This window comes from Bifidobacterium saguinibicoloris, assembly GCF_019331725.1.
Classification (GTDB): Bacteria; Actinomycetota; Actinomycetes; order Actinomycetales; family Bifidobacteriaceae; genus Bifidobacterium; species Bifidobacterium saguinibicoloris.
Map to the genome: position 1 here is coordinate 1 of NZ_JAHBBF010000019.1, position 46,264 is coordinate 46,264.

The 46,264-nt window shown below is 65.4% G+C and carries 19 protein-coding genes and 2 tRNA genes; 11 read left to right on the forward strand and 10 right to left on the reverse strand.

The features are described 5' to 3' along the window. A partial coding sequence (locus tag KIH78_RS09560; RefSeq protein WP_219132166.1) for an aminotransferase class I/II-fold pyridoxal phosphate-dependent enzyme occupies nucleotides 1-938 on the forward strand: 938 nt, incomplete at its 5' end. Between the two features lie 48 nt (nucleotides 939-986). Here the strand turns inward: KIH78_RS09560 and KIH78_RS09565 are convergent. Then, nucleotides 987-1,667, reverse strand: a complete 681-nt coding sequence (locus KIH78_RS09565) for a M48 family metallopeptidase (RefSeq protein WP_214314600.1) — start codon at nucleotides 1,665-1,667, stop codon at nucleotides 987-989. Between the two features lie 137 nt (nucleotides 1,668-1,804). Between KIH78_RS09565 and KIH78_RS09570 the strand changes: the two genes are divergently transcribed. From KIH78_RS09570 to KIH78_RS09580, 3 genes are all read left to right on the forward strand, one after another. Next, nucleotides 1,805-1,878, forward strand: a tRNA-Ile gene (locus KIH78_RS09570). 76 nt (nucleotides 1,879-1,954) lie between these two features. Further along, nucleotides 1,955-2,027, forward strand: a tRNA-Ala gene (locus KIH78_RS09575). 920 nt (nucleotides 2,028-2,947) lie between these two features. Further along, on the forward strand, nucleotides 2,948-3,922 hold the full coding sequence (locus KIH78_RS09580; RefSeq protein ID WP_219132167.1) for a DUF5692 family protein: 975 nt from the start codon (nucleotides 2,948-2,950) through the stop codon (nucleotides 3,920-3,922). A gap of 232 nt (nucleotides 3,923-4,154) precedes the next feature. Here the strand turns inward: KIH78_RS09580 and KIH78_RS09585 are convergent, their stop codons facing one another. Then, nucleotides 4,155-6,035, reverse strand: coding sequence for a zinc ribbon domain-containing protein (locus KIH78_RS09585; RefSeq protein ID WP_219132168.1), 1,881 nt, complete (start codon nucleotides 6,033-6,035; stop codon nucleotides 4,155-4,157). A 254-nt stretch (nucleotides 6,036-6,289) separates the two neighbouring features. Here KIH78_RS09585 and gdhA point away from each other — a divergent pair, with 254 nt between their 5' ends. Next, nucleotides 6,290-7,636 (forward strand): NADP-specific glutamate dehydrogenase, encoded by a 1,347-nt coding sequence (gene gdhA, locus KIH78_RS09590; protein ID WP_219132169.1) that lies wholly within the window; start codon nucleotides 6,290-6,292, stop codon nucleotides 7,634-7,636. A gap of 556 nt (nucleotides 7,637-8,192) precedes the next feature. Next, nucleotides 8,193-9,113 carry a DMT family transporter gene (locus KIH78_RS09595; protein WP_219132170.1) on the forward strand — a complete coding sequence of 307 codons (921 nt, stop codon included), beginning with the start codon at nucleotides 8,193-8,195 and terminating at the stop codon, nucleotides 9,111-9,113. Between the two features lie 171 nt (nucleotides 9,114-9,284). Here KIH78_RS09595 and KIH78_RS09600 read toward each other — a convergent pair whose 3' ends face one another. Beyond that, complete coding sequence (locus KIH78_RS09600; protein ID WP_219132171.1) at nucleotides 9,285-15,662, reverse strand: family 43 glycosylhydrolase; 6,378 nt, start codon at nucleotides 15,660-15,662, stop codon at nucleotides 9,285-9,287. Between the two features lie 304 nt (nucleotides 15,663-15,966). Between KIH78_RS09600 and KIH78_RS09605 the strand changes: the two genes are divergently transcribed. Then, nucleotides 15,967-17,190 (forward strand): LacI family DNA-binding transcriptional regulator, encoded by a 1,224-nt coding sequence (locus KIH78_RS09605; protein ID WP_219132172.1) that lies wholly within the window; start codon nucleotides 15,967-15,969, stop codon nucleotides 17,188-17,190. A 208-nt stretch (nucleotides 17,191-17,398) separates the two neighbouring features. On the opposite strand, the gene KIH78_RS09610 is transcribed toward KIH78_RS09605, so the two are convergent. The 3 genes from KIH78_RS09610 to KIH78_RS09620 form a co-directional block, all read right to left on the reverse strand. Beyond that, entirely contained in the window at nucleotides 17,399-25,699 is an 8,301-nt protein-coding gene (locus KIH78_RS09610) for a glycosyl hydrolase family 95 catalytic domain-containing protein (RefSeq protein ID WP_219132173.1), read from the reverse strand. Between the two features lie 182 nt (nucleotides 25,700-25,881). Then, entirely contained in the window at nucleotides 25,882-31,245 is a 5,364-nt protein-coding gene (locus KIH78_RS09615; protein ID WP_219132174.1) for an immunoglobulin-like domain-containing protein, read from the reverse strand. Between the two features lie 432 nt (nucleotides 31,246-31,677). Next, a complete protein-coding gene (locus KIH78_RS09620; RefSeq protein WP_219132175.1) occupies nucleotides 31,678-35,436 on the reverse strand; it encodes a CBM96 family carbohydrate-binding protein in 3,759 nt (1,252 codons plus the stop codon). A 213-nt stretch (nucleotides 35,437-35,649) separates the two neighbouring features. Here KIH78_RS09620 and KIH78_RS09625 point away from each other — a divergent pair, with 213 nt between their 5' ends. After that, nucleotides 35,650-36,684 carry a LacI family DNA-binding transcriptional regulator gene (locus KIH78_RS09625; protein WP_219132176.1) on the forward strand — a complete coding sequence of 345 codons (1,035 nt, stop codon included), beginning with the start codon at nucleotides 35,650-35,652 and terminating at the stop codon, nucleotides 36,682-36,684. A gap of 57 nt (nucleotides 36,685-36,741) precedes the next feature. Here KIH78_RS09625 and KIH78_RS09630 read toward each other — a convergent pair whose 3' ends face one another. After that, nucleotides 36,742-37,281: a DUF234 domain-containing protein gene (locus KIH78_RS09630; protein WP_219132177.1), complete on the reverse strand. Its 540-nt coding sequence runs from the start codon at nucleotides 37,279-37,281 to the stop codon at nucleotides 36,742-36,744. A 285-nt stretch (nucleotides 37,282-37,566) separates the two neighbouring features. Next, entirely contained in the window at nucleotides 37,567-38,895 is a 1,329-nt protein-coding gene (locus KIH78_RS09635; protein WP_420830154.1) for an ABC transporter substrate-binding protein, read from the reverse strand. Between the two features lie 187 nt (nucleotides 38,896-39,082). On the opposite strand from KIH78_RS09635, the gene KIH78_RS09640 reads away from it, so the two are divergent. Beyond that, nucleotides 39,083-40,807, forward strand: a complete 1,725-nt coding sequence (locus KIH78_RS09640; RefSeq protein ID WP_219132178.1) for an alpha-N-arabinofuranosidase — start codon at nucleotides 39,083-39,085, stop codon at nucleotides 40,805-40,807. A gap of 280 nt (nucleotides 40,808-41,087) precedes the next feature. Here KIH78_RS09640 and KIH78_RS09645 read toward each other — a convergent pair whose 3' ends face one another. After that, entirely contained in the window at nucleotides 41,088-42,416 is a 1,329-nt protein-coding gene (locus tag KIH78_RS09645; protein WP_219132179.1) for an ABC transporter substrate-binding protein, read from the reverse strand. Nucleotides 42,417-42,674: 258 nt separating this feature from the next. Between KIH78_RS09645 and KIH78_RS09650 the strand changes: the two genes are divergently transcribed. Both KIH78_RS09650 and KIH78_RS09655 read left to right on the forward strand, forming a co-directional pair. Then, nucleotides 42,675-43,694: a LacI family DNA-binding transcriptional regulator gene (locus KIH78_RS09650; RefSeq protein ID WP_219132180.1), complete on the forward strand. Its 1,020-nt coding sequence runs from the start codon at nucleotides 42,675-42,677 to the stop codon at nucleotides 43,692-43,694. Nucleotides 43,695-44,385: 691 nt separating this feature from the next. After that, nucleotides 44,386-45,351 (forward strand): family 43 glycosylhydrolase, encoded by a 966-nt coding sequence (locus tag KIH78_RS09655; protein WP_219132181.1) that lies wholly within the window; start codon nucleotides 44,386-44,388, stop codon nucleotides 45,349-45,351. A 518-nt stretch (nucleotides 45,352-45,869) separates the two neighbouring features. Here the strand turns inward: KIH78_RS09655 and KIH78_RS09660 are convergent. Continuing rightward, nucleotides 45,870-46,264: carbohydrate ABC transporter permease (locus KIH78_RS09660; protein ID WP_219130735.1), on the reverse strand; the 395-nt coding region annotated here is incomplete at its 5' end.

The following is a 46,264-nucleotide window of genomic DNA, read 5'->3' on the forward strand; positions in this document are numbered from 1 at the left end:
CGCGCGCGCAGAACCCCACCGGAGCCAGCCTGAGCCGGAAGCGCGTGGACGAACTCGCCGACGAACTCATCGCGTGGAGGCGGGACGCGGCGAACGGCGATGGGGCGACGGATGGCGGCGGTGAAACGGGCAGCGGGACGACGGATGGCGGCGGGGCGGCGTCGGACGGCATGCCGGTCATCGTGGAGGACGACCACAGCGGTGACGTGGCCAACGCGTACGCGGTGTCGCTGGCCCTCCGGCTGCCGGAGCACGTCATCCACATCCGCAGCTTCTCGAAATCGCACGGACCGGACCTGCGGCTCGCGGCCGTCTCAGGCACACGGCGGGCCATCGACGCGATCATCGCGCAACGACGGCTCGGCCCCGGATGGGTGAGCCGCTTCCTGCAGGAGATCCTCGTGGAGATGCTCGCCGACAAGCAGACGTTCCGCACCGTCATGAACGCGCGACACATCTACGCCACCCGCCAGAAGACCATGCACGCGCTGCTCCTGCGCTTCGGACAGGACGTGCCCGTGGGCGACGGGCTCAACCTCTGGCTGCCTGTGCGCAGCGAGGCCGCCGCCATGCGACTGCTCGCGCGGCATCATATCCGCGTGGCCGCCGGAGGGCCGTTTCGCCCGGGGCTATGGGTGGACGAGAACGGGACCATGCAGGACATGCGGGACATGCGGACGGGTGCCACGGGCGCCACGGGCGGCTTCGCGACGAGAACCGGGCCGGACGGAACGGCGGAATCGGACGGAACGGCGGAATCGGACGGAACGGCGGAATCGGACGGAACGGCGGAATCGGACGGAACGGCGGGACGTGACGCCGCGCGACGGCCGCAACCCGGCGTGCGCGTCACCATCGCATCGCCCGCGGCCGTCAACGAGCGCGTGGCGCGGCTGCTCGCGCAGGCCGCGGAAGCGGAGAAGCCGGGCGAAGCCTGACGGGACATCCGAAACCGGACAATCGGATGAAACCTGACAGGGCGACGGCTACAGCACCATGCGACGGTTAAGGTCGCGGCGCAACACGCGCCAACCGGGCAGATAGGCGTCCATGCGGCGCTGGAACCCCGGGCCATGGCCATGCTCCCACAGGTGCGTCATCTCATGGACGAGCACATACTCCAGGAACCGCGGCTCCATGAGCCCCAGCTGGAGGTTCAGACGGATGCGGCCCGTCTTGGGCGTGCAGGACCCCCATCGGCTGGTCATGCGGCGCAAGGTGACGTGCGTGGGACGTCGGCCGATGATCGGCCCCCACTTGGCGAGCAGGGCGGGCAGCGCCGCCTCGATGGCCGCGGCCGCCTCGCGACGACGGGCGTCGGTCCAAAACGGCTGGGTAGGGGAGTCGGCGGCGGGCTCGACGTCCGGCGCGACGGCCCGTCCGTCAAGCCGGTCCAGCATGACGTGGCGCGCATCCTCCATGCGTCGGCGCTGCATCACGATCCATTCACGGCGGTCACGCACGAAGGCGGTGATGGTACGCAACGGCATCCGCAACGGCGCGGACACCTCGACGCGCCCCTCCGGAGGCTTGACGCGCAGATACATGTTCCTGATGCGCTTGCGCTCGACATGCACTTCAAGCCCGTCGACGTCGAGCACGCGTTCCTCAACGGTCGCATGCGCGGCAACGCGGATGGGACCGCTGGCGACAACGCTCCTCGACATCGCATCTCCTTCCGCCGGACGTTCTCCGGTAACCGTAGGGCATGCCGCAGAACGCGACACGCCGAAGACGGTTTTCTGTTGACAGCACGAGGAATGCATGTAGTATATCCACTTGTGCGCTTTTGAAGTGCACGGACGGGCCCGTAGCTCAGGTGGTTAGAGCGCATCCCTGATAAGGATGAGGTCGGAGGTTCAAGTCCTCCCGGGCCCACAGGAAAAACCAGCGGCCATGTTTGAGCCGCTCTTTTTTTCTATCCAGAGCCGAACGATGTCACCCCTGAATGTTCGGGGCATTGGCGCAGCTGGTAGCGCATCTGCTTTGCAAGCAGAGGGTCACCGGTTCGAACCCGGTATGCTCCACGAATGACACGGTTCGGATGACTGGATGAAACCCTTGGAATCAAGCCGATTCCGAGGGTTTTTCGTTATCACGCCCAGTGCCCTTCGAGGGGTCGGGTCGGCCCTGGACGCATCGTGCATGCGCCGCCGAAGGCGGGTCCGGTGCGCGCCAAACGCGCGCATATCGCACGCATATCGCACGACGGGACGAATCCGGGGCCACAGAACCATCAGGCGCGACCCAGCAAACCGGCATCAGCACGCCCAACACAACTCACCGGCACGAACCATCGCACCCGGAACGGCAATCCGAGGCATCTACGCGTTCCGGACCACAGCACAGTGGGCCGGAACGCGAAAACAGGCCTTTCACACGCTCCGGGGCCACGAATCGTGCCACCGGAAGACCAATCACACGGATTCCCCCACTCCGGACCACAACCCCACGGGCCGGAACGCACAATCGCACTGTTCCTGCGCTCCGGGGCCACAGAACCATCAGGCGCGACCCAACAAACCGGCATCAGCACACCCCACACAACCCACCGGCACGAACCAACGACCACACCCCAACGACCCACCTGTGTTGACATCGTGTCAACAGCGGGTCTAGAATAAGCCGCGAGAGAAATTGACACCACGTCAACAACGCGGCGTCACCCCACGCGATCGGCGGCCCGACGACGGGCGGCCGACACCACGCGACGGACCACCGCGGGCCGCCGCAACCTGCACCGCACGGCAGCCCACACCACGCGATGACCCGCACCACGCAACGGACCATCGCGGAGCCGCCACGCCGAAGCCGACGCACATACGTGCGCCCGCACGCAACCGCACGAGCCGCGGTCGCATGCAGCGGACACGGCGACAACGCAACGGCGGCGGGCTGACGGACACGGCCGGACCGATCGCACGGAACCAGAAAGGAACCGGAAACCATGCTGTTTCAGGTCTACGGCGACAACGCCGTCTACCAGTGGATCGGATGGATCCTCGTCTTCTGCTGCCTCATCGGCGCCAACGAACTGGCCCGCCGCACCAAGACCGGAGGCATCATCGCCTTCCTCGTCGTGCCGGCGGTGCTGACCGTCTACTTCGTGACCATCTACACGGCCGCAGCCATGGGCGCGCAGTGGGCGCTGAGCAACCCCACGTACGTCCACATGACCAGCTGGTTCCACTACGCGAAGCTCTACGCGGCCACCGCCGGCTGCATCGGCTTCATGGCGCTCAAATACAAGTGGGGCTCGATCGGCAAATCCGAATGGTTCAAGTGCTTCCCGTTTGTGATCGTCGCCATCAATATCCTCATCGCCGTGGTCTCCGACTTCGAATCCGCGTTCCGCGCCTGGGGCACCACCTGGGTCTCCACCGAAGGCGTGACCCTCATGGGCGGCTGGCACAACGTGTTCAACGGCGTGGCCGGCCTCATCAACATCGCCTGCATGACCGGCTGGTTCGGCATCTACGTGTCCAAGAAGAAGGACGACATGCTCTGGCCGGACATGACCTGGGTGTTCATCGTCGCCTACGACCTGTGGAACTTCTGCTACACGTACAACTGCCTGCCCACCCACTCCTGGTACTGCGGCCTGGCGCTGCTGCTCGCCCCCACCGTGGCCAACGCCCTGTGGAACAAGGGCGGCTGGATCCAGAACCGCGCCAACACGCTGGCCATCTGGTGCATGTTCGCGCAGGTGTTCCCGATGTTCCAGGACTACTCGGTGTTCTCCACGCAGTCGGTGAACAACCCGAACGTGAACCTGGCGGTCTCGCTGGTGGCGCTCGTCGCGAACGTGCTCGCGCTCAGCTACATCCTCGTACGCGCGAAGCGCCAAGGCGTCAACCCGTGGACCCGCGAGGTGTTCAAGGGCACCAGGGATTATGAGCAGGCTATCGCCCGCGCAGCATGACCCACGTGCGGCGCGACCCCGCACGACCCGCCATAACCAGGGAATCCCCCGTCCGGACGCATGCCCGAACGGGGGATTCCCGTATCCATGAGGCGGCCCATAAGGCGGCCAACCGGACCAACCAACTCAACCGGACCGGCCGGACCGGCCGACTCAACCAGACCACTCAGACCGACCGTCTCCTCAGCCCGAACAGCCTCAAGCCAACCAGCCGCCTCAACCATCCTGGAACTCAGAACAGCGAGGACGAGGACGACGCATCGTTCTCGCGCTTGGCGTCCTTCATGAAGTCGGTCACATCCTCGTCGTCCACGGACACCTTGCCCTTGTCGGTGAGCTTGAGGTCCGCGGTGATGTGCGCCCGATCCTGGGTGAGGTCCAGGCTCAGCTCGTTGAGGGTCCGTCCTTCGCCGTAGTCGAGCGTGACCTCGATCTGCGGCGCCTCGCTGCGCTTGACGTCCAGCATCTGGTCGATGGCGTCGTCCAGCGACTTGCTCGCCTCTCCGGTGGTGGAGTGGTTGCTTTCCTTGATCACGCGGATCATGTAGTCGCGCATGCCGGGGTAGTCGTCCTCGTGGTCCTGCCAGTAGGCGGCGAGCCGGTGCACGAACTCGGCGATGTCGAACTCATAGGTGAGCTTCGTGGATCCGGTGGAGGTGCGCTCGGATTTCTTCGTGGGGAAGATCGCCTCGTCCACGTCCTTCTTCTCCAGTTCCTCGCCGAAGAACTTCATCGAGAACTTGGCGATGTCCTTCGCCTCGTCGTCGGTGGGTTGGGTGCGTTTCATCTGGTCGAGGTAGTCGTCGAGCGATTCGTCGCCGTTCGCCTTGGCCGACTGCTCGAGGAACGTCTTCTGCGCGCCGGCGATGTCCCATTTGCCGTTCTTGACGAGCGCGTCCTTGGTGTCGAGGACCACCTGCGACCATTCGCGTCCGAGGCTGCTGCGCAGTCCGCTGCGGAGCTTCTCGCCGCTCATGTAGTAGTAGAAGTCCTGGTCCATGTCCCCATACCAGTCGAGGCCGGACATGTATTCGTTCTTCTCGTAGAGGCCGACGTTTCCGTGCTGCCATGCGCCGCGCACGGTCATGTAGTCCGGCATCTTGGCTTCCACGTACAGCATCGATTCGTCGGTGGTCTTGCCGAGCGAGTACGCGCCGGAGAACGTGGCCTTGCTGCCGGATTCGCCCGAGTCGATGGCGAGTTCGTAGCGTGTGCTCTGCAGGTCTTCGATCGACGCGAGCGCGTCGTAGGTGACGACGAGCGGGTTGTTGGGGCGGAATCCGAGCATCATCTTCACGGCGGTGAGGTTCGGGATGATGAACGCAAGCGCCACGACGAGGATGACGGCCACGACGCCGCCGATGATGCCGGCGATGGCGCCGCCGCCCAGTCCGCGTTTGCGCGGCGCGGGCGCCGGGATGGGGGCCGCACCGGGTGCGCCGGGGACCGGAACGCCCGGCACGCCCGCGCCCGGTACGCCCGGCGCGCCGGGCATGGGTACGCCGCCCGGTCCGGGAACACCCGGCCCCGGCACACCCGGTACACCCGGTACACCGTTTCCGGGCACGCCCTGCACGGGAGCCCCCGGCATGGCGGGCGATTCCGGCAGCGGCACGCCGCCGCCCGGCACGCTTTCGACGGCGGGAACGCCGTATGCGCCGGCTGCGATGTTGCCGTCCGATGCCGGTACGCCCGGCTGGCCCGTCCACCCCTGCTGGACCGGTTGGGCCTGCTGGACCGGCTGCCCCGGCAGCGGCGGCATGGTCTGGGTGGCCGCGGCTCCCGATACGGCGCCCGGCAGAGGCGGCATGGTCTGCGTCGCCGCGTTCGACATGGCCGCGCCGGGCAGCGGAGGCAACGCCTGCGTCTCGGCCGCGGCCGGCTGCGGCATGACGGGGATGGCCTGCGTGGGCTGCCGGTCGGCCGGCGTGGCGGCTTGCGTGGGGATCGATGCCGTCTGGCCGTAGGATCCGTAGGGCTGCGCCGACGGTGCGGACGCGTCCTGTCCCCGGTATCCCGCGGATGGTTCCGCGCCGGCCGCGGGAGCTCCGCAGGAGCCGCAGAACGTTGCACCGTCGGCGATTGGCTGTCCGCAATGTGCGCAGTATTTCATGTCGCACCCACCCTTCTTCATCGTGGTTTGGAGAACCCGCCCAAGCCTGCGCCGGTTCGACGATGACCCTTGCGAAAGCCCCGAAAACCTCTTCCTCGATACGGCCATTGTACCGCCGGAGCACCTGCCCGCTCCGGACCGGCACGCACGTCCCCTCCCGCAATCGCCCGTGGACAGACCTCTTGCCGTGACGCGGGACGCACGCCTACAATCGGAATCGTCTATCAATGATCCAACCCAAAGGGGAGTAATCCATGCTCACGGACGAGTACGTCAAGCGCGTCTACGCGCAGGTCGAGAAGCGCGACGGCGACCAGCCGGAATTCCTGCAGGCCGTGCAGGAGGTCTTCGAAAGCCTTCAGCCGGTGGTCGAGAAGCACCCGGAATACGAGAAGGCGGGCGTGCTGGAGCGCCTTGTGGAGCCGGAGCGCGTGGTCAAGTTCCGCGTCGCCTGGACCGACGACGAAGGCAAGGTGCAGGTGAACCGCGGCTACCGCGTGCAGTTCAACTCCGCCATCGGACCGTACAAGGGCGGTCTGCGTTTCCACCCCACCGTCAATGAGGGCGTCATCAAGTTCCTCGGCTTCGAGCAGATCCTCAAGAACAGCCTGACCACGCTGCCGATGGGCGGCGGCAAGGGCGGCTCCGACTTCGACCCGAAGGGCAAGTCCGACGCCGAGGTCATGCGCTTCTGCCAGGCGTTCATGACCGAACTGTGCCGTCACATCGGCCAGTTCACCGACGTTCCCGCCGGCGACATCAACGTGGGCGCGCGTGAGATCGGCTACCTGTTCGGCCAGTACAAGCGCATCCGCGACGAATACTCCGGCGTGCTCACCGGCAAGGGCCTGGAGTTCGGCGGCTCGCTCGCCCGCACCGAGGCCACCGGCTACGGCGTCTGCTACTACACGCAGGAGGCGCTGCGCGTGCTGCGCGGTGATTCGTTCGAAGGCAAGACCGTCGTGATCTCCGGCTCCGGCAACGTGGCCATCTACGCCACCGAGAAGGCCGAGCAGCTGGGCGCGAAGGTCGTCACCGTGTCCGATTCCAACGGCTACGTCTACGATCCGGAAGGCATCAAGGTCGACGTGGTCAAGCAGATCAAGGAGGTCGAGCGCGGCCGCATCAAGGAGTACGCGGAACGCGTGCCGGGCGCCGAATACCACGAAGGCTGCTCCGGCGTGTGGACCGTGCCGTGCGACATCGCGCTGCCGTGCGCCACGCAGAACGAGATCGACGGCGCTTCGGCCGAGGCGCTCGTCGCCGGCGGCTGCAAGGTCGTGTGCGAAGGCGCGAACATGCCGTCCACACCGGAAGCCATCGCCGTGTACCAGAAGAACGGCCTGCTGTACGGCCCGGCCAAGGCCGCGAACGCGGGCGGCGTGGCCGTCTCCGGCCTCGAGATGAGCCAGAACAGCTACCGTCTCTCCTGGACGTTCGAGGAGGTCGACGCGAAGCTCAAGTCCATCATGGAGTCCATCGTGGCGGAGTCGCTGAAGGCGGCGAAGGAGTACGGCCACGAAGGCGATCTGATGCTCGGCGCGAACGCCGCCGGCTTCGTCAAGGTCGCCAACGCGATGGTCGCCCAGGGCGTGCTGTGACCCGCATGGGGCGTGCGTAGGCCGCACGGTCGCGTACGCACCCGGCAATGACGAACCGGAGGGCCGGTGTCGGAAGCAGGTACCCGCTGCCGACACCGGCCCTCCCGTATCCATGCCGACACGACACGCGCGTCGACGGAACGGTCATCATCCACGTCTCTCGGCAATGACATGTCGGTGTCCCATCGGACACCACCGGTCTCCCCACCTGCCGAACACCACACCTCTCGGGCTTCATCGGATGCCACCGTGCGACGCCCTGCCGACGGCACCGCCGCACGACAATCAGGACGGCGCCTGCCGCAACGACCGCACGGCACCACGCATCGCACACTCCGGCGCCGCCACACACAGCGCACACCATAGCGCCGTCGCGCCACACGCACGTCGCACACCGCACGCACGTCGCACACCGCACGCACGTCGCACGCACCCCATCGCACGTTTTCCGCGCACCCCGGCCAGCCCGACGCGCGACGCGCGTACACTGCGTGACGTGTCGCAGTTCGATCCCGCATTGAGCAGCCGTCCGACGCCAGCATGGCTCGGACGGCTGTTGCTGCTTGCCACCGCGGCCGGATGGGGTGGCGGCTACACGTTCTCGTCGATCGTGACAGGTCACGTCACCGTGCAGTGGATGATGGCGATCCGCCTATTGTTCGGCACGGCGGTCATCGGTCTGCTGGCGTTCCGGCGCATCTGCCGCATGCCGTTCGCGCGCATCGCGATTCCCGGCCTGCTGCTCGCCGTCTCCTATTGGGCGGCGTTCCTCGTGCAGATGACCGGCCTGACGATGACCGCTCCGGGGCGCAACGCGTTCCTCACGGCCACATACTGCGTGCTGGTGCCGTTCCTGGTGTGGATGCTGACGAAACGCCGGCCGGCGAAGCGGAATCTGGTGGCCGCGGCCGTCTGCCTGGTGGGTGTCGGGTTCGTCTCGATGGCGGAGGCGGGTGCCGGCGGTGGGGTCGGCGGCGGGGTCGGCGGCGCCGGTGGCATCGGCGCACTCGGAGGGCTGATCGACCCGGGCGACCTGGTCTCGTTGGCGGGAGGCGCGCTGTTCGGCCTGAACATCACGCTGACCGGCATGCTGGCGAAGCAGTACGATGCGATGACGCTCACGTTCTATGAGTTCGGTTTCGCGTGCGTGCTGTTCGCCGCGGGCGGCCTGCTGTTCGACCCGCTGCCTACACGCGGCTGGTTCACGCCGGAGGTCATCGGCTCGTTCGTGTATCTGGTGCTGGTATCCACGCTGATGGCGCAGATCTTCCAGAACATCGCGTTCGCCTGCGTGCCTTCGAGCCAGGGTTCGCTGATTCTGTGTCTGGAGAGCGTGTTCGGCGTGCTGTTCTCGGTGCTGCTGACCGGCGAGCGCGTCACCGTGCCGACCGCCGTCGGGTTCGTGCTGATCTTCTGTGCGATTCTATTGTCCGAAGTGCGATTGTCCACGTTGCGTTCGCTGATGCATCGGCGATAGCTGCCGATAGTGACCGATAACGAAACAGGCTGGACACGGGCTGACGAACCGCGTCGCCGCCTTCCGGGCAGATACGCGAACAGGGCCGCCACCCCTCCCGAAGGAAGGGCGACGGCCCTGTCAGTCGGCCATCAGTCGGCTACCGCCGAGCGGCCAGCCGGCCCAACCGGATCAGGCGTCACGGCGACGACGCAGCACCGTCAGCGCGGCACCCGCACCGAGCAGCGCCACCGCGGCCAACACGGCCACCGTCACCGAGGCACCGGTCTTCGACAGACCCGCACCCGGCTCCTTCGCACCGTTCGAACCGTTCGCGCCATTACCAGAGCCGTTACCGGAACCGCCCTGACCGGAGTTGCCACCCTGGCCCTGGCCGCCCTGACCGCTGTTACCGCCTTCACCGGCGGCCTTTGCCTTGACCTTCACGGTGAAGGCGACGGGCTTGAGGCCCTCGGCCGCATCCTTGCCGGTGTAGGTCACGGTGACCTTGACCGCGTCGGACGCCTTCGAGGAGTCGAAGCCGGTGAGCACGTAGTCCTCGCCGAGCTTGAGCTCGCGGGTCTTGCCGTCGGACAGCGTGGCGGTCACCTTGAGGCCGTCCGCGGAGAACGCGTCTCCCACGGTGTACTCGGTCTTGGTGGGGCCGGAAGTCACGGCGATGGACTTGACCGTCACCGTGGCGGGCGGCGTGACCGGCTTGGCGTTGACGGTCACCTCGTAGGAGGCGGTCTTGGTGGCGTCGTCCTTGAGGGCGACGGTCACGGTGACCTTCTTGCCGCCGAGGGCTTCGGCGAACGGCTTGGTCAGATCGACCGCCTTGCCGTCGGGGTCCACCGCGGACACGGTGTAGCCGTCGGAACCGACTCCGACCGGGTCGCCGGAGGACATGACCTTGGCGACCTTGAGGCCGTCCGCGGAGAAGGTGTCGCCGACGGTGTACTCGGTGTCCGCGCCGGTGGCGTCCACGGTGATGCCGGTCACCGTGGGCTCGGGCTCGGGCTCGCCCTTCGCCGTCACCGCGGTGCCGTCGAAGATGACGGTGTAGTCGCCCTTGGCGTTGTTGGAGGTGGCGAACACGCCGACGTCAAGACGTTCGGCGGCGTCATCTCCCAGGGTCACCTTGCCGAGGCTCTTCCACTCGTCGGATCCGGCGAGGCGGGTGAAGCCTTCGAGTTCGGTGGCGCTGTTACGCACGAGCTTGAGGGAGACCGGCGTGTCGACGGAGCTGGCGGCTTCGGCGACGGTGTCGGACTGCTTGTCGATGAACCCGTTGTTGTTGGAGTCCGTCTGGAAGTAGGCTCCGTTCGGGCTGGCGGCGAGCAGCGCGTAGCCGTGGGCCTTGCCCTGGCCGGCGGCGCTCAGGTCGTTGCGCACGATGATGCCGGCGCGCGGATCGGTGTTGTTGCCGGCCTGCGAGGAGGTGATGGTCGTCTCGATGGAGTCGCCCACGCCGAGCTTCGCGGACTGGTAGATGGCGGAGAGGTTGTCCTTGTTCGTCCAGGCGCCGTTGTTGGAGGCGTCGGTGACGAGGAACGAGCCTTCGGTCTCACCCTGGCAGAAGGTGCCGGCGTTGCCCCAGCTCGTGGTCTTCCACGGGTCGGAGACGGCCTTGCAGCCTTCCGTGGTGGTGGTGAAGCGCACCGTGTAGACGCGCGTCTTCGTCGGGTCCGTCTTGGAGGTGACGGTGATGATGGCGCGTGCGGTGTTCACGTCGGTCGTCACGGTCACGTCGTCCGGGTTGGCTGCGACGGCGTCGACGGTCGGGACCTTGCCCCAGGCGCCGATGTTCACGCCGTACGTGGTGGTGCCGCCGTCGAAGTTGGCCACGGCCTTGCCGTCGATGGTGATGGACGCGAGGTTGAGCGGGTTGTCGGCCGTCTCGTCCCAGTAGTTCAGACCCCAGCCGTCGCCGTACGCGGACGCGTCCTGCGTGGCGGGGTTCTGCATGGTGAGCGCGCCGGTGGTGGAGTTCACCGAGATCGGCAGCCACACGTAGGTGGAGCTGGCCTTGCCGGAGTTCCAGCGGTCGCCGATGTAGATGAACTTGTTCTCGGCCACCTTGAACACGGAGGCGGTCTGCGAGCCGAACGTGGAGCCGCGGGTGTCGCCCACGCTCAGCAGGCCGTCGGCGCCTTCGGGCAGGGCGCCGAACGCGGTGTTCTCGTACTGGTCGTCGGCCTGAACGCCGCGGATCCACGTGCCGAACACGGTGTCCGACGTGTAGTAGGTCTGCTTGTTCGGGGCCCAGCCGGTGGCGCCGGAGGCGACGATGTAGTACTTGCCGTTGTTCTTGAACATGGCGGGCGCTTCGAGCATGCCGCGGTCCTTGACGATGACGAAGTCCTGTCCGGAGACCGGTGCGCCGTCGCCGCCGTCGGCCAGCGTGTACGGGTACTCGCCGCTTTCGGAGTACTGCAGATCGACGTCGGCCACCTTGGACGTGTCCTTCGTGGTCTTGACCACGTTGGTGTAGTCGTCGCTGAGCTTGGCGATGTACAGCGTGCGGTTCTCCTCGGAGGAGTAGATCACGTACGCGGTGCCGTCGTCGTCCTGGAAGACCGTCATGTCACGGGAGCCGCCGGGCACGGCGTTCTTGTGGCCGGTCTTGTAGTCCTGGCGGTTGGGCAGGCGGTAGGCGCCGACCATCTTGAACGGTCCGGTGGGGGAGTCGGAGACGGCCACGCCGGCCAGGGAGCGCTCGTAGTTGGCGGTCGATTCGACGGTCTTGGTGCCGTCCGCGTGCCACCACATCACGTACTTCTTGGTCTTGGCGTTGTACAGCACCTTCGGCCGTTCGAAGATCGCGTTCTCGTTGTCCTTGACGCCGTCGCCGTTCTCGTCGGTGTTGGTGTTGAGGTAGAACGCGAGCTTCTTGGCCTTGGCTTCGTCGAACTTGCCGGACGCGTCCTTCAGGCCGTACAGGTCGGTGAAATAGCTGTCGTCCTTGAGTTCGTCATCGTAGTAGATGGAGCGCAGGGCCACGCCCTGGTCCGTCCAGTTCATGAGGTCCTCGGACCGGTAGACGTGCACGCCGTGCGAGTTGTAGTAGCCGGAGGAGCGGTCCTCGCCGTACCAGTAGTACACGGTCTTGCCGTTCTCCTGGACGGGCACGATCTGGCCGCCGTGGGCCTGGATGTGCTCGCCGCTGGTGGAGTCGGCGGAGTCCTTGGCGTACCAGAGCGGCTGGAAGTAGTTCTTGTCCTTGGTGCCGGGGTCGGCGATGGCTTCGAACTTGGTGTAGGTGGGGACCTTGTCCGTGGTGGGCACGTCGGTGGCCGGCGGGTTCGGCTTGGTGGCGCCGGACTCGACGGGCAGGGTGACGTCGAGCGTGGGGGCCTGTGCGGCCTTGGCGCCGTAGGTGCCTTCGGCGGCGCCCTTCGTGTTCACGAAGTACAGCTCGTCGTTGGCGTACTTGCCGCCGACGGCCAGCGTGAGCGTGGTCTTGCCGGCCTTGAGCGCGTCCTGCACGGCCTTGGTGACGTCGACGGTCACGGTGGCGCCATCGACGGATCCGGGCACGTCGCTGCGGACTTCGTTGCTGCCGTTGTCGAACGCGGCGGAGGTGGTGGTCGCGTCGGCGGCGGCGTCGAAGTTCGGGCGGGTGTTCCAGGTCATGCCGGCGAGCGTACCGTCGAAGGCGGTGCCGTCGAGTCGCTTGTCGGCGTTCACCGGTGCGACGACGATCTGTTCGTCGGCGCGGTTGGCGGTGTCGTAGCGGCGTCCGATGAGCGTGAGCTTGAGCTGTGCGAGCGAGGGTTCCTTGTCCTTGAACTGGGAGAGGTCGAACTGGACGAAGCCGAGTTTGACGTCGGTGCCGTCGCCGGTGCTGGTGCTCTTGTTCTGCTCGCCGAGCAGACCCTTGCCGTCCGCGTTGCGCACGGCGAAGTAGCCGGCGGTGTTCTTGTTGCCGGGGTTCGTGCTGTAGTCGTTGTTCTTGTTCGTCTTCCAGGAGGCGACGTAGGCGTCGGCGCTGGAGGTGACGGTCTTGACTTCGGACTTGGCGGAGATCACCTTGATGGTGACGGTCTTGACGGTGGCGTCGTAGTCGCCCGCCTGGGCGCCGGCGTCGGCCGCGGTGAACGTGACCGGGTATTCGCCGATCTGGTCCTCACCCGGGGTCCAGGTGAGCTTGTTGGCGGCGGGGTCGAACGAAGCGCCCTTGAGGCCGGACAGGTCGGAGGTGGTGATCGTGACGTTGTCGCCGTTCGCCACGTCCGGGTCGTTCACGGTCACGTCGAGCGAGAGCTGTTCGCCGGCCTTGACGGTGATGGAGTCGGAGTCCGGGGAGGTGAACGTGGGCACGGTGTTCTGCTTGACGTTCTGCGTCTTGCCGTCCGCGTCCGTGTACGTGTAGGCGAGCTTGCCCACGGCGTTCTGCGCGAAGGTGACCTGGTTGCTGTACTGCACCTGCTTGCCGCCCACGTACAGGTCGTTGACGGTGGCGTTGGTGGTGTTGGTGAGGTCGAAGCGCGCGTTCGCGTTGGAGAACCAGACCTTGTCGATGGTCACGTTGCCGATGGGCGTGCGGTCGACGTTGTAGTCCTTGCCGGAGCCGTCCGGGTTGGGACGGTAGCCGTTGGCCGCCTGGTCGGCCGCCTTGACGGTGACCTTGCTGGAGCCGTCGGCGCCGTTGATGTCGAAGTTCCTGCCCACGCGGGAGGTGTCGAACGAAGAGTTCGTGATGACGATGTTCTCGTAGCGCGGGTAGATGTCGGTGTGGTTCTGGATGGTGATGGCGCGGCCGCCGCCCTGGAAGCCCAGGGAGTTGAAGTTGTTGAACGTGTAGTTCTTCAGCTGGTAGCCGTGGGCCTCGTGGCCGAGGCGGATGCCGTTGCCGGCCGCCACGGACCATCCGAGCGTGTTGTTGAGGGTGATGTCGTGGCTGTCGGCGTCGTCCCAGTCGTCGTTGTCGACGCCGTGGGAGGCGACGAACGCGTCGTAGGCACCGACGGAGTCGTCGTAGCCCTGGATGTTGGGGTTGGAACCGTTGAAGCCGAACATCTTGTTGTAGAGGTCGGGCTTGTCGTACTGGTACCAGCGGCCGGGGTTGTAGTGGCCGGAGGCGAAGGTGTCGTCGTTGCCGAGCGTGAGCGCGCCGTTGACGGTGAGGTTCTGGCCGGAGGCGAAGTCCATGCCGTCGCCCCAGGGCATGCCGTACGGGGTGAGGCCCTTGATGTTGTTGAACGTCACGTTCTTGGCGGTGTGCGTCTCCCAGTTCCACTGCTTGGCGCCGCGCATGTACGTGTCGTTGAAGGTGATGTCGCTGGAGTGGACGACCATGACGCCGGCCTGGTGCTGGCTCATGTAGGCGTCGTTCCTGTCGCCGGAGGCGCCCTTGTTGCGGCCGGAGTAGTTCTTCACGCCGTTGCCGTCGTAGATGCCGCGGCCGGAGATCTCGATGTTCTTGGAGTTCCAGATGCCGATGGCGGGCTCCTGGGCCTCACGGTAGGCCTGCACGCGGTTGAGCATGAGCGCGCCGTCTTCGGTGTAGATCTTGAGCGTGCCGCCCTTGACCTTGCTGCCGTCGACGCCGTTGACATCGAGGCCGCCCCACGTGTAGGTGCCGTCGGGGAGGTACAGGGTGTTGAGGGTGGCGCCCTTGTTCTCGATGAAGTCGAAGGCAGCCTGCAGCGCGTAGGTGGAGTCGTCGGCGCTCATCTTGCGCTGGTTCGGGTAGGCGACGTCGACGGTGGAGGCGTCGACGATCTTGCCTTCGGAGGTGACGCCCTTGGCGGTCTGTCCTCCGATTTCGGTGCCTTTGCCGTCGTTCCACAGCGAGGTGTGGTGGGAGGCGATGGCCTCCTGCTTCTTCACGGTGGTCTTGCCGTCGGGCAGTTTCGTCCCGGCGTCCGATTCGAGGTACTTCTTGGCGAAGGTCTGGAAGTTGACGACGCCGGTGGTCTCGTTGTAGCCCCACGCCTTCTCGTCGGCGGAGGAGCCAGCGGCGGCGTCCGGCTTGGCGGCGTCCTCTTCGAGCGGGTCGTTGATGACGGCGAGGTACGGCTTGCCGTCCTTGTTGGTGGCGTCGCCGTTGATCATGACGATGACGTAGTTGAGGGACTGCTCCATCTGGAAGGTCAGCGTGTGCTTGTCCGGGCTGACGGTGTACTTGCCCTCGTAGTAGTGCTCGGGGTAGATGTGGACGGTGTTGATCTCCACGTTCGGCAGAGTGACTTCGAGCTTCGGCGTGCGCGAGTTGGAGGCGAAACGCGCGATGTCGAAGTGGTAGCCGGCGTCCGAGCCGGGGTAGTTCGCTGCGGCGTTGTATTGCACCGTCTCCACGTCCGTGCCGTTCGCCTTGACCTGGTACTTGGTCGAGGCCACGTCCGGCGTGGCGGTCTTGTCGCCGAGCACGTCGGTGCCGGCGCCGGTGGCCGCGTAGGTGTGGATCGTGCCGTTGTCCGTGTAGTCCGCTTCATCGGCCACTGCGGTCGATGCGGCGAACGGCACGATGGTCAGCATCATCGCCGCGCCGGCGATGGCGGCCATCACCTTGCGCAGGGCTCCTCCGCCCGCGCTCGGTGTGGGTTCAGCATGAAGTCGCTTCATTGCTGTCCTTCCTTCCTTGGAATCTCCTGGTCCGGGGTTCCCGTTGCGGAATCCTCGCGGATTCCGTTTGCTCCCGATTCCCGATCACTACGGTTCGTGACCGATCATCAGCAATCATCATACATGTTTTTGTAAGCGCTTATAGCTTTGATTCTCCAGCGTGTCTAAGCGCTTACGGTGTGGCGTGTTCCACCGGGCCGCCTATCATGTGATGTGATATGTAACATCCCTTCACCGGCCATCGCGCGAGGTCGCCCCTTGCCGTGAGGACCGCGGCACGACCATCGCACAGGACTGGACCACCATGACCACGACATCGCACGCCACCACCACGGACGCCGAAACGACCGCCGCCACTTCCACGGCCGGAAAGCAGGCAGGCGCCGGCGATGCACGTGCGCCACGGCAGGAGCCTCCGGCGCACGACGCATCGGACGTCACGGACACGACACCCACGGCCGCACCGCAGGCGTCGGCCGCCGCGATGCCGCAGGACAAGCCCAAAGCCACCATCTACGACGTGGCCGAACGCGCCGGCGTCTCCTACGCCACCGTCTCCCGCTACCTCAACGGGCATCCCAACGTCGCCGCCAAAACCGCGGCCCGCATCGACAAGGCCATCGCGGAGACCGACTACACGCCCAGCGCCAACGCGCGCTCGCTCGCGCAGCAGCGCACCCACCTCATCGCGCTCATCATCCACGGACAATCGCAGGACATCCTCACCGACCCCAACATCCTCCAGATCATGGCCAGCGCCAACGCACGCGTCACCGAGGAGGGCTGGCAGCTCGTCACCCTCATGAGCGAGAACGACACGTCCACGCAGAACATCGCGCGCATGGTGGCCGGCGGATTCGCCGACGGCTACCTGCTGTTCACGCTCGAACGCCACGACCCCATCCTCGACGTGTTCGCCAAGCGCCCCATCCCCGCCGCCATCTCCGGCACCGGATTCAAGGAGGTCATGCCCTGCCCGTCCGTGGACGTGGACAACCTCGGCGCGATGAGCGGGCTCGTGCGCCACGTGCTCATGCCGGACGGGCACACGCTCGAACGCCGCCACCCCGCCTACATCTGCGGCCCCATGAACATGCCCGGCGCACCGGAGCGCATGGCCGCGTTCGTCAATGTCACCAACGAGCTGCTGCCCACCGGCGAGGACCATCCGGCGAGCTACGTGGACGACTGGAAGACCGCCTCCGGCGCCGCCGTGGTGCACGGCTGGCACGAGGACGGCACGCTCGAAGGGCTCGACGCCATCGTGTGCGCCAACGACACACTCGCCGTGGGCGTCATCGAGGAGCTGCACCGGCTGGGACGCGCCGTGCCGCGCGACGTGGCCGTCTCCGGCTTCGACAACAGCGCCGCCGCCACGTCCATCACGCCGGCGCTCACCACCGTGGACCAGCACATGGAGCTCCGCGGCCGCGTGATGGCGCAGATCGTCATCGACGCCATCAACGGCATCCGCTCCCCGCACACCGTGTACGTGGACACCGACCTGGTGGTGCGCCAGTCGGCGTGAGGGCGTGTGGGGCGGCCTAAGGCGCGCGTGGAATGGCACGCGTGGAATGGCGCGCGCCGGACGGCGTACGCATCGCGCACATCGCACGCATCGCGCAACGACAGTGAGGCCCGGAATCCCATCGGATTCCGGGCCTCACTGCGTCATCGGACGTCATGCGTCGTCATCGGCCATCGCCGGTCACGCGCGCCGCGTCACAGGTGGCGTGTCACACGTGCCGCCGCGCGACATGGCGTCCCTCCCTCCTGCGGGAGGCCGTCAGCACCGCGCCCACGCCGGCGAGCATGACCGCCGCGAGGATGAGCGGCGTCACCGCGGCGCCCGTCCTGGAGAGCGGCGTGACGATCCGCACGCGGTAGGTCACGTCGACGGTGGTGCCGTCCTTCAGCGTGTAGCGCACGGTGAAGGAGTCGTCACCCGCCTTGGCGCCGGCCTTGTAGGCGATGGCGCCGTGACGGAACGTGACCGTACCGAGCGTGGGCGCCTTGGTCACCTCGCGGGCCGTGTAGCCGGCGACGCTCTTCGGTTCGGCGAGGGTGGCCGTCTTGCCGGGTTTGACGTCCGTCGGGTCGAGGGTGACCGTCTGTCCGGGCTTGGACGGGTTGTCCGGGTTGTCCGTACCCGGCTTGTCCGGATCGGTCGTGCCGGGCTTGTCGGGGTCGGTGGTACCGGGCTTGTCCGGGTCAACCGTGCCTTCGGCGGCGGTGGTCGCCTTGACCTCGGCCGGGTCGGAGGAGACGCCGAGCGTGTCGACGGCGGTCACCTGGAACGTGTACTCGGTGCCGGCGGTCAGGCCGGTGGCCGTGTATGCGGTGGTGGTGCCGTCCACTTCGGCGATCTGCCTGCCGTCGACGCTCACCACGTACTTGGAGATGCCCGCCTCGGAGACGGAGGCGTTCCAGGTGAGCTTGACCGAGGTCTTGCCCACTTCGGTGGCAGCCAGGTCGGCCGGCGCGGTCGGCGCGGCGATCGTGCCTTCGCCGATGGTGTAGGTCATACCGGCCTTGGTGGCGAACACGACCAGCTTGGCGCCGGCCTCGTTCTCGACGACCTTGGACTTGACCGGCTTGCCGTCGCCGTCGCGCACCACCACGGCGGAGGCGTCGCCCTTGGTGAGCTTGACCGCGGCCTGGTTGCCCTTGTTGGAGACGAGCGTGACCGTGGTGGTCTTCCCGTCCTTCCAGGAGGCGTTCACGGTGAAGTTGCCGCGGGCCACCAGTCCGTCCACCGAACCGGTCGCCCAGCTGGACGGCAGGGCCGGCAGGATGTTGGTGTAGTTCGCGTACTTCGTGCCGTCCTTCGCGGTGAACGTGGAGTTGGACTGCAGGAGCATCTCGTCCACGCCGGCCGTGTAGCCGAAGTTGCCGTCGATCTGGAACGGCGGGTGCGCGTCGAACAGGTTCGCGTACATGCCTTCGGAGATGAGCTCGCCGAGGATCTTGTACGCGCGGTCGCCGTCGCCGGTGCGCGCCCACGCGTTGATGCGCTGCGCACGGCCCCAGCCGGTGGCCACGTCGCCGCGGTCGTTCATCGAGACCTTGGCGGCCTCCATGTACTCCGGGTCGTCGATGGTGATGAGGTCGCCGGGGTAGAGGCCCAGCAGGTGGGACATGTGGCGGTGGTTCTGCTGGTAGCCTTGGATGGCGTTGCCGTCCTTGTCCTTGCCCAGCGCACCTTCGTTGTACCATTCCTTGATCTGGCCGCTGTCGCCGATCTCGATGGGCTTCAGGAGGCTCTTGGCGCAGCTCCAGGAGCGGTTGGCGTTCTTGTCGGTGAAGTTGCCGTCGTCATCCTTGGCCCAGTTGGAGGTGGCGCATCCCTTGAGGTCGCCGACGAGCTTCTCGTCCTTGCCGAGCGTCTCGGCGGATTCGATGGCGTCGTTGAGCATCTGCCACACCAGCGAGCTCTCGTAGGTGTTGCCGTCGGTGCCCTGCGGACCCTGTTCCGGCGAGTAGGCCACGCCGGTGGTGAGGCGGGTCTTGCCGTCCTTGTCCTTCAGGTACGCCTCGTGCAGCATGGAGTTCACGTAGAAGTTCGATTCCTCCTTGAGCAGCGGGTAGATGTCCTTTTCAAGGGAGGCCTTGTCGCCCGTGTACTCGTATTCCTCGTACACGTTCTGCAGCAGCCACGGCATGACGGCCGGCGACCAGCCCCACGAGAAGGCGGCGCCCGGCGTGGTCCAGCCGAAGGGAGTGTTCTCCGTGTGCACCATGAATCCGTTGCCTTCGCCGATGGCGGTTCCGGCCTTGGTTTCGGCGCCCGCGTAGATCTTCGCGGTCACGCGCCCCGGTTCGACGAGTCCCTTGGCGTAGGCGATGAGCGGCGTGGCCGATTCGGCGAGGTTGCTCGAATAGGTGGGCCAGTAGTTCATCTGCAGGTTCACGTTGAGGTGGAAGTCGGAGTTCCACGGGTTGTTGCCGCTCTGGTAGGCCTTGTCGGCGCCGCGGGCGACCCAGAGGCCCTGCAGGTTGCTGGGCAGCTGGCTGTTCTCGCGGGAGGAGCCGATGGTCAGGTAGCGGCCGTACTGGTACAGCAGCGTCTCGAGTTCGCGCTTCTGCGCATCGGTGGCGGAGCCGTCGGTGTACTTGGCGAGCAGCTGGTCGGTGGGCTCGTCCTGGACGGCCTGGCCGAGGTTCAGCTTCACGCGGTCGTACAGGGCGGCGTGGTCCTTGACTGATGCGTCCTTGACCTTGCCGTAGCCCTTGTTCGCTGCCTTCGTGACGGTTTCGGCCACTCGCTTGGCGAGCGCTTCGGCCGTCTCTCCGGTGCGGTACGTCGGGTAGACCTGCTTGTAGTCGGTGGCCGCCGCGATGTACAGGGTCACGGTGGAGGCGCCGGAGATCTTCAGGGAGGCGTTGTCGTCGCCGGCGGCGACGGAGCCGTCCTCGAGCACGGCCTTGATCTGCGAGTCGTAGCGAAGGCCGTTGTTCTTCAGCGCACCGGACGTGGTGAGCGTATCGCCCTTGACGACGGTCTTCTCGCCGTCCTTGGTGACGTTCTTGTACGTCGGCATCGAGACGTTGAGGTTGAGCTTGCCCGCCTCGCTGGCCTTGAGGCGCACGACCATCACGTTGTCCGGGTTGGAGGCGAGGTATTCGCGCGTGTAGGTGACGCCGTCGTGCTTGAACGTCACGTCCGCCTTGCCCTTGGAGAGGTTGAGGTCGCGCTTGTAGTCCGAGTACTGTGCGTCGTCGCCGAAGCCGTAGTCGATGGTCAGGTCGCCCCAGGTCTGATAGCCGCCGTGGGCCGCGTCGTCGGTGCCGCCGACGAGGCCGTTGACCTCGCCTTGGCTGAGCGTGCCGCCCTGCTGCAGCTTCTTGTTGAGGTCGCGCAGCGTCTGGCCGTTCTTGCCCTTGGACTCGATGTTGCCGCCGTTGTAGTTCGCGGAGGAACCGGGACCGCCGGTCCACAGCGTCTCCTCGTTGAAGACGACGTGCTCCTTGCCGACTTCGCCGTAGATGGTGCCGCCGATGCGGCCGTTGCCGATGGGCAGCGTGGTCTGCTGCCACACCTGGTCGGTGTCGCAGTTCGCCAAGAAGCACCAGCTGAAGCCGTGGCCGCCGGTGAGCTGGCGGAGACCGGTCTTGGAGGCGGGCTGGTTATACCAGAGCAGGTCGTCCTTGGAGGCGTCGCCGTCATCGCCGCCGGTGGCGTCGGAGACCACGTACACGGTGAACGCGGCGGTGTAGTCGCCGTAGCGGACGGTGATGACGTGCGCGCCCACGCCGTTGGTGTCGAAGTCGGCGCCTTCCAGCGTGTAGTCGCCGCTGTTCAGCGGCACCTTGGTGCCGTCGGACATTGTCTTGACGACGACGAGGCCGTCGGCGGAGAACTGTTCGTTCTTGCCGAACTCGTACTTCGTCTTGGTGGGCTGCTTGTCCACCGCGATGCCGGTGACGTAGACGTAGTCGTCGCCTTCGTCAGGCACGGTGAAGGTCAGCGTGGCGGTCTTCGGATCGGCGGCGCTGAGCTTCTCGGTGACGGTCAGCGTGTAGACGCCGGCCTTGGCGAAGTGGCCGCCGTCGACGAGCGCCGGCGTGATCTCGTAGCCGTACTGATCGGCGGCGAGCGTCTTCTCGGTGCCGTCGGAGTAGACGGCCTTGACGGTCATGCCGGCGGCGTCGAAGACGTCGCCCTTCTTGTAGTCGGTCTTGGCGGGCGCGGTGACGGCGAGGCCGGCGAGCGCGACGCCGGGCTCGGTCTTGCGGTCCACGGTGACGGTCATCACCGGGGCCATGTCGGCCTTGGCGTTGGTCATGCCGCCTGCGGCGCCTTCGGAGCTGACGAAGCGCACGTCGGCGTGCTTCGTCTCGCCCATGGCGAGGGTGACGGAGGTCTTGCCGGCGGCGATCGCCTGCGCCACGATGTCGGTGATGTCGACGCTCACCTTGGTACCGGTGACCTGCATGTCCTTGTCGTTGCCGGCGAGCTTGTAGCCGCCGAGTGCGAACGGTTCGGATTCGGCGACGACCGCGCCTTCCGCGGTGGCGTCGAAGTCGGGCCGGTTGGCCCAGGTCGCGTTCTCGACGGCGCACGAGTCGCCGTTGGTGCACTTGGCCTCGTCCACTGCGGTGAGCTTGATGGTGTCGGTGTCCGTGGCGGCGAAGTCGCCCTTGTAGCCGATGTAGGTCAGCTCAAGCTTGGCGGACTTGGGCGCGTTGCCCTGGTACTTCGTGAGGTCGAAGCGCAGGAGGCCCATCTTCGCGTCGGTGCCGTCGTTCGCGTCCGTGGACTTGAAGCCTTCGCCGAGCGATTCGTAACCGGCCGGCAGCATCGCGCCGACGTAGGTCTTGCCGGAGAAGTTCTGCGTCTTCTCGGTCTTCCATGCCTGCAGCGTCGAGTCGGCGGCGACCTTCACGGTCTCCTCGGCCTGGGCGGAGTCGTCGGCGGAACCGATGACCGCGGTCTTGGAGAGGGCGTCGCCGGAAGCGGCGTCGACCACCTGGAGGGTGGCATAGAGGCCTTCGGCGCTGTCGACGGGCACGGTCACGTCGGCCGTCTGCGTGGCGCCGGACGCGACGAACGCGGTGGCGGCGCCGGTGGAGACGACGGAATCGTCGGCGGACTTGCGCACGGTGAGCACGACCTTCGCATTGACGGCCTTGTCGCCGGCGTTGGCGAGGCGGACGGACGCACGGTACGGGGTACCGCCGTGCAGCAGCGCCTGAAGGCCGGCGAACCGCACGCCGAGCGTGGAACCGGAGGCGGTGATGGAGCGCAGGGCGCCAAGGAGACGTACGTCGCCCCAATCCGCGGTGGAGGTGGAGGGCGCGTTCGAGGTGGAGAACTCGATCTTCTTCGCGGTGCTCACGGACACGTCGAACGCGGCCTTCTGACCGGCGGAGAGCTGCTGCTCCCAGACGGTCACGCCGTCGGCCTTGATGGTGAACGTGGCGGAGCCGGAGGTGACGGAGGAGTCGAGTCCGGCGACGCCGAGCACGCGGCTGTACTTGCCGTCGGCCTTGACCTCGGTGACGGCGTTGGCCTGCTGCGCGACGCCCTTGGCATAGTTCGCGCCGCCGATCGTCACCTGCTTGCCGCCGGAGACGAGGTCGGTGAGGTAGGCGCCATCCTCGGCGTACTGCGGGGCCTGGGCTTGGTCGTTGCCGTAGACCTCGAGCTCGTTGAGGAACGCGTGCTCGCCGGCCGGCACGTCGGTGAACTCCACCTTGACGGCGCCGGCGTACAAACCACCGACGTTCTCTTCGGCGGGACGGGACGCGACGGTGTCGGCGGTGTACGAGGAGACCTTCACCCATTCGCCCTTGTCGTTCTGCACGGACAGGGTGTACGGGTACGGGGTCTTGTCACCGAAGCCGAGGCGGATCTTGTACACGTACTGGGCGAATTCGGTGGACAGGACGAACGCCTGGCCGGAGCCGGCATCGCCCGCAATCCACTGGGTGTTCTCGTCGCCGTCGGCGCCGAGCGCGCCCTCATGGCCGCTCTGGGAGCTGGTCGGGCTGGTGGGGCGGTCGAGCGCCTTGTTGGTGTCGCCGTAGGCCATCGGCTCGGGGATCTTCAGGCCCGCGGTGGCCCATTGGCCGGCCTCGTAGAAGTTCTTCGGCTCGCTGCCTTCGTTGCCGCCGGTCACGTCCTTGGTGACGATCTGGAACGTGGCGTCCGGCAGGCCTTCCGCGGAGGCGGTCAGCGTGGTGGTGCCGGAGTAGTAGGAGCGGAATTCGATGGCGGCCTTGCCGTCCTTCATCGAGACGTTCTTGGTGAACTTGTAGGTCTTGCCGCCGGCAAGCACGCCGGGGCCGTCGGTGACCTTGAGGGTCACCTCGCGGTTGTCGGAGACCCAGTCGCCGTTCGCGTCCTTCATGGTGACGATGATCTGCGCGTCGGTCTTGCCGTCGTTGGTCAGCGTCTTGGGGGAGTCGGTGGATGCGGTGACGTCCATGTGCGTGGCGGTGCCGGACTTGGAGACTTCCGGCTTGCTGCCGTCGCCTTGGTGTTCGCGGTACCAGTACCAGAGGTTCTTCGGCAGACGGAAGTAGTCGATCATGCCCATCTTGGCGAGGTCCTTGCCGCCGACGGTACCGTGGTCGAAGCCGGCCCACAGGGCAAGGCCCGCACTGTTTTGGGTGAGCGTGTAGTTGCCGTCGTTGTCCTTGTCGAGTTCGCCGTACACGGACGTGCCGGCCTTGTACTGGGCCTTGTCGTTGACGACGGCGCCGGGACGGTCGATGACGGGAGAGCCGTATTCGGCGACCATGTTCGGCATCCACGTGTTCGGGCATTGGCCGCCGCCGCAGATGCGGCCGCCGTCGCCGTTGTAGCCGGCGATGTCGGCCACGGAGAGCTGGTCGTAGCCCTGGCGCTGCGCGCCGCCCATGCCGGTCTTGCGGGTCGGGTCGAGCTGGTGGGCAAGGTTGCGTTCCTTGTTCACGAGCGCTTTAGCGCGGTTCTGCGTGGCGTCGGAGGTGAAGAACACCTCGTTGCCGGCGGACCAACTGATCACGGACGGGGAGTTGCGGTTCTCGAGGATCATCTCCTGCATCGCGTCGAGCACGCTCTGGTCGAAGGAGTCCTGGTCGGCGGCGTTCTGCGGGTAGGCGTCGCGCAGCCAGTCGCTGGCCTGGCCGGACGGGTCGTCGTTCTTGCCGGCCTGTCCGCCCATGCCCCAGAACACGTTCTCGGACCAGTACAGGATGCCGAGCTCGTCGCATGCCTGGGCGAAGGCGACGTCGTGCGGGTAGTGGGAACCGCGGATGAAGTTCATGCCGGCTTCCTTGATCATCTTCACGTCGCGGTAGAGGCCCGCGTCAGTGACGGCGTTGGCCCAGCCGCCGTGGTCCTGATGCACGTTGGCGCCATTGAGCAATGTCTTCTTGCCGTTGAGGTAGAAGCCGTCGTTCTTCCATTGCGCGGTGCGGAAGCCGAAGCTGGTCTCGTAGGCGTCGACGGTGGCGGCGTCGCCGAGCTTCTCGTCATCGTCTGCGACCACGGTGGTCTTCACGGTGTACAGGTTCGGGTTCTTGGTGTCCCATAGGGCGAGGCCGGTGTACATCTTCCCGGTGTCGCCGAGTCCGCCGCTGACCGCGTCGATGGTGGCGGTCTTGCCGGCCTCGACCTTGGTCACCTTGGAGTAGAAGGCGTCCTGGCCGTCCTTGGTCGCGATGGTCTTGCCCTTGGCGTCCACGAGCTCCTGCTTGACCTGCACGTACTGGTCCTTGGCGGTGGAGTTGGTCACGTCGGTGGCGACGTCCAGGTTGGAGCGCTTCGCCTCGAGGTTGGCGGCGAGCGCGTCGTCGCTCGGGTATTGGGCGAAGTCGATGTTCTCGGAGCCGGAGTCGAACTCGGGGTTGGTGAGGGCCGGCGCGGTGACGAACGTACCATAGCGGGCCACGTGCACGGGGGAGGTGAGACGCAGGTACACGTCGCGGTAGATGCCGCCGCTGAACTGGTGGTCGCCGGCGCGTGGGGTGAGGTCCTGCTGCCAGATGTTGTTGACGCGCACGGCGATCTCGTTCGTACCCGCCTTGAGGTGCTTGGTGAGGTCGTAGGCGAAGCCGGAGTAGCCGCCTTCGTGCGTGCCGATCTTCTCGCCGTTGACGTACACGTCGGCGACCTGGAACACGCCTTCGAACTCGATTTCGACCCGGCGGCCGTCCGCCAGCCAGTCATTGGTCACTTGGAACGCCTTGCGGTACCACCCGTAGCCCACGTACCAGTTCTGACCGCCGTTGTCGCCGCCCACCTCGTAGGGCATGTCGAAGTCGTGCGGCAGGGCCACGTCGGTCCATTCGGAGTCGTCGTATCCGGCGGCCTGCGCGCCGGTGACGTCCTGACGGATGAACTTCCATCCACGGTTGAAGTTGACCTGGCTGCGCAGGCCCTTCTGCGAGGTGTATTTCTCGACGGATGCGGCCGGCTGCGTGGAGGCGTCCGTCTGCGCCGCGGTGGCGGAGCTTGCCGCGAACGGCATGAGCGTAAGCGCCATGCCCGCGGCGATGACGGCCGCGACGGCGCGGCTCGCCAGTTTCCCGATGGGTATCTTCTTCATTGGAGTGCTTTCTGCTGGATGCGGGGAGGCGGCTCATCGGATGCGTCGCCTTTGGGTGGTGATGGCTGTTCGGTTATGGGGTTACGGGGAGCGGCGGTGCCGGCCAGGAGAGGACCGGCGCCGCCGTAGGGAGCGCCGCACGCCCCGTGAAGGAAGGAGGAGAGGCATGCGGCGGAAGGATGTCACCGATCGCGCTTGGCGCCAAGGAGGAGGACGGCGCCTACGGTCAGCAACACGATTGCGATGGCCGCCGGAATCAGCGCCGCACTGCCCGTCTTGGACAATGCCGTGGCGTTGGAACCATTGGCGGGCTTGAGGTCGCCGCCGTGCTCACCCTTGCCGTCACCGGCGTCGGGATTGTCCGGGGTCGACGGGTTGGTTCCGGGGTCGGCCTTCTTGAGACCGTCCTTCGCCTTGGCAAGCGACTCATATGCGGCGTCAACCTGCGCCTGGGTTGCGTTCTTGTCCTCGGACACCGCCTTGGCGGCGTCGTATGCGGCCTTGAACGTGCCCCATGTATCGGAGGTGTAGTCGTTCTGGTCGAGGTCGGCGGCGTCCGCAAGGGCCTTGTCCAAGTCGGTCTTGTCGACTTCGACCGGAGTGACGGGCTTGGGCCTCACCGTGACCGTACGGGTCACCGTGACGGTGTTGCCGGCCTTGTCAGCGACGGTGTAGGTCAGTTCGTAGGTTCCGGCCTTGGAAGTATCGACCGTTCCCGTGACCGTGATGTCCTTGGTCAGGTTGCCGTCGACGTCGTCCTTGGCGCTGACGCCGGCCTTCGGATCGAATGCCGCGCCGTAGTCGAGGGTCACGTCGTCCGCGCCGGAGATGACCGGGGCCGTGGTGTCCTTGGGTGCCGCCTCGTCGCTGGACAGGTCGACGCCGGTGTAAGTCACCTTGGCACCGTCCTGGCCGTTGTTGGCGGAGGTGAGCACGCCCACGTCGAGGCCGTCGGAGTCGGCGCCCTTGACGTCCACGGTGCCGATACTGACGAATGTGCCGTCGGCGTTCCGGTAGAAGCCTTCGAACGTATCAGCGTCCACTCGGGTCACACGGATGGTCACCGGGGTGCCGTCGGCAACGGTCGAGGCGGTCACCGACTTGTTCTTGTCCGCATCGGCGGTCTCCCAGTCGATGTAGCCGTTGCCGTCGGTGTCGTTCTGCCAGAACAGGCCGTTCTGGCTCAGGATGAGCATGGCGTAGCCCTTGGCGGAGTTCTGACCGCTGGCGGACAGGTCGTTGCGCACCACGATGCCGGCGCGGGCGTCGGAGTTGCCACCGGCCTCGAAGCCGGAGACGGTGGCGGTGAGCGATTCACCGGTCTTGAGCGCATCGGCGCGGTAGGCCAGGCTGTACTCGTTCTTGCTGGCCCAGGCACCGCCGTTCGCGCCGTCGGCGATGGTGAATCCGTAGTCCTTGGCTGTGGTGGAGGTCTGGCAGATCGTGCCGGCGTTCGCGCCGAACGTGCCGGACTTCCACGGATCCTTGGCGGCCGGGCAGTTCGGGTCCTCCACGGTGATCTCACGGGTGAACGTGCGTCCGGGGTAGAAGGCGTCGTCGCCGGCGAGCGTGCCGGTGACGGTCACCTTGCCCGACTTGGACGTGTCGACGTCGGACCAGGTGACGGCCACCTGCGCGGCCTTGCCGTCGCCGTCCTTCACGCTGACCTCGGCGGGCAGCTTGGCGGACACGTCCTCGCCGGCGGCCAGGGAGCCGAGGTCGGCGAGACCGTCATCGGTCACCGTCCAGTAGGTGACGGCGGTCTTGGATCCGCCGTGGGACTGCCAGTAGGAGGCGTCCCATCCCTTGGACCACTTGCCGTTGTCCTGGGCGGCCGGGTTGCGCATCTCCAGCCTGCCGTTCTCGCCGAAGGTGAGCGGCAGCCACACGTAGGTGGAGTCGCCGAGCGTCGAGCCGTCGTCGTTGTTCTTGGCGTACCAGCGGTCTCCCATGTAGACGTACTGGCCCTTGGAGGCGTCGAGCGCGAGCACGTTGGTGGACTGCGAGCCGAACGTGGTGGAGTTGGTATCGCCGTAGGCGAGCCAGCCGTCGGTGCCTTCCGGCACCTTCTGGGTCTGGATCCACGTGTTCTCATAGCCGTCGGTCTTGTCGACGCCGCGCGTCCAGTCGCCGAGCATGGAGTCGGCCGTGTAGTAGGTGGCCTGGTTCGGAGCCCAGCCGGTGGCGGCGGAGGCGACGATGTAGTACCTGCCGTTCGTTTCGAAGACGGCCGGGGCCTCGATCATCAGGTTCTTCTTGATGAGCTTGTAGTCCTGGCCCTCCACGAGCACGCCGGCGCCGGAGTCGCCGTCCTTCTCGTCGTAGACGAGCGGGTACTTGCCGTCGGACGAGTATTCGAAGTCGAACGGGGCCGTGGTGGTGGTCTTCACCGTGTTGGTGTAGGTGTCATCCAGCTTGGCCGCGTACAGCGTCCAGTTGCCTTCGGAGGAGTACACGAGGTAGGCGTCGCCGTTGGAGTCCTTGAAGACGGTCATGTCGCGGGACATGCCGGCTTCGGTGTCGCTGCGGCGGTCCCAGCGGTTCGGCAGACGGTACGCACCGACCAGCTTGAACGGTCCGGCCGGGGAGTCAGCCACGGCCACGCCGGCCATGGCGCGGTCGTAAGTGCCGCCGCCGACCTTGGTGCTGCCGTCGGCGTGCCACCACATCACGTACTTTCCGGTCTTCTCGTTGTGGATCACCTTCGGGCGTTCGATGATGGCGGTGGTGTCGTCCGCCGTGCCGTCGCCGTTCTGGTCCGGATCCATGTTGAGGTAGTAGAAGATCTTCCTGGCCTTGTCCGTGTTCACGGTGCCGTCGGTGTTCTTCAGGTCATAGACCTTGTCGAAGTAGGCGAAGTCGTCGTTGGACGTGTCGGTGAACTGGGCGAGGCGGGTCGCGGAGCGCAAGGCCAGCCCTTGGTCCTCCCAGTTCTTCGTGTCGTAGGACTTGTAGACGTGGACGCCCGGGCTCTTGTAGTAGCCGTTGGAGCGGTCCTCGCCGTACCACCAGTACACGGTGACGTCCTTGCCGTCCTTCTTCTCGGTGGTGGTCATGATCTGGCCGCCGTGCGCCTGGATGTGGTTGCCCTTGTCGTCGGTCCACTGCGGCTGGAAGTAGCCGGCGTTGCTCAGGTTCGCGTCGAACAGGGTCGGATCGGCGATGCCTTGGTACTTGGTGTAGGTGACCGGCTTGTTCACGGCCGGCTTGAGCTGCCAGGCCTGTCCGTCGCCTTCGGTGGAGCGCCATGCGATCACCGAAGTGCCGGCCGCGGTGCCGCCTCCGTTGACGTCGAGCGTCTTGACGGCCTTCTTGTTGAGGAAGCTAAAGTGCTTGCCGTCCTTCGAGTTGAGGATCCATACGGCCGAGGAATCGTTCTTGGCGGTCTCGACGGTCAGGGTGTCGCTCAGCGTGATGGCGCCGGAGTCGTCGCTCAGCGGGTCGCCGCCGGAGACGGTCACGACCTTGCCGTCGGCGTTGGTGATGACGTACGCGCGGTCGGCGGGTCGGGTCTTGAAGACGTCGTCGGTGACTTCGGTGAGGGTGAAGGTCTGGGTCTTCTTCTTGTCCGCGGCACTGGCCGTGTTCTGGATGGTGGCGGTGCCGTTCGCATCGATGTTGAGCGCTTTGCCGCTCTGCTTGCCGATGAGCTGGTATTGCGCCCCGCTGGCGATCTGCGCGGCGTCGGCGGAGACGCCGGAGACGCCGGTCACGACGATGGTGGTCACGGAGTTGGCCGGCACGTCGACGGTGACGGACTTGGCGTCCGCGTCGACGGCCACATTGTCCTTGTCGTCGTGCACGAGCGTGTTGGCGGTCGGGTCTCCGCTGGTCTTGTCGGCAGCGGTGGTCACGTAGGTCTTGGCCACGGCGTCCGCGTCGACGTTCGCGAAGCCGCTCAGGTCGATGGTCTGGCTGCGTTCGGCGCCGGAGTTGGTGATGACCAGGCGGAGGCTCTTGTCGGAGGAGCGCACGGCCGCGGTGGCGTCGGTGCTGTCGGTGGCGATGACGTGGTCGCCGGCCTGGATGAAGTGCGTGTAGTTCTTGAGCACGTTGAACTTGGAGTTGGTCTGCGTGGTGCAGGCGGGCACGTTGTCCGCGACCTTGCCGTCGGCGTTGACGCCGCCGTACAGGTTGTTCACGCGACGGGTGGAGGCGAAGACCTTGTCGCCGTTCTCCTTGGTGTAGACCTGGCAGTCGAAGTCGATGTAGACGGAGCCCCAGTTGAGGTTCTCTCCGCCGTGGGCCGCGTCCTGCTCCATGTTGTAGTAGTCCTCGACGGGCTGCCACAGCACCCACGAGTTCGGCTCGTACTGGCGCATCTGGGAGTTGAGGTTCTTGGCGAAGTTCATGCCGTTCTTGAAGTTGTACGGGTCGAAGCCGGAACCGGAGTAGTCGCCCTCGTATTCGCTCATCATGAGCGGCTTGTCATTGGTCTTGGCCACGTCCCGGATCCAGGGGGCGTAGCTCTGGTCGCCGTAGCCGTGCGTGTTGAACTGGCCGAGCGTCTCATCCCAGTTGGATGCGTTCTGCGCGTAGCCGTTGCCGTTGTTGTTGGATCCGGTGTAGTCGAAGCGGAAGGTGCCGGAGCTGGAGGCGTCCATGGCGGAGACGAGCTGCTTGCCGTCCTTGGTGGCGGTGAGGCCCTGGGCGTCGAGCGCCTCACGCAGCGCCTTGATGAGACGGGTCTGCTGGTCGGGTTTGACGGACATGCCTTCCTGGCGGGCGCTGGGCTTGCCGTCCTTGTTGTTGGTCACCCAGCAGTTGGTGCAGTCGTTGGGTTCGTTGAGCGGCTCGATGGTGTCGGGCGTGATGTCGTACGTGTCCTTGAGGTACTTGGTCACGTGGGCCAGATATTTGGCGAATTTGACGGTGGCGTTGTTCGCGGCGTCGGCGTCCTCGGTGCCGTCGCCGGCGAGCTGGTCGTCGGTGCTGCCCGCCCAATGACCGGAGACGTAGCCGGAGTTGGTCATGAAGTAGGGCGCGGAGTTGGAGAAGAACTCCCAGTTCTTCACCTGCTTGTTCTTCTGCAGCTTCTCGAGCCACCAACGTTGGGAGGCGTCGGCGTCGTAGTCGTAGTCGTCCGCGTTGTCCGGGTCCCACTGCTTGAGGATCGTGGACTTGTTGGCGAGCGTGGTGGAGGCGCCGCCGTAGAGCGTGTCGCTGTGGCCGTCGCCTTCGGGGTTGGCCTTCCACCATCCTTCGACCGCAGCGCCCGGGCGCAGGTAGTCGGTCACGTCGGAGGCGTTGCCGCCGCCGATGTTGTAGCGGACGGATTGCAGGTCGAGGCCGTCCTCGCTGAACAGCAGGTCATAGAAGTCGTCGGCGAGCTGCTGCGCGTACGCGTTGTCACTCAATGCGTAATGCCCGGCCGCGTTCGCGTACCAGGCGAGTGAGGTGCCCCATCCTTTGAAGGTGTCCGATTGGTACCACGGGTTGGGCGTGATGGTCTGCGTTTCCGCGGCCGTGGCGGTGCCGGGCACCGCGAACGCCAGCAGCGTCGCGGCCCCCACGGCTCCGGCCGCGAGTTTCCTGATGATCCTCATTCCTGTTTCTCCTTCACTGCTGCGCCATTGCTGCTAACGCAAACATTTTTGCGACCAGAAACCCCTCCTGGAGAAACACGCAAGCCCCGCCGCCTCTCCGCGGCGAACCCTCACTCTCCACAACCGTTAGGTTACCGGTTACACACCACAGTATAACGCATATATAACCGGTTACACAAATTCTTCTTCCCAGAGATTCGCCGCCTACCACAAAACGATTCCGTCAGTCTTTGGACCATGCCTGTCCGGTACCGAAACCACGACCCAGCGCCGGACATGAAAAACCGCACCTGGCAATCGGAATCGAATCGAATCGAATCGATTCCGGTCGTCAGGTGCGGTCGGTCGATACATGAGGCGCATCATCGGGGCGCCGGACAATCCGGAGGAACCCCGACGGGGATTCCGGAACCGTCCGGAATCCCCTCACGGTCAGCCGCGGCGCCTGTTGAGCAGCAACACGCCACCGGCGAGCACCAGCAGCACGGCCGCTCCGGCCACCAGCTCGATGGCGGAACCGGTCTTGGACAGGCCGTTCACGCCCTTGCCGGACGACGGACGCTTCGCGTCCGTACCGGAACCGTCGGCTCCATCGGAACCGTGGCCGTCGTCCGGAGTGCCGGGCTCGGTGGAGTTCTTCTGCAGCCCCTCACGGGCGGTCTTCAGCTCCTTGAGCGCGGCGTTCACTTCGTCCTGGGTGGCATCGGTCTTCGTGAGCACGCCCTGGGCCTTGACCAGCGCCTGTTGGAACGCGTCCCAGGACTTCTGGGTGTAGCCTTCCTGCTTGAGCGTCTCGGACAGCTTGACCTCGTCGTTCAAGCCATCCTTGTTCACGGGCGCAGGGGCGACCGTCAACGTGAAGTCCGTGGAAGCGGTCGCCTTGTCCGCATCGGTCAACGTCACGGTGACCTTGTAGGTGCCGGCGGCGATGCCCTTGGCGAAGTCGAGACGGTTGGTCTTGTCGTTCCACGTGATCTTGCCGTCGGCGGTCTGGCCGTCGACCGTGATGTCCAGCGGGTCGGCGCCGGCCACGGTGAACACGTCGGAGGACGCCGCATCGCCTTCGGTGATGGTCTGGGCCTCGGGACCGGAGATGGAGGTCGGAGAGACCTCGGTCACTTCGACCACCGGAGCCATGTCCTCGGTGGCGTTGGCGAGCTTGTCCGAGGTGGCGCCCTCGGTGCTCACGAAGCGGACCTCGCCGGCGCCGGTGTTGTCCACGGCCAGCGTGAGCGTCGTCTCGCCGGCGGCCTTGGCGGCCTTCACCAGCGAGGTGATGTCCACGGCGATCTTGCGCCCGTCGATGCCGGTGCCCTTGACGTTGTCCTCGGAGCCTTCCGGCACGACGGTGTCTCCGAGGTCGAATTCGGCGGAGGACGCCGTGTCCTCGTCCTTGTCGGACAGCGCCGGCTGGGTCTTCCACGTCACGGTGGCCGGGTCGGCGGTGGTAGTGGCCTTGGTGACCTTGATCCGTCCGTTGCCGGAGGCGCCGGTACGGTGGCCGATGTAGGTCAGGGACAGGCTGGCGGTGTCGTTGTCACCGAGATCGCCGATCTTGCTCAGGTCGACGGTCACGTAGCCGCGCTTGATGTCGCCGCTGGCGCCGCTGACCCTGATGGTGCGTCCGGTGCCGTAGTTCACGCTCTGGTCACCGCTCCACGAGCCGACCCACGTATCGCCGGCGAGCGAACCCTCGACGGGTGTGAGCACGGCGTTGGACGGCTGCACGGCGATGGTGACCGTACGGGAGACGGGCGCGTAGTCGCCGGCCTGCGCACCGGTGTCGGCCGCGGTGAACGTGACGGCGAACTTCTTGCCGATCTGTTCGGAGCCGGGCTTCCAGAAGAACTCGCCGGTGGCGGGGTCGAAGGTCGCATCTGTGGGCAGGGTGTCCTTGTCCACGCCGAGCACGACCGAATCACCCTCGTCGGGGTCGGTGGCCTTGACGGTGAATCCGAGCACGTTGTTCGCCTTCGCCGTGATCGCGTCGGACTGCGGCTCGCTGATGGTGGGCAGCGAGTTGCTCCTGACGTTCTGCGTCTTGCCGTCCTTGTCGGTGTAGGTGTAGACGGTGTTCGCGATGTTCGAGGTGCTCAGCTGGAACTGGTTGGTGTATTCGACCAGCTTGTCGTTGATGTGGATGTCGTTGAGGTTGAGGTTCGTGACGTAGTCGATGTTGCCGACGCTGTCCTTGTTGAACCACACATTGTCGAGCGTGAGCGTGCCGATGGGGTTGCGCTTGTACGTGTCGGTCTCGTACTTCCCGTTCGGGTTCTTCTTGTATCCGTTGTACTGCTGGTCGTAGGCACTGACCGTCTGGTCGTTGCCCTGACCTCCCTGGATGCTGAAGTTCTTGGTGATGCGGGAGGTGTCGAACGAGGAGTTCTTCACCGTGATGGTGTCGTACTGCGGGTAGGTGTCGGTGTGGTTCTGGATGGACAGACCGAGCGTCTGCACGCCGAGCGAGTTCAGGTTGTCGAACGAGTAGTTCTTCATCGCGTGGCCGTGCGTCTCGTGGCCCATGCGGATGCCGTTGCCCGGTCCGACGGTCCAGTTGAGCGTGTTGTTCACGGAGATGGCGTCGGAGTCCTCGGTATCCCACTCGTCATTGTCGATGCCGCCGAGGGACTTGACCACGGCGTCATACCCGGCCGCCGCGTTGACGTAACCTTGCAGATCCGGGGAGTCCGTGTTGAACTTGTGCTGCTTGTTGTACAGATCGGGCTTGTCGGGCGCGAACCAGCGGCCGGGGTTGTAGTGGCCGGAGGCGAAGGCGTCGTCGTTGCCGAGCGTGATCACGCCGTTGACGGTGACGTTCTGGCCGGAGGCCAGGTCGGTGCCGTCGCCCCACGGCAGCGGGTACGGGGTGAGGCCCTTGATGTTGTTGAACGTCACGTCCTTGGCGGTGTGCGTCTCCCAGTTCCACTGCTTGGATTCGCGCATGTACGTGTCGTTGAACGTGATGTCGCTGGATTGGACGACCATGACGCCGCCGGTGTGCTGGCTCATGAAGGCGTCATGCTTGTCGCCGGTGCTGCGCCAGTTGTAGTTGTCGATGCCGTTGGCATCGAACATGCCGCGGCCGGAGATCTCGATGTCCTTCGAGCCCCACAGGCCGATGGCCGGCTCCTGCGCCTCGGCGTACGGCTGCACGTGGTTCTTGAGCAGCGCGCCTTCGTCCACGTAGACGTGGAGCTTGCCGCCGACAAGCTTGGAGCCGTCGAAGTCGACGATCTTCAGGCCGCCGTAGATGTAGGTGCCCGCCGGGAAGTACAGGGTGTTGTACTTGGCGGGATTGTCCTGGATCTCCTTGAGCGCGGCCTCGAGCGCGTAGGTGGCGTCGTCGTCGCTCATGCGGCGCTGGTTCGGGTAGAACACGTTTGCGCCCGGATCGACGATCTTGCCTTCGGACGGGGCGAGCTTGGCGTCGATGATCTGCTTCTGCGCATCGACGTTGCCCAACGTCTTGCTCGGCAGGTCGAGGATGCTCTGCGGTACGCCCTGCTTGGCGTTGGACTCGTTCTCGGCGGTCAGACGCTCCTGCTGTTCCTCCTGCACCGGATGCTCGGCGATGTAGTTCTTGGCGAACTCCTGGAAGTTGAGCACGTTGGAACCGGTCATGTCCGGCTTGGTCTCGACCGGGTCGTTGATAATCGCCAGGTACGGCTGTCCGGCCTTGTTGGACTGTTCGGCGTCGGGATTGATCATCACGATCACGGAGTTGAGGTTCGCATCCTTGCTCATCTTGAAGGTGAGCGTGTGCTTGTCAGGGCTAATCTGCGCGGTCTGGCCGTAGTAGCGGGTCGGCTGGATCTGGTAGGTGTCGATTTCCTCGTTCGGCACGGTCACGGAGATGACCGGCGTGCGGGAGCTGGATTCGAAGCGGGCGATGTCATACCAGTGGGCGCCGCTCTCCTTGCCGGTCTCGTCGTATTTGATGACGTCGACGGGCGTGCCGTTCACCTTCAACGTGTATTTGTCGGACTTCACGTCCGGCGACGTCGCCGCGTCGCCCTTGGCGTTCACGCCGGCACCGGTCGCCGCGTAGGTCCGTACCGTGCCGGAGTCCGTGGGAGTCTCGTCGGCGTGGGCGATGCTCGCCATGAACGGCGTCATCGTCACGCTCATCGCGGCCGCGGCGATTGCGGCCAGAGCCGCCCTCCGCCAACGTCCCGGGGCCCCCTTCGTCATTCTTCGTCCCTGACTCTTCATTGCGCTCCTTCGTCTTGCGCTTCATCGTCACAATCCGTCGTTCTTCTCCGAACTGGATGAAAGACAACATGACTGTAATCGGTTACAGGATGTAAGTATATTAATATGTTACCGGTTACGCAACTGATACCATGTGTTTTCGACCGAACCGGATACCATGGCACGCGAAGACGATTCATTCCAGAGGTTCACATGACAGCAGCATCAGTTCCTGAACAACGGCCGCAACGCGCCACCATGGCCGACGTCGCGGCGGCCGCAGGTGTCACCAAGACGACCGTCTCCCGGTACCTCAACAAGCACGGCTACGTCTCCAAGACCACAGCGAACAGAATCGCCAAGGCCATGAAGGACCTCGATTTCACCCCCAACCGCATGGCGCGCTCATTGGCCAGACAGCACACGAACATCATCATCTACGTCATCCACGGCGACCTGATGAGCGTGGCGCTCGACCCCGGCCTGAACACCCACTACGCCGCGGCCGGTGCCGAATTGGCGCGGCACGGCTACCAAATCCTGTCGATGACCGTCAACGACGACATCGCCATACGCCAGCTGCAGCGCATGCTGGACGAGGGATTCGCCGACGGCTACCTGTTCTCCCCGAACCATGACGACGACCCCATCCTGAGCCTGTTCGCCGGCAGCAACGTCCCCATGGTGACCGCCGGCGACTGGGCGATGAACGCCCCCTCCATACGGGCCGTCAACAGTGACAACCACACGGCCATGCGAACACTCACCGAACACATGCTCCACCGCGGCCACCGGCGCATCCTCTATATCTCCGGTCCGACGGACAACAGCTTCTCGCAGGACAGAATCGGAGGATTTCTGGAGACGATGCACGCAGCCGACGCGGAATCCCACGTGCTGCATGCGGCGGGATGGCGCGCCGAGGACGGGCTTGCCCTCTGGCCGCAGGTGGAGCCGCTCCTGTCCGGCATCGATGCAGTCATCGCCACCAACGACGTCATGGCCGCCGGCCTCATCCAACGCATCCAGTCCACTGGTTTCGCCGTGCCCGGCGACATCGCCGTCGCGGGGTTCGACAACACGGCCATCGCGTCCGCGAACTCCCCGTCGATCACCACCATCGATCAGCATCTCGATCGGCACGGCACGGTGATGGCGGACACCCTGCTGTCCCTCATCGAAGGCAACCCTCCGGCGGACGGCACCATCTACGTTCCCACCGAACTGGTTGTGCGCGAATCGGCGTGAGGGGCATGCGCCCCGCGTGGAGAGTCGCGTGCCGATCGACACACACGGCGTACGCCGTCACACGGCGTACAGCTCGTCCGTTGAGACGAACCGCATGCGGTCATCGTCCGTATAGCGGGACCGCGCGGCCTCGCCGACGGCGTTTCTGGAGAACAGCGTGAACCATGCTTTGTCCGCCGGATAGCCACGTACCAGACCCGCACGCTGCCTCAGCTTCCCGATGGCTTCCGTCTCGTTGAACGAGCCACGCCATTTGCACTCGCCGAGCAGCAGATCCTTGCCGAGCGGATCGGCGGCGACCACATCGATGTCCGTCTGTTCGCGGGCGACGGGATCGTTGCCCCACCACTTGCCGAATCGCGTGGCGATGAACGGCAATTCACCTGCGGCGTTGGCGCGCATCAGCCATTGCAGGCAGATCGTTTCGAACTGTTGGCCGACATAGGTGTCGAACGCCGGACCGAACGCAAGACGACGCGCGACGGCCTCGCTGACGTTGCCTTCCAAGATGCTCATGTTGCGTCCCACGAAACGGAACCAGTAGGCGAAGAACGGATCGCCGACCACATACATGCCCTTGCGCGACTTGGCGGGCATAGTAGGAGTATCACGATTAAGGTAATCGTGATTACCTTAATTATGATTACCTTAATTACGATTACCTTAAGGAACGGCTTGGGCTCCTTCGGACGATGGACGACGCCCCGCATGGAACGAGCGGAACACTGGAAACACCACATGAAAAAAGCCGCAGCCCCCGGGAAGGCGGGGGCTGCGGCCGATGAGGAGGAAACACAGAGGAAGAGAGGGGATCGGCGGCCGGACGCTTCCGGAAGAGCTGTCGCGGCCGGCCGCCGAAGATCGGTTCGGATCGGAATCAGATCACTCGACGGTGAAGCCCTGGTCCTTGCCGTACTTGACGAGGGAGTCCTGGAAGTCGGAGATGGACTTGGAGAGCTTCTCCTCGCCACGGTAGGCCTTGCCGGCGTAGTCGCCGAAGGTGTTCTGGACCTGGCTCCAGAAGGGCAGGAACTGGAAGTCGCCGATCTTCTGGCCGGCGGCCTCGGCGAGCACCTTGTTGTACTCCTGTCCGCCGAAGTACTCGGTGAGCTTGTCGTTGCCCTTGAGGAAGTCGTCGGACTTCAGGGTGTCGTTGTCGGCCGGGAAGGCGCCGGCGTCCACACGGGTCTTGATGCCTTCCTTGTCGTGGCAGCAGTACTCCATGAACTTCCACGCGGCGTCCTGGTTGGCGCCGCCCTTCGGCATGACGAGCGAGGAACCGCCGTTCTCGGAGTTGACATTGCCGCCCTCGGTCCACTGCGGGACGGTGGCGATGCGGAACTTGCCGGAGGCATCGGGCGCGCCGGAGAGCAGGTTGTTCGGCATCCATGCGCCGATGACCAGCGAGGCGATGGTGCCGTCGTTAAGGCCCTTGTTCCATTCGTCGGACCAGGAGGTGACCTTAGTGTTGATGAGGCCCTCGTCCAGCATCTTCTGCCAGTAGTCGACGACCTTCTGGGTGCCCTCGTCCTTGGTGAGGTTGATGGAGACCTTCTCGCCGTCCACCTTGAACGGGGTGCCGCCGGCCTGCGCGATGAGGGACATGAACGTGGTGGACTGGCTGTTGTCGCCGGCGTCCGAGGTGATGTAGTAGTCGTCGCCGAGGGCGTGGATCTTCTTGGCGGCCTCGTAGAACTCGTCCCACGTCTTCGGGGCTTCGGTCACGCCGGCCTTGTCAAAGACCTCCTTGTTGTAGAACAGGGCGTTCGGGCCGGAATCGATGGGCAGGCCGTAGGTCTTGCCGTTGACCTGCACGCCCTTCCACGTGCCCTCCTGGTAGAAGGACTCGTAGCCGGAGGCACGGCTGGAGAGGTCCTCGATGCCGTCGGACAGCGCGAACTGGGTGACGGAGTGGTATTCCATCTGGGCGATGTCCGGAGCGCCCTTGCCGGCGGCGATGGCGTTGTTCAGCGCGACCTGGGTCTGCGCGGAGGTGCCGACGTTGTTCACCTTGACGGTGATGTCCGGGTTCTCCTGCATGAACTTCTTGGCCACGTCCTTGAGGGTGGAGTCCCAGCCCCACACGGTGAGGGTGGTCTTTCCGCCGTCCGATGCGGAACCGCCGGAGGCGTTGTCCGAACCGCATGCCGCGACGGACACCAGCATGGCGGCCGCGCCGACCAGCGCCACCGTCTTCTTGATGGAAAGCATCATGGCTTCTTCTTGCCTTTCTCTTCGTTGAGGCCTTCGGCCACCTCACTTCTGTGACCGGTCACATTTGTAGTATAGTCCTATCTGTAAGTGCTTACAATCCGCGTGTCGCACCGGAAACCGCCGATGGCGGCAACTACGCTCGGAACCGGCACAGCACCCGTCATCGAAAGACAAGGAAGCAGCCATGACCACCACGCACGCACCATCCAACGCGCCACGCACCGACGCACCGCACGCACCATCGCATACGTCGTCAGCCATGCACGCATCACACGCCACCCCGCACACCGCACCGGACACCATCGTCACCATCCCCACCACACCCGTGGCGGACGTGCCGCCGCGCCTGTTCGGCTCGTTCGTCGAACACCTGGGCCGCTGCGTGTACGGCGGCATCTACGAGCCGGACCACCCGAGCGCGGACACGGACGGCTTCCGCACCGACGTGCTCGACCTCGTCAGGGAGCTCGGCGTGACCTGCGTGCGCTACCCGGGCGGCAACTTCGTCTCCAACTACGACTGGGAGGACGGCACCGGCCCACGCGAACAGCGCCCCGTGCGCCGCGACCTCGCCTGGCACCAGACCGAGACCAACGAGATGGGCATCGACGACTTCCACCGCTGGAGCCGAAAAGCCGGCACGGAGATCATGCTCGCCGTCAACATGGGCACCCGCGGCCTCAAGGCCGCGCTCGACGAGCTCGAATACGTCAACGGCGCCCCCGGCACCACGTGGGCCGACAAACGCGTCGCCAACGGCATCCCCGAGCCGATGGACATCCGCATGTGGTGCATCGGCAACGAGATGGACGGCCCCTGGCAGGTGGGGCACATGACCGCGGACGAGTACGCGACGGCCGTGGAGAAGACCGCGCACGCGATGAAGCTCGCCGAGTCGGGCCTCGAACTCGTGGCATGCGGATCCTCCAGCGCGCACATGCCCACGTTCGGCACGTGGGAGCGCACCGTGCTCACGCGCGCCTACGAGTATCTGAGCTTCGTCTCCGCGCACGCCTACTACTTCGACCACGGCCACAAGACCCGCGACCGTGCGGGCATGCGCGAGTTCCTCGCCTCCGCGGAGGACATGACCACGTTCATCGCCACGGTGGCCGCCTGCGCCGACGAGGCGCGCGAGGCGAACCACGGCGACCACGACATCGCGCTCTCGTTCGACGAGTGGGGCGTGTGGTATTCGGACAAGTGGAACGAGCAGGAGGCCGCGTGGAAGGCCGCCGCGTCGGAGGGCCTGCACCACGAGCCGTGGCCGAAGGCGCCGCACCTGCTGGAGGACGTGTACACCGCGGCCGACGCGGTGGTCGAGGGCTCGCTGATGATCACGCTCCTCAAGCACTGCGACCGCGTGCGCTCCGCCTCCCGCGCCCAGCTCGTCAACGTCATCGCGCCAATCGTGGCCGAACCGGACGGCGGTCCCGCGTGGCGTCAGACCACGTTCTGGCCGTTCGCCGAGGCCGCGCATCACGCGCGCGGCGACGCCTACGCGCCCGCAATCGACGGGCCGTCCATCCATACCGCAACGTACGGCGACGTGCCGGCGGTCGACGCCGTCGTCACCTGGGACGCCGACGCGTGCGAGGGCCTCGTCCTCGCCGTGAACCGCGACCTCGACGCCGCGCACGACGTCGCCGTCGACCTTGCGTCGCTTGCGTCGACGTCCGACGGGTCCGGCACGTCCGGCACGTCCGGCACGTCCGACGACGACGCGACGGGCCGCGTCGTCGTCACCGCGGCGCACCTGCTGCACGACGACGACATCTACCGCACCAACACGGCCGACGACCCCGACGCCGTCACGCCGCGCCCGCTCGAGACGTCCGTCGACGACGCCGCCCGCGTGACCGCGTCCCTGCCGCCGGTGAGCTGGGCCGCCATCCGATTCACCATGTGAATCGCCTCGTGGGCGCGACGGACGAGCGGAAGGACGCACGAAAGGGCGCGACGGACGAGTCCCGTCGCGTCGACGGCCCCGCACGAACGGATTCCGGACAACCGTCCTCCGCACACGTCCCCATACAACAGGAGAGGGCCGGGCTTCCAAACGGAAGCCCGGCCCGAGAAGGAGATGCGGAAGAAGTCTTGCGTTGTCGTGGGAGAAGAACCGGCCGGATGGTCACGCGCGGGAAGGAGATCGCCACGCCCGATCATCCGGACCGGACATCATGCGGGGATCAGCCCTCCTTGACGGTGAAGCCCTGATCCTTGCCGTACTTGACCAGGGAGTCCTGGAAGGCGGCGAGGCCCTTCATCAGCGTGGTGGACTTGTCGGTGTAGGCCTTGCCCACGTAGTCGCCGTAGGTGGTGTTGGCCTGGCCGGAGAACGGCAGGAAGTCGAAGCTGTTGGTCACCTGGCTGGCGGCCTCGGCGAGCACCTTGTTGTATTCCTGTCCGCCGAAGTAGTCGGTGATCTCCTGGGAGCCCTTGAGGAACTCGTCGGACTTCAGGGATTCCTGATCGGCCGGGAAGGCGCCGCCGTCGGTGCGGATCTTGATGCCTTCCTTGTCGTGGTTGACGAAGTCGATGAACTTGAAGGCGGCGTCGGCGTTCTTGGAGGCCTTGGTGATGGCCAGCGCGGAACCGCCGTTCTCACCGTTGTTCGGCTTGGAGGCGTCCCAGTTCGGCTGCAGGGCCACGCGCATGTTGCCCTTGGCGCCGGCGGAGTTGGAGACCAGGTTGGCCGGCATCCAGGCGCCTTCGAAGATGGAGGCGATGGTGCCGTCGGCGATGCCGCGGTTCCACTCGTCGGCCCAGGTGGCGACCTTCGTGTTGATGAGGTCCTCGTCGATCATCTTCTGCCAGAACTCGGCGACGGTCTTGACCTCCGGATCGGACTTGAAGTTGATGGTGACGTTCTCGCCGTCGGTCTTGTACGGCTGGGCGCCGGCCTGCCACAGGAAGGCGGTCATGACCTTGATGTCGCCGGTGTCGGCGGTGATGTAGTAGCTGTCGCCGAGGGCGCGGATCTTCTTGGCGTCCTGGTAGTACTCGTCCCACGTCTTCGGGGCCTCGGTGATGCCGGCCTTGTCGAAGGTGGCCTTGTTGTAGAACATGGCCTGCGGGCCGGAATCCATCGGCAGCGCGTAGACGCCGTCGCCCACGTTCACGGAGCTCCAGGTGCCCGGGGTGTAGAACTTGTCGTAGCCGGAGGTCCTGTCCTTGATGTTGAGCAGGTTCTCCTGGCCGATGACGTACTGCGGGATGGACATGTACTCGATCTGGACGACGTCCGGGATGCCGCTGCCGGCCTGGATGGCGTTGTTCAGCGAGGTGACCGTGGTGTCCGCCTTGCCGGTGTTGTTGAAGTCGACCTTGATGTTCGGGTACTTCTTCTCGAACGCCTTGATGACCGGCTTGAGCGTGGGCTCCCAGGCCCAGAGGTTCAGCGTGACGTCACCATTCGCATCGCCGTTGCTCGCAGTGGACGATCCGCATGCGGCCATGGATGCGATCATCGCGGCGGCACCGACCAGCGCCACCGTCTTCTTCATCGAGAACTTCATGTCTCTTGCCTTTCTCTTCCTTGAGGCTTTCGGCCAACACACCTTGTGACCGGTTACAGAAAACACTATACACTGGTGTGTGACCGGTCACAACCGCGTGTCGCACGCCGAAGGGCACGAAGGCGGACAACGAGGACGCGCACGCGTCACACGGAACGTGACCGACGGACAGCACGGCATCGGGCGCCGACGCGACGAAGCGCCCCGAGGAAACGCAAGAGGACGGCGAACATGACGGCATCGCATACGATGGCATACATGGCAACGGCACCGAAGAAGGCAACGATCCGAGACGTGGCGAAACTGGCCGGCGTCTCATACGGCACGGTCTCCCGCTACCTCAACGGCAGCGAACACGTCTCCCGGGACGCGTCGAAACGCATCGCCGCCGCCATCAAACAAGCCAGATACACGCCGAACAACGCGGCGCGATCCCTCGCCCAACAACGCACCCTCACCGTCGCCCTCATCATCCAGGTCGAATCCAACGAGACCATGGTCCAATCCAGCGTCTCCGAGGCGATGGTCGGCGCCAACCAGGTGCTCGGCGACGCCGGATACCAGATGGTCACCCTCATCGCCAACAGCAGCGAATCCACCAGACGCATCGCACAACTCGTCAACAGCGACTTCGCCGACGGCTACCTGCTGTTCTCCCTGAGCGAGGACGACAGCCTCGCCAAGACGTTCCTCGCCACCGCACGGCCCGTCGTCCGATCCGAGGTGAGCGACCGCGGCGACCTGCCGTACCCCGCCATCGACTTCGAGAACCGGGAAGGGCAACGGGCCATCACCCGCTACCTCCTCGACAAGGGGCGCTCCGACCTCGTCTACATCTGCGGCCCCGGCTACTCGCCGTCCGCGCTCAACCGACTCGACGGGTTCAAGGACGCCGTCGGGGACGGGTACGACGAACGCCGCGTCTACTACGCCGATGACTGGGAGATCACCAGCGGCGAAATGGCCGCCGTGGAATACCAGCCGATGCTCGACCACATCGACGGATTCGTCTGCGCCAACGACAACATCGCCATCGGCGTCATCAACCAGCTCACCCGGTTCGGCAAACGCGTGCCGGAGGACATCGCCGTCACCGGCTTCGACGATTCGCCGCTGGCCGTGCTCTCCAACCCGAAACTCACCACCGTGCGGCAGGACTCGCAGCTCCACGGACGGGCCATGTCGGAGACGCTGCTGCGCATGCTGCGCGGTGAGGACGTGGAATCGTACTATGTGGAGCTGCTGCCAACGTCCATCGTGGAGCGGCAGTCCGCCTGAGATGGGGGAGCGGCGTTCGGTGGAGGAGCGGCTCGGCGGAGGAGCGGGACGGCTCGGGGCCGTTTGTCGCGGGAACAAAGCCGCCACCGCGACAAACGGACACTCAGAGTGAGCCGGAGGCCGATTGTCGCGACAGCAATCCCGCCACCGCGGCAATCGGCCGTCAAGCATTAGCCAACGGCCGATAATCGCGGAAGCAGAGCCGATATCGCGACAAACGGACGCCCAACACCACCAAGAGGCCGAATATCGCAGAGACGGACACCACACCGCGAACATCGACCGCTAAGAGTCACCCAGAGGCCGATAGCCGCGGAAACAGAGCCGATATCGCGACAAACGGACACTCAGCACCACTCAGCGGCCTATAGTCGCGACAACAACCCCACCACCGCGATTTCCGGACGCTGGAAGTCATCTGGAGGCCGATAGCCGCAGAGATAAGGACTTTATCGCGATTATCGGCCGCCAAGCACCACCCGGAGGCCGAATGCCGCGGAGGATAGACCTCACCGCGATTATCGGCCGCCAGGCACCTTGACGGAACATCAGTCGGAGACACGACGAACGACGACGACCTGACTATTCCCTGAAGGTTATAGAATATTCTGTAAGCGGTTACAGCCAAGTTGGCCACCGGATGTCATCCGAGTTGCCGACCGCTTGCCTCTCCCACGAAAGGACCATCATCATGACCACTCGATACGGCTCGTTCCTGCCGCACGACAGCAACGGCGACGTCGCCCAGCTGCACGGCATCGGTGTTCAGCGATTCGGCGACCTTTGGTACGCCTACGGCGAGAACAAAGTGAACGGCAACCTGTTCCAAGGCGTCCACTGCTACACCACCACGGACTTCACCACGTGGAACGCGCACGGCATCGTGCTCGACGTGCAGGAGGACGGTTCCGCCCTGGCCGCGGACCGCATCGGCGAACGTCCCAAGGTGCTGCACTGCCCGAAGACCGGCCAGTACGTGATGCTCATCCACGCCGAAAGCCCCGACTACGGCTACGCACACATCGGCGTGGCCGTGGCGGACAACCCGCTCGGCCCCTTCGCCTTCCAGACCACCATCACCTGGCGCGGCTACCTGAGTCGCGACATCGGCGTCTTCCAAGACGAGGACGGCACCGGCTACGTGATCTCCGAGGACCGCGACCACGGCACACACATCTACCGCCTGTCCGACGACTATCTCACCCTTGTGGAAGACGTGGCGTGCGAACGCGCCACCGACTACCCGTACGGTCTGGAATCGCCCACCATCGTCAAGAAAGACGGTCTGTACTACTGGTTCGGTTCACGTCTGACCGGCTGGTTCACCAACGACAACATGTACTCCACCGCCACCGATCTGCACGGCCCGTGGAGCGAATGGCACGCCTTCGCGCCGACCGGCACGCAAACCTACGATTCCCAGGTGGACATCGTGATTCCGCTGGACGACGACCCGTTCCACAGCGAACGGTTCCTGTTCATCGGCGACCGTTGGTACAAGAACGACCTCGGCAACTCGCCGATCGTACAGCTGCCGATCAGCATCGACGGCGGCATCGCCTCCATGCGGTGGGATGACTCCTACGAGGGTTCCACGCATCGCGAGATCCCCGATGATCATGAGCCGATCACCGACCCGCACGCCTATATCTCGTGATTGAGTGACCGGATAGGGCAGTGCCGCGATTTTCGGCCACTGGGAGTGAGCCAGAGGCCGAAAATCGCGGGCACGTACGCCTTAGCGCGAATATCGGCCGCCGAGAGTCATCCAGAGGCCGATAATCGCATCAATGGGTACTCACCGCGATTTTCGGCCGCCGAGCGTCAGTCAGAGGCCGAATATCGCGGCAACAACCTCATCACCGCGAATATCCGCCGCTGAGAGTGAGCCAGAGGCCGATTGCCGCGGGAATAGAGTCCCCACTGCGGTTTTCGGCCGCTGACCACCGGTAAGCGGCCGATTGCCGCGGAAGCGGACGCCTTAACGCGAATATCGGCCGCCGAGAATAATCCAGCGGCCGAATGTCGCGACGGCAGCCCCGTCACCGCGATTTTCGGCCGATACGAGGAAGGCCGGTCGATGGACGTCATGCCCATCGACCGGCCTTCGCTCCGTATTCGCTTATGCATCCGGTCATGCCCCGGTCGTGCCCTGCGGCCGCCGAAGCGCGCCCGTCATTCCTTGACGGCGCCGGCGGCGAGGCCGGACTGCCAGTACTTCTGCAGGCACAGGAACGCGATGACCAACGGGATGATCGTGATCAGCGACCCCGTGATGACCAGGTTCTGGATCGCCTGGCCGCCGGCAGTGCTGGCCTGGTCCTTCCACTGGTTCAGGCCGATGGTCAGCGGATACCAGTCCGCGTCCTTCAACATGATCAACGGCAGGAAGTAGTTGTTCCACGTCGCCACGATCGTGAACAACGCCGTCGTCACGATGCCAGGCGCCAACAAGGGCAAGCTGATCGTCCAGAACGTGCGGAACTCCGACGCCCCATCCACGCGCGCGGCCTCCAGCAGTTCGGTCGGGACGGCCTGCTCGCTGAAGATCCACATCAGATACAAACCGA

What these genes read in the sequence shown, in the direction of transcription:
- KIH78_RS09655 (WP_219132181.1), top strand. Translation starts at nt 44,386, where the DNA reads ATGACCACTCGATACGGCTCGTTCCTGCCGCACGACAGCAACGGCGAC.
- KIH78_RS09610 (WP_219132173.1), bottom strand. Translation starts at nt 25,699, where the DNA reads ATGAAGAAGATACCCATCGGGAAACTGGCGAGCCGCGCCGTCGCGGCC.
- KIH78_RS09620 (WP_219132175.1), bottom strand. Translation starts at nt 35,436, where the DNA reads ATGACGAAGGGGGCCCCGGGACGTTGGCGGAGGGCGGCTCTGGCCGCA.
- KIH78_RS09650 (WP_219132180.1), top strand. Translation starts at nt 42,675, where the DNA reads ATGGCAACGGCACCGAAGAAGGCAACGATCCGAGACGTGGCGAAACTG.
- KIH78_RS09640 (WP_219132178.1), top strand. Translation starts at nt 39,083, where the DNA reads ATGACCACCACGCACGCACCATCCAACGCGCCACGCACCGACGCACCG.
- KIH78_RS09580 (WP_219132167.1), top strand. Translation starts at nt 2,948, where the DNA reads ATGCTGTTTCAGGTCTACGGCGACAACGCCGTCTACCAGTGGATCGGA.
- KIH78_RS09565 (WP_214314600.1), bottom strand. Translation starts at nt 1,667, where the DNA reads ATGTCGAGGAGCGTTGTCGCCAGCGGTCCCATCCGCGTTGCCGCGCAT.
- KIH78_RS09630 (WP_219132177.1), bottom strand. Translation starts at nt 37,281, where the DNA reads ATGCCCGCCAAGTCGCGCAAGGGCATGTATGTGGTCGGCGATCCGTTC.
- KIH78_RS09585 (WP_219132168.1), bottom strand. Translation starts at nt 6,035, where the DNA reads ATGAAATACTGCGCACATTGCGGACAGCCAATCGCCGACGGTGCAACG.
- KIH78_RS09605 (WP_219132172.1), top strand. Translation starts at nt 15,967, where the DNA reads ATGACCACGACATCGCACGCCACCACCACGGACGCCGAAACGACCGCC.
- KIH78_RS09615 (WP_219132174.1), bottom strand. Translation starts at nt 31,245, where the DNA reads ATGAGGATCATCAGGAAACTCGCGGCCGGAGCCGTGGGGGCCGCGACG.
- gdhA (WP_219132169.1), top strand. Translation starts at nt 6,290, where the DNA reads ATGCTCACGGACGAGTACGTCAAGCGCGTCTACGCGCAGGTCGAGAAG.
- KIH78_RS09635 (WP_420830154.1), bottom strand. Translation starts at nt 38,895, where the DNA reads ATGCTTTCCATCAAGAAGACGGTGGCGCTGGTCGGCGCGGCCGCCATG.
- KIH78_RS09645 (WP_219132179.1), bottom strand. Translation starts at nt 42,416, where the DNA reads ATGAAGTTCTCGATGAAGAAGACGGTGGCGCTGGTCGGTGCCGCCGCG.
- KIH78_RS09600 (WP_219132171.1), bottom strand. Translation starts at nt 15,662, where the DNA reads ATGAAGCGACTTCATGCTGAACCCACACCGAGCGCGGGCGGAGGAGCC.
- KIH78_RS09625 (WP_219132176.1), top strand. Translation starts at nt 35,650, where the DNA reads ATGACAGCAGCATCAGTTCCTGAACAACGGCCGCAACGCGCCACCATG.